General features: G+C 57.5%; 66 protein-coding genes (2 of these 66 only partly in view). 30 read left to right on the top strand and 36 right to left on the bottom strand.

The features are described from left to right. Positions 1 to 462, bottom strand: partial view of a hypothetical protein gene (locus AC2FIS_RS13920; RefSeq protein ID WP_496773939.1) — the 5' portion only. The gene continues 222 nt to the left of window position 1, outside the view; 462 of the gene's 684 nt are visible here — the first part of the coding sequence; the start codon lies at positions 460 to 462; its stop codon lies beyond the left edge, outside the window. Positions 463 to 699: 237 nt separating this feature from the next. Next, entirely contained in the window at positions 700 to 1,296 is a 597-nt protein-coding gene (locus AC2FIS_RS13915) for a LysE family translocator (protein ID WP_496773937.1), read from the bottom strand. Between the two features lie 73 nt (positions 1,297 to 1,369). Here AC2FIS_RS13915 and AC2FIS_RS13910 point away from each other — a divergent pair, with 73 nt between their 5' ends. Together AC2FIS_RS13910 and AC2FIS_RS13905 are read left to right on the top strand one after the other, a co-directional pair. Continuing rightward, positions 1,370 to 1,822 (top strand): Lrp/AsnC family transcriptional regulator, encoded by a 453-nt coding sequence (locus tag AC2FIS_RS13910; protein WP_058273360.1) that lies wholly within the window; start codon positions 1,370 to 1,372, stop codon positions 1,820 to 1,822. Between the two features lie 111 nt (positions 1,823 to 1,933). After that, on the top strand, positions 1,934 to 2,518 hold the full coding sequence (locus tag AC2FIS_RS13905; RefSeq protein WP_496773935.1) for a PA14 domain-containing protein: 585 nt from the start codon (positions 1,934 to 1,936) through the stop codon (positions 2,516 to 2,518). A 55-nt stretch (positions 2,519 to 2,573) separates the two neighbouring features. Here the strand turns inward: AC2FIS_RS13905 and AC2FIS_RS13900 are convergent, their stop codons facing one another. Then, positions 2,574 to 3,533 carry an L-malyl-CoA/beta-methylmalyl-CoA lyase gene (locus AC2FIS_RS13900; RefSeq protein ID WP_496773933.1) on the bottom strand — a complete coding sequence of 320 codons (960 nt, stop codon included), beginning with the start codon at positions 3,531 to 3,533 and terminating at the stop codon, positions 2,574 to 2,576. 295 nt (positions 3,534 to 3,828) lie between these two features. Between AC2FIS_RS13900 and dgcN the strand changes: the two genes are divergently transcribed. From dgcN to AC2FIS_RS13885, 3 genes are all read left to right on the top strand, one after another. Next, a complete protein-coding gene (gene dgcN, locus AC2FIS_RS13895; protein WP_496773931.1) occupies positions 3,829 to 4,830 on the top strand; it encodes an N-acetyltransferase DgcN in 1,002 nt (333 codons plus the stop codon). Positions 4,831 to 4,900: 70 nt separating this feature from the next. Beyond that, positions 4,901 to 5,866, top strand: coding sequence for an N-acetyl-D-Glu racemase DgcA (gene dgcA / locus AC2FIS_RS13890; RefSeq protein ID WP_496773930.1), 966 nt, complete (start codon positions 4,901 to 4,903; stop codon positions 5,864 to 5,866). A gap of 11 nt (positions 5,867 to 5,877) precedes the next feature. Further along, positions 5,878 to 6,738, top strand: coding sequence for a D-amino-acid transaminase (locus AC2FIS_RS13885; protein WP_496773928.1), 861 nt, complete (start codon positions 5,878 to 5,880; stop codon positions 6,736 to 6,738). A gap of 43 nt (positions 6,739 to 6,781) precedes the next feature. Here the strand turns inward: AC2FIS_RS13885 and AC2FIS_RS13880 are convergent, their stop codons facing one another. From AC2FIS_RS13880 to AC2FIS_RS13870, 3 genes are all read right to left on the bottom strand, one after another. After that, on the bottom strand, positions 6,782 to 7,096 hold the full coding sequence (locus AC2FIS_RS13880) for a DUF1244 domain-containing protein (RefSeq protein ID WP_496773927.1): 315 nt from the start codon (positions 7,094 to 7,096) through the stop codon (positions 6,782 to 6,784). A gap of 77 nt (positions 7,097 to 7,173) precedes the next feature. Continuing rightward, positions 7,174 to 7,413: a DUF6868 family protein gene (locus AC2FIS_RS13875; RefSeq protein ID WP_496773926.1), complete on the bottom strand. Its 240-nt coding sequence runs from the start codon at positions 7,411 to 7,413 to the stop codon at positions 7,174 to 7,176. Between the two features lie 65 nt (positions 7,414 to 7,478). Next, positions 7,479 to 8,216: an N-formylglutamate amidohydrolase gene (locus tag AC2FIS_RS13870; RefSeq protein WP_496773925.1), complete on the bottom strand. Its 738-nt coding sequence runs from the start codon at positions 8,214 to 8,216 to the stop codon at positions 7,479 to 7,481. 132 nt (positions 8,217 to 8,348) lie between these two features. On the opposite strand from AC2FIS_RS13870, the gene pyk reads away from it, so the two are divergent. The 5 genes from pyk to rplT all read left to right on the top strand — a co-directional run bounded on the left by pyk (position 8,349) and on the right by rplT (position 12,804). Continuing rightward, entirely contained in the window at positions 8,349 to 9,794 is a 1,446-nt protein-coding gene (gene pyk / locus AC2FIS_RS13865) for a pyruvate kinase (RefSeq protein WP_108861341.1), read from the top strand. A gap of 244 nt (positions 9,795 to 10,038) precedes the next feature. Next, positions 10,039 to 10,476, top strand: coding sequence for a universal stress protein (locus AC2FIS_RS13860; protein ID WP_058273350.1), 438 nt, complete (start codon positions 10,039 to 10,041; stop codon positions 10,474 to 10,476). A 14-nt stretch (positions 10,477 to 10,490) separates the two neighbouring features. Continuing rightward, positions 10,491 to 12,041: an alanine/glycine:cation symporter family protein gene (locus AC2FIS_RS13855; RefSeq protein WP_496723386.1), complete on the top strand. Its 1,551-nt coding sequence runs from the start codon at positions 10,491 to 10,493 to the stop codon at positions 12,039 to 12,041. Positions 12,042 to 12,223: 182 nt separating this feature from the next. Then, on the top strand, positions 12,224 to 12,424 hold the full coding sequence (gene rpmI, locus AC2FIS_RS13850; RefSeq protein WP_010443552.1) for a 50S ribosomal protein L35: 201 nt from the start codon (positions 12,224 to 12,226) through the stop codon (positions 12,422 to 12,424). Between the two features lie 14 nt (positions 12,425 to 12,438). Beyond that, positions 12,439 to 12,804, top strand: a complete 366-nt coding sequence (rplT, locus tag AC2FIS_RS13845; protein ID WP_058279005.1) for a 50S ribosomal protein L20 — start codon at positions 12,439 to 12,441, stop codon at positions 12,802 to 12,804. Positions 12,805 to 12,937: 133 nt separating this feature from the next. On the opposite strand, the gene AC2FIS_RS13840 is transcribed toward rplT, so the two are convergent. From AC2FIS_RS13840 to AC2FIS_RS13830, 3 genes are all read right to left on the bottom strand, one after another. After that, on the bottom strand, positions 12,938 to 13,756 hold the full coding sequence (locus AC2FIS_RS13840; protein ID WP_496773924.1) for a DUF2189 domain-containing protein: 819 nt from the start codon (positions 13,754 to 13,756) through the stop codon (positions 12,938 to 12,940). Between the two features lie 175 nt (positions 13,757 to 13,931). Further along, positions 13,932 to 14,393, bottom strand: coding sequence for a hypothetical protein (locus tag AC2FIS_RS13835; protein WP_496773922.1), 462 nt, complete (start codon positions 14,391 to 14,393; stop codon positions 13,932 to 13,934). Positions 14,394 to 14,555: 162 nt separating this feature from the next. Then, positions 14,556 to 15,947, bottom strand: coding sequence for an aminotransferase family protein (locus AC2FIS_RS13830; protein ID WP_496773921.1), 1,392 nt, complete (start codon positions 15,945 to 15,947; stop codon positions 14,556 to 14,558). A 219-nt stretch (positions 15,948 to 16,166) separates the two neighbouring features. On the opposite strand from AC2FIS_RS13830, the gene AC2FIS_RS13825 reads away from it, so the two are divergent. Further along, positions 16,167 to 17,795 (top strand): acyl-CoA synthetase, encoded by a 1,629-nt coding sequence (locus AC2FIS_RS13825; protein ID WP_496723378.1) that lies wholly within the window; start codon positions 16,167 to 16,169, stop codon positions 17,793 to 17,795. On the opposite strand, the gene AC2FIS_RS13820 is transcribed toward AC2FIS_RS13825, so the two are convergent. The 7 genes from AC2FIS_RS13820 to hmgA form a co-directional block, all read right to left on the bottom strand. After that, complete coding sequence (locus tag AC2FIS_RS13820) at positions 17,792 to 18,133, bottom strand: DOPA 4,5-dioxygenase family protein (RefSeq protein WP_496767278.1); 342 nt, start codon at positions 18,131 to 18,133, stop codon at positions 17,792 to 17,794. The genes AC2FIS_RS13825 and AC2FIS_RS13820 overlap by 4 nt on opposite strands. An 87-nt stretch (positions 18,134 to 18,220) precedes the next feature. After that, a complete protein-coding gene (maiA, locus tag AC2FIS_RS13815) occupies positions 18,221 to 18,859 on the bottom strand; it encodes a maleylacetoacetate isomerase (RefSeq protein ID WP_496773919.1) in 639 nt (212 codons plus the stop codon). 19 nt (positions 18,860 to 18,878) lie between these two features. Next, complete coding sequence (locus AC2FIS_RS13810) at positions 18,879 to 19,076, bottom strand: DUF2783 domain-containing protein (RefSeq protein ID WP_496773918.1); 198 nt, start codon at positions 19,074 to 19,076, stop codon at positions 18,879 to 18,881. A 5-nt stretch (positions 19,077 to 19,081) separates the two neighbouring features. Next, on the bottom strand, positions 19,082 to 20,692 hold the full coding sequence (locus AC2FIS_RS13805) for an FAD-dependent oxidoreductase (protein WP_496773917.1): 1,611 nt from the start codon (positions 20,690 to 20,692) through the stop codon (positions 19,082 to 19,084). A gap of 137 nt (positions 20,693 to 20,829) precedes the next feature. Then, complete coding sequence (locus AC2FIS_RS13800) at positions 20,830 to 21,780, bottom strand: MBL fold metallo-hydrolase (RefSeq protein ID WP_496773915.1); 951 nt, start codon at positions 21,778 to 21,780, stop codon at positions 20,830 to 20,832. Positions 21,781 to 21,790: 10 nt separating this feature from the next. After that, complete coding sequence (fahA, locus tag AC2FIS_RS13795) at positions 21,791 to 23,047, bottom strand: fumarylacetoacetase (protein WP_282153139.1); 1,257 nt, start codon at positions 23,045 to 23,047, stop codon at positions 21,791 to 21,793. A gap of 22 nt (positions 23,048 to 23,069) precedes the next feature. Next, positions 23,070 to 24,425, bottom strand: coding sequence for a homogentisate 1,2-dioxygenase (gene hmgA, locus AC2FIS_RS13790; RefSeq protein ID WP_496773914.1), 1,356 nt, complete (start codon positions 24,423 to 24,425; stop codon positions 23,070 to 23,072). Between the two features lie 57 nt (positions 24,426 to 24,482). Between hmgA and AC2FIS_RS13785 the strand changes: the two genes are divergently transcribed. Next, on the top strand, positions 24,483 to 24,935 hold the full coding sequence (locus tag AC2FIS_RS13785) for a MarR family winged helix-turn-helix transcriptional regulator (RefSeq protein WP_496773913.1): 453 nt from the start codon (positions 24,483 to 24,485) through the stop codon (positions 24,933 to 24,935). A gap of 60 nt (positions 24,936 to 24,995) precedes the next feature. Further along, positions 24,996 to 26,240 carry an adenylate/guanylate cyclase domain-containing protein gene (locus AC2FIS_RS13780; protein ID WP_496773912.1) on the top strand — a complete coding sequence of 415 codons (1,245 nt, stop codon included), beginning with the start codon at positions 24,996 to 24,998 and terminating at the stop codon, positions 26,238 to 26,240. A gap of 77 nt (positions 26,241 to 26,317) precedes the next feature. On the opposite strand, the gene AC2FIS_RS13775 is transcribed toward AC2FIS_RS13780, so the two are convergent. Together AC2FIS_RS13775 and AC2FIS_RS13770 are read right to left on the bottom strand one after the other, a co-directional pair. Next, the gene (locus tag AC2FIS_RS13775; protein ID WP_496773910.1) at positions 26,318 to 27,784 is read right to left on the bottom strand and encodes a uracil-xanthine permease family protein; all 1,467 of its coding nucleotides are present in this window, start codon (positions 27,782 to 27,784) and stop codon (positions 26,318 to 26,320) included. Between the two features lie 322 nt (positions 27,785 to 28,106). After that, positions 28,107 to 28,916, bottom strand: coding sequence for a division plane positioning ATPase MipZ (locus AC2FIS_RS13770; RefSeq protein ID WP_496773909.1), 810 nt, complete (start codon positions 28,914 to 28,916; stop codon positions 28,107 to 28,109). Positions 28,917 to 29,133: 217 nt separating this feature from the next. On the opposite strand from AC2FIS_RS13770, the gene AC2FIS_RS13765 reads away from it, so the two are divergent. From AC2FIS_RS13765 to AC2FIS_RS13755, 3 genes are all read left to right on the top strand, one after another. Next, a complete protein-coding gene (locus tag AC2FIS_RS13765; RefSeq protein ID WP_496773906.1) occupies positions 29,134 to 30,021 on the top strand; it encodes an AEC family transporter in 888 nt (295 codons plus the stop codon). 81 nt (positions 30,022 to 30,102) lie between these two features. Continuing rightward, positions 30,103 to 31,698, top strand: a complete 1,596-nt coding sequence (locus AC2FIS_RS13760) for an MFS transporter (RefSeq protein ID WP_496773905.1) — start codon at positions 30,103 to 30,105, stop codon at positions 31,696 to 31,698. A gap of 59 nt (positions 31,699 to 31,757) precedes the next feature. Beyond that, positions 31,758 to 32,222 (top strand): GNAT family N-acetyltransferase, encoded by a 465-nt coding sequence (locus AC2FIS_RS13755; protein ID WP_496773904.1) that lies wholly within the window; start codon positions 31,758 to 31,760, stop codon positions 32,220 to 32,222. 79 nt (positions 32,223 to 32,301) lie between these two features. Here AC2FIS_RS13755 and rpmE read toward each other — a convergent pair whose 3' ends face one another. Together rpmE and rplS are read right to left on the bottom strand one after the other, a co-directional pair. Beyond that, positions 32,302 to 32,523 carry a 50S ribosomal protein L31 gene (gene rpmE, locus AC2FIS_RS13750; RefSeq protein ID WP_010437577.1) on the bottom strand — a complete coding sequence of 74 codons (222 nt, stop codon included), beginning with the start codon at positions 32,521 to 32,523 and terminating at the stop codon, positions 32,302 to 32,304. A gap of 11 nt (positions 32,524 to 32,534) precedes the next feature. Continuing rightward, positions 32,535 to 32,918 carry a 50S ribosomal protein L19 gene (gene rplS / locus AC2FIS_RS13745; protein WP_058273331.1) on the bottom strand — a complete coding sequence of 128 codons (384 nt, stop codon included), beginning with the start codon at positions 32,916 to 32,918 and terminating at the stop codon, positions 32,535 to 32,537. Between the two features lie 378 nt (positions 32,919 to 33,296). On the opposite strand from rplS, the gene AC2FIS_RS13740 reads away from it, so the two are divergent. Continuing rightward, a complete protein-coding gene (locus AC2FIS_RS13740; RefSeq protein ID WP_496773903.1) occupies positions 33,297 to 34,097 on the top strand; it encodes a glycoside hydrolase family 25 protein in 801 nt (266 codons plus the stop codon). On the opposite strand, the gene trmD is transcribed toward AC2FIS_RS13740, so the two are convergent. The 12 genes from trmD to AC2FIS_RS13680 form a co-directional block, all read right to left on the bottom strand. Continuing rightward, complete coding sequence (gene trmD, locus AC2FIS_RS13735; protein WP_496773902.1) at positions 34,094 to 34,897, bottom strand: tRNA (guanosine(37)-N1)-methyltransferase TrmD; 804 nt, start codon at positions 34,895 to 34,897, stop codon at positions 34,094 to 34,096. The two genes, AC2FIS_RS13740 and trmD, sit on opposite strands and share 4 nt — an antisense overlap. Continuing rightward, complete coding sequence (locus tag AC2FIS_RS13730) at positions 34,894 to 35,709, bottom strand: hypothetical protein (protein ID WP_496773901.1); 816 nt, start codon at positions 35,707 to 35,709, stop codon at positions 34,894 to 34,896. The genes trmD and AC2FIS_RS13730 overlap by 4 nt, the downstream gene beginning before the upstream one ends. Further along, positions 35,709 to 36,212: a ribosome maturation factor RimM gene (gene rimM, locus AC2FIS_RS13725; RefSeq protein ID WP_496773899.1), complete on the bottom strand. Its 504-nt coding sequence runs from the start codon at positions 36,210 to 36,212 to the stop codon at positions 35,709 to 35,711. Before rimM ends, AC2FIS_RS13730 begins: the two co-directional genes overlap by 1 nt. Then, positions 36,205 to 36,354, bottom strand: coding sequence for a hypothetical protein (locus AC2FIS_RS13720; protein ID WP_199520026.1), 150 nt, complete (start codon positions 36,352 to 36,354; stop codon positions 36,205 to 36,207). The genes rimM and AC2FIS_RS13720 overlap by 8 nt, the downstream gene beginning before the upstream one ends. A 6-nt stretch (positions 36,355 to 36,360) precedes the next feature. Further along, a complete protein-coding gene (gene bluB / locus AC2FIS_RS13715) occupies positions 36,361 to 36,996 on the bottom strand; it encodes a 5,6-dimethylbenzimidazole synthase (RefSeq protein ID WP_496773898.1) in 636 nt (211 codons plus the stop codon). 12 nt (positions 36,997 to 37,008) lie between these two features. Next, positions 37,009 to 37,398, bottom strand: coding sequence for a 30S ribosomal protein S16 (rpsP, locus tag AC2FIS_RS13710; protein ID WP_496773897.1), 390 nt, complete (start codon positions 37,396 to 37,398; stop codon positions 37,009 to 37,011). 67 nt (positions 37,399 to 37,465) lie between these two features. Beyond that, complete coding sequence (locus AC2FIS_RS13705) at positions 37,466 to 37,762, bottom strand: chorismate mutase (protein WP_058273325.1); 297 nt, start codon at positions 37,760 to 37,762, stop codon at positions 37,466 to 37,468. Beyond that, the gene (locus AC2FIS_RS13700) at positions 37,759 to 38,310 is read right to left on the bottom strand and encodes a GNAT family N-acetyltransferase (protein ID WP_496773896.1); all 552 of its coding nucleotides are present in this window, start codon (positions 38,308 to 38,310) and stop codon (positions 37,759 to 37,761) included. The genes AC2FIS_RS13705 and AC2FIS_RS13700 overlap by 4 nt, the downstream gene beginning before the upstream one ends. Beyond that, positions 38,307 to 38,852 (bottom strand): GNAT family N-acetyltransferase, encoded by a 546-nt coding sequence (locus AC2FIS_RS13695; RefSeq protein WP_496773895.1) that lies wholly within the window; start codon positions 38,850 to 38,852, stop codon positions 38,307 to 38,309. The genes AC2FIS_RS13700 and AC2FIS_RS13695 overlap by 4 nt, the downstream gene beginning before the upstream one ends. After that, a complete protein-coding gene (locus AC2FIS_RS13690; RefSeq protein ID WP_472724384.1) occupies positions 38,849 to 39,406 on the bottom strand; it encodes a GNAT family N-acetyltransferase in 558 nt (185 codons plus the stop codon). Before AC2FIS_RS13690 ends, AC2FIS_RS13695 begins: the two co-directional genes overlap by 4 nt. Next, entirely contained in the window at positions 39,403 to 40,908 is a 1,506-nt protein-coding gene (gene ffh / locus AC2FIS_RS13685; protein WP_496773894.1) for a signal recognition particle protein, read from the bottom strand. The genes AC2FIS_RS13690 and ffh overlap by 4 nt, the downstream gene beginning before the upstream one ends. 161 nt (positions 40,909 to 41,069) lie before the next feature. Continuing rightward, a complete protein-coding gene (locus tag AC2FIS_RS13680; protein WP_496773893.1) occupies positions 41,070 to 41,588 on the bottom strand; it encodes a hypothetical protein in 519 nt (172 codons plus the stop codon). Between the two features lie 89 nt (positions 41,589 to 41,677). On the opposite strand from AC2FIS_RS13680, the gene AC2FIS_RS13675 reads away from it, so the two are divergent. Next, positions 41,678 to 42,208, top strand: coding sequence for a prolyl-tRNA synthetase associated domain-containing protein (locus tag AC2FIS_RS13675; RefSeq protein ID WP_496773892.1), 531 nt, complete (start codon positions 41,678 to 41,680; stop codon positions 42,206 to 42,208). Here AC2FIS_RS13675 and AC2FIS_RS13670 read toward each other — a convergent pair whose 3' ends face one another. Then, positions 42,209 to 42,949 (bottom strand): aspartate/glutamate racemase family protein, encoded by a 741-nt coding sequence (locus tag AC2FIS_RS13670; RefSeq protein ID WP_496773891.1) that lies wholly within the window; start codon positions 42,947 to 42,949, stop codon positions 42,209 to 42,211. 71 nt (positions 42,950 to 43,020) lie between these two features. Beyond that, the gene (locus AC2FIS_RS13665; RefSeq protein ID WP_496773890.1) at positions 43,021 to 43,602 is read right to left on the bottom strand and encodes an FMN-dependent NADH-azoreductase; all 582 of its coding nucleotides are present in this window, start codon (positions 43,600 to 43,602) and stop codon (positions 43,021 to 43,023) included. Positions 43,603 to 43,720: 118 nt separating this feature from the next. On the opposite strand from AC2FIS_RS13665, the gene AC2FIS_RS13660 reads away from it, so the two are divergent. The 4 genes from AC2FIS_RS13660 to AC2FIS_RS13645 all read left to right on the top strand — a co-directional run bounded on the left by AC2FIS_RS13660 (position 43,721) and on the right by AC2FIS_RS13645 (position 46,371). Beyond that, complete coding sequence (locus AC2FIS_RS13660; RefSeq protein WP_496723330.1) at positions 43,721 to 44,599, top strand: LysR family transcriptional regulator; 879 nt, start codon at positions 43,721 to 43,723, stop codon at positions 44,597 to 44,599. Beyond that, positions 44,596 to 45,510, top strand: a complete 915-nt coding sequence (locus tag AC2FIS_RS13655; protein WP_496773889.1) for a DMT family transporter — start codon at positions 44,596 to 44,598, stop codon at positions 45,508 to 45,510. Before AC2FIS_RS13660 ends, AC2FIS_RS13655 begins: the two co-directional genes overlap by 4 nt. Positions 45,511 to 45,572: 62 nt before the next feature. Beyond that, entirely contained in the window at positions 45,573 to 45,851 is a 279-nt protein-coding gene (locus AC2FIS_RS13650; RefSeq protein ID WP_496773888.1) for a hypothetical protein, read from the top strand. A 106-nt stretch (positions 45,852 to 45,957) separates the two neighbouring features. Next, positions 45,958 to 46,371: a universal stress protein gene (locus AC2FIS_RS13645; RefSeq protein WP_058273315.1), complete on the top strand. Its 414-nt coding sequence runs from the start codon at positions 45,958 to 45,960 to the stop codon at positions 46,369 to 46,371. Between the two features lie 2 nt (positions 46,372 to 46,373). Here AC2FIS_RS13645 and AC2FIS_RS13640 read toward each other — a convergent pair whose 3' ends face one another. Continuing rightward, entirely contained in the window at positions 46,374 to 46,709 is a 336-nt protein-coding gene (locus AC2FIS_RS13640) for an ArsR/SmtB family transcription factor (RefSeq protein WP_058273314.1), read from the bottom strand. A 231-nt stretch (positions 46,710 to 46,940) separates the two neighbouring features. Here AC2FIS_RS13640 and AC2FIS_RS13635 point away from each other — a divergent pair, with 231 nt between their 5' ends. The 7 genes from AC2FIS_RS13635 (at position 46,941) to AC2FIS_RS13605 (ending at position 51,426) form a co-directional block, all read left to right on the top strand. Continuing rightward, the gene (locus AC2FIS_RS13635; protein ID WP_496773887.1) at positions 46,941 to 47,273 is read left to right on the top strand and encodes an AtpZ/AtpI family protein; all 333 of its coding nucleotides are present in this window, start codon (positions 46,941 to 46,943) and stop codon (positions 47,271 to 47,273) included. Between the two features lie 2 nt (positions 47,274 to 47,275). Next, entirely contained in the window at positions 47,276 to 48,034 is a 759-nt protein-coding gene (locus tag AC2FIS_RS13630; RefSeq protein ID WP_108861308.1) for a F0F1 ATP synthase subunit A, read from the top strand. Between the two features lie 48 nt (positions 48,035 to 48,082). After that, positions 48,083 to 48,307 (top strand): F0F1 ATP synthase subunit C, encoded by a 225-nt coding sequence (locus tag AC2FIS_RS13625; protein ID WP_005981269.1) that lies wholly within the window; start codon positions 48,083 to 48,085, stop codon positions 48,305 to 48,307. An 86-nt stretch (positions 48,308 to 48,393) separates the two neighbouring features. After that, positions 48,394 to 48,945: a F0F1 ATP synthase subunit B' gene (locus AC2FIS_RS13620; protein WP_058273311.1), complete on the top strand. Its 552-nt coding sequence runs from the start codon at positions 48,394 to 48,396 to the stop codon at positions 48,943 to 48,945. Between the two features lie 5 nt (positions 48,946 to 48,950). Beyond that, positions 48,951 to 49,511 (top strand): F0F1 ATP synthase subunit B, encoded by a 561-nt coding sequence (locus AC2FIS_RS13615; RefSeq protein WP_496723324.1) that lies wholly within the window; start codon positions 48,951 to 48,953, stop codon positions 49,509 to 49,511. A 268-nt stretch (positions 49,512 to 49,779) separates the two neighbouring features. Continuing rightward, on the top strand, positions 49,780 to 50,640 hold the full coding sequence (locus AC2FIS_RS13610) for a hypothetical protein (protein ID WP_496773885.1): 861 nt from the start codon (positions 49,780 to 49,782) through the stop codon (positions 50,638 to 50,640). Between the two features lie 3 nt (positions 50,641 to 50,643). Further along, on the top strand, positions 50,644 to 51,426 hold the full coding sequence (locus AC2FIS_RS13605) for a class I SAM-dependent methyltransferase (RefSeq protein WP_496773883.1): 783 nt from the start codon (positions 50,644 to 50,646) through the stop codon (positions 51,424 to 51,426). Between the two features lie 3 nt (positions 51,427 to 51,429). Here the strand turns inward: AC2FIS_RS13605 and AC2FIS_RS13600 are convergent, their stop codons facing one another. Next, a complete protein-coding gene (locus AC2FIS_RS13600; RefSeq protein ID WP_496773882.1) occupies positions 51,430 to 52,200 on the bottom strand; it encodes a FadR/GntR family transcriptional regulator in 771 nt (256 codons plus the stop codon). 155 nt (positions 52,201 to 52,355) lie between these two features. Between AC2FIS_RS13600 and AC2FIS_RS13595 the strand changes: the two genes are divergently transcribed. Next, on the top strand, positions 52,356 to 53,220 hold the 5' portion of the coding sequence (locus AC2FIS_RS13595; RefSeq protein ID WP_496773880.1) for an aminotransferase-like domain-containing protein. The gene runs 335 nt beyond the window's last position; 865 of the gene's 1,200 nt are visible here — the first part of the coding sequence; the start codon lies at positions 52,356 to 52,358; the stop codon falls past the right edge of the window.

Raw genomic sequence — 53,220 nt, 5'->3', positions numbered from 1 at the left:
GGGCGCCTGATCTTCGAACATCGCCTTGACCTCAGGGGTCATGTCCAGCCGTTCGATCAGGCGCGTATTCTTGGCGGCAACATCGTCCAGGGAAACCAGCTCGTAGGCCTCGTCAAACGTGCTCTTTCCGATGATGTAGAAGTCCGGGCCATCCTTGCGGAACTGCAGCGCAATGATCGAGCCGGTATTCTCGGTCAGGTAAGCCTGATCGTAACTGGTGCCATCAACCGAACCGAGGTTGTCGCGGATCGCCTCGGGGATGGCGTCGAAGTCATCGCTGGTCAGCTGCCAGCCCAGGATTGGGCGATCCTTGATATAGGCTTCGGGCGCCGGGTTATGCTGGCTGACACGTTCAGAAATAATGGATTGTGTCTGGACGTCATCGGCCTGCGCAATAGCCGGCATTGCGGCAAGGATGGCGGCAAACAGGATTTGGTGGAGCGGGCGAGATGGATTGTTCATATCAGTCCTCATTTACCATGTTGAATAATCTATTGATCTCGAGAGTAATACGCCCAGTGTAACATTCTTACGTGTGTTATCCGATGTGAATTCAGCGAGATTTGTGGCTGCGGCATATGCATCCGTAGGGGGGGCAAATAGAAAGGATGCTGATGACGACCCGTTATGAAGACCGCGTTTTGCGAGTGTTGGCCCACGTTCACGATAATCAGGCTGAAGACCTGCCGCTGAAATTGCTCAGTTCGGGTATAGAACCGGGTAGAGCGAGCCGACGAGCAGAGCCGCCATTGTCCAGTTAAAAACCATCAACCGGCGCGGGTTTGTCAGGATGCGCGCCATTTGCTGTCCCAGAACGGTCCATGTGCTGACCGAGGGCAGGTTGACTGCTCCGAAAACAAGGGCCACGACAACGATGGCCTGAAGGGTCTGATCCGGTGTGTAGGCGGTTGTGGCTGTCAGGGCCATGGCCCAGGCCTTTGGATTGACCCACTGAAAGGCTGCCGCCTGTAGGAACGTCATCGGCGTGCCTGTCGTGCTTTGTCCCTTCGCCGGGGCAGCATGTGCGATTTTCCAAGCAAGGAACAGAAGATACGCAACAGAGGCGAATTTCAGCACCGTGTAGCTGATCGGATATCTGTCGAATAGCTGCACCAGTCCAGTGCCGACCAATAGCACCATGAAGGTAAACCCAAGCCCGATCCCCAGCATGTGCGGGACGCTTTTGCGAAAACCGAAATTGGCCCCAGACGCCATCAGCATCAGGTTGTTGGGTCCAGGTGTAATGGACGAGACAAAAGCAAAGGCGATCAGGGCCAGAAGGATATCGTAGGTCATAAGTTGGATAATTGCTGCAAACCGAACAAATGAAATTGCGTTTTAATGCGCGGTCTCGTTAATATCACAATCAATGGCGAAAATTGACCACATAAATCAGCAAATATTGCGAGAGCTTTCGCAAGACGGCCGCATCAGTAATCTGGATCTGGCAGACCGGGTGGGGCTATCTCCTTCCGCCTGCCTGCGCCGCGTGCAGGAGTTGGAGCGTTCGGGTGTAATCTCGGGCTACCGCGCAGTCCTGAACCCATCCGAGATAGGCGTCGGATTCGTTGCCTATATCGGCGTTGGGCTGGGTGAACATACCAAGGCTGCACAGGAAGGGTTCGAACGCGCCCTACAACGTGTGCCGGAAGTGGTCGAATGCCACAATATCACGGGGACCATCGAATACCTGTTGCGCGTGGAATGCGCGGACTTACCTTCGTACAAGACATTCCACACCGAAGTTTTGGGAACACTGCCACATGTGACGTCGATCACGTCTTATGTGGTGATGGATTCACCCAAAGATATGCGCGCCTGACGTTGGAATTGTGATCTTCAACCGGCTTGCAGGGTGAATTTTCGCAGCCTAGTGTCTTCTCAAAGGCCGAATTGGGACAAACCATAAAAGGCCGCACACAGGGAGAAGACAATGAAACTTATTCGGATCGGAGCGCTGGCCACTGCGGTGGCAGTAATCGCTGGCGCGGCTTTGTCCGCGCCGCTGAAGCTGGAGCCAGCAAGCCCGCAGCCATCGGGGCTGAAGCCTGGCTTGTCAGTTAAATATGCATGGGCTGGCAAGCCGCCTGCCAGAATCCAATCGATCAGCAGCGCAAAGCGGCTTTTGAAGACCGACAGCCAACCGGGGCAATCGCTTCGGGGGCTGGACTATCGTGACACCAGCAAGGGTGATCCGGTTATGACTCACCCCGAACATTACAACGTAGCGGCTGATATTCAGGGCTATATCAAGTTCGACGCGCCCGGAGTCTATGAATTAGCTACTTATTCCAATGACGGCATCGAGGCGTGGATCGGCGGGCAGAATGTAGGGAATGCGGGCGGCTCGCAGCCTTGTTCGGCCAATGAGCAGGTGGAAGTCGAAGTGCCCAAGGCGGGTTGGTACGAAGTTAAAATCTACTACTATCAGAAATATGGGACGTCATGTCTGATGATGAAATGGGGAAAAGCGGGCGAAAAGTTAAAGTGGACTCCTAACAGCGCCTTTGCTCGCTGAGTACCATACAAGTTAGGTTTTTAAGGCGCCCCGTGGGGCGCCTTTTTTGATTGAATCAGCTCGCGGCAATCAATTCGGCCTGCGCAACGATCACCTCGGCCTGTTTGATCGAGGCGATGTCGACCAGACGACCTTTGTAAACGGTTGCGCCTTCGCCATTGGCTTTGGCCTGCTCCATCGCAGCCAGGATTTCGCGTGCCTCGGACACGGCTTCATCTGATGGGGTGAAGACCTGGTTGGCCAACGCGATCTGCTTGGGGTGGATCGCCCATTTTCCGACCATACCCAAGGTAGCCGAACGTTTTGCCTGGGCGATGTAGCCTTCGTCGTCTGAGAAGTCGCCAAAGGGCCCGTCCACAGGCAGAACGCCATGTGTCCGGCATGCCGCAACAATGGCAGCCTGCGCCCAATGCCACGGGTCGGACCAGTGCTTTTCGCCTTCGCGCAGCATGTAATAGTTTTCCTGCGTGCCGCCGATACCGGTGGTCTGCATCCCCATCGAGGCTGCAAAATCAGCTGCACCCAGGCTCATCGCTTGCATGCGCGGAGACGAGGCCGCGATCTCTTCGACATGGGCAACGCCGGCTGCGGATTCGATGATGACCTCAAAGCTGACGGGCTTTGTACGGCCCTTTGCGCGCTCGATGGCAGTGACCAGCGCGTCCACAGCGTAGACATCCGCCGCGCAGCCGACCTTGGGGATCATGATCTGATCCAGCCGGTCGCCGGCCTGTTCCAGCAGGTCCACCACATCGCGGTACCAATAGGGTGTGTCCAGCCCATTGATGCGCACGGACATGTATTTGTTGCCCCAATCGACGGTGTTCAGAGCTTCGATCACATTTGCGCGCGCGGCGTCCTTGTCCGACGGCGCGACCGAGTCCTCGAGATCGAGGTTGATGACATCGGCTGCCGACGCGGCCATTTTCGGGAACAGTTTGATGTTTGATCCCGGTCCGAACAACTGACAACGGTTGGGGCGCGCGGGGGCGGCGGGTTGGATGCGAAAGCTCATCTGGACCTCGTGCGAGAAAGGAAATTACGATTTTCTTGCCTCATGGGGTATTAAATTGCGCAGGCCATAGCAAGCATCTTTGTGCAGCTGCGGCAATGCAATCGCAGCAATTGCCGCAATACAGGGTCAAAACAGTGATTAAAGTTTAATCGCTTTGAAAACTTGAAAGATCAGTGCGCCATTTAGGGAGAAGGCGCAAAAATTTCCCACGTGACGGGGCGTTGTCGGACGAAAACGCGAAACACTCGTGGAAATCGTCCCCTAGATTGCGCCAGAATCAAAGGAGTGAACCGCAATGATCGAGACACCGTACCTGCTGTTTTTGGGCGATGCGCCCGACCAATTGGCGGCCAAAGTTGCAATCGGCATCAAGGACTGGCGTCCTGAGAATGCCGTTGGCCAGTACCGTATGGAAGGTTGCAAGGCTGATCTGGGCCTGACCGACATGTCCCTGACCGAGGCGAAGGAAGCCGGCGCCAAGACGCTGGTTATCGGCGTCGCCAACCGTGGTGGCGTGATCAGCCAGGAATGGAAGAAGGTTCTGGTCATGGCGTTGGAGGAAGGCTTTGACCTCGCCTCTGGCCTGCACAACCTGCTGAGCGATGAGCCCGATCTGGTTGCCGTCGCCGAGGCCACCGGCCGCAAGCTGCACGATGTTCGTGTGCCTTCAGTGGAATACCCAATTGCAAACGGCATCAAGCGCAAGGGCAAGCGCTGCTTGGCGGTTGGGACCGATTGCTCGGTTGGTAAGATGTATACGGCCATGGCAATGGATGCCGAGATGCGCCAGCGCGGTATGAAGTCGACCTTCCGTGCGACCGGTCAGACCGGCATCCTGATCACTGGGGACGGCGTGCCGTTGGACGCGGTCATCGCGGATTTTATGGCCGGTTCGGTCGAATGGCTGACACCTGACAACGATGATGATCATTGGGATCTTATCGAAGGGCAGGGGTCGCTGTTCCACGTGTCCTATTCCGGTGTAACTATGGCGCTGATCCACGGCGGCCAGCCGGATGCGCTGATCCTGAGCCATGAGCCGACCCGCGACCATATGCGTGGGCTGCCAACCTATCAACTGCCGACATTGGAAGCGCTGCGCGACACGGCATTGGGTCTGGCCAAGGTTGCCAATCCGGATTGTCAGGTCGTCGGTATTTCGGTGAACACCCAGCATATGTCCGAAGAGGACGCCACCGCGTATCTGGCCAAAGTCGAGGCTGAAATGGGCCTGCCCGCGACCGACCCGTTCCGCTTTGGGTCGGGCAAACTGGTGGATGCGCTGGCCGCACTGTGATCTAAGCGCGCCGGAGGCGGGGTTGTCCGCCTTCGGCGAGAATGTTTTGAAAAGATGAAGGAGCTGGCGCGTGCAGGTAGAAATCTCTCGTGACGTGTTTCGGCTGGCGCAGGTTTTTACGATCTCGCGCGGGTCTCGGACCGAGGCCAAGGTGCTGACGGTTCGGATTTCTGACGGAACCTATCAGGGGTGGGGCGAATGCGTGCCCTATGCCAGGTACGATGAAACGCTGGACTCGGTCGAGGCCGAGATTGCAGCTTTGCCTGCCGAGTTTACCCGCGACAGCCTGATGGACCTTTTGCCTGCCGGCGCGGCACGGAATGCGGTTGATTGCGCCCTTTGGGACCTTGAGGCCAAGCGCGCAGGAAAGCGGGCCTGGGATTTGGCCGGGCTGCCGGTTCCGGGGCCAGAAATCACAGCGTATACGCTGTCGTTGGATACCCCGGAAAAGATGCAGGCGCAGGCCGCAGCCAATGCGCATCGACCCTTGCTGAAGATCAAGCTGGGCACACCGGATGACATGCCCCGGCTGGAGGCCGTGCGCGCAGGTGCACCGGATGCCACGATCATCGTGGACGCCAACGAAGGCTGGTCAGCGGCGGTTTACGCCGACCTTGCCCCACATCTGGTTCGTTTGGGTGTGGCCCTGGTCGAGCAGCCTTTGCCCGCCGGGGAAGATGACGCCCTGATTGGAATGGAGCGCCCCGTGCCGGTGTGTGCTGACGAGTCCTGTCATGATCGCACAAGCCTTCCGGGCCTCAAGGGCAAGTACGATGTAGTCAACATCAAGCTCGACAAAACGGGCGGCCTGACCGAGGCGCTGGCACTGCGCCAGCAGGCGCTGGCTGAAGGCTATCGCGTGATGGTCGGATGCATGGTTGGCAGCTCGCTTGCCATGGCGCCTGCGACACTGTTGGCACAGGGCGTGATGGTAACAGACCTTGACGGGCCGCTTCTGCTGGCCGAAGACCGCGACAACCCGCTGATTTTTGATGATGCCGGAGTGCACCCGCCCAAAGCGGACCTCTGGGGCTGAGGAGACAAGACATGACCCGCACCGTTTATGTAAATGGCGAATACCTGCCCGAGACCGAGGCCAAGGTGTCCATCTTTGACCGTGGTTTTCTGTTTGCAGACGCTGTCTACGAGGTTACCAGCGTTCTGGATGGCAAGCTGATCGATTTCGAAGGTCACGCCGTGCGTCTGAAGCGGTCTCTGGATGAGCTGGAGATGGCTGAGCCCTGCACCAAGGATGAGCTGCTTGAAATTCATCGCAAGCTGGTAGAGCTGAACGGCATCGAAGAAGGGCTTATCTACCTGCAGGTCAGCCGTGGATCGGATGGCGACCGCGATTTTGTGTTCCCGTCGGCGGATACCAAGCCCAGCCTCGTGCTGTTCACTCAGAACAAGCCCGGCCTGGCCGACAGTCCCGCAGCCAAGAAGGGTGCCAAGATCATCTCGATCGAAGACATCCGCTGGGGCCGCCGGGACATCAAGACCGTTCAGCTGCTGTACCCATCGATGGGTAAGATGATGGCCAAGAAGGCTGGCTGTGACGATGCGTGGTTGATCGAGGACGGTTATGTGACCGAGGGCACTAGCAACAACGCCTACTACGTCAAGGATGGCAAGATTGTCACCCGCCCGCTGTCGAACGACATTCTGCATGGCATCACCCGCAAGGCCGTGCTGCGCATGGCGGCCGAGGCACAGATGGAAGTCGAAGAGCGCCTGTTCACCATTGATGAGGCGAAGGAAGCGGATGAGGCTTTCACCACTTCGGCTAGCGCGTTTGTCATGCCAGTGGTCGAGATTGACGGGGTTGCGCTGGGCGACGGTACACCGGGACCCATCGCCAAGCGTTTGCGAGAGATTTATCTCGACGAAAGTCGCAAGGTCGCAATCTAAAGAAAAGGCCCGCCAGATTGGCGGGCCTCTTTCGTTTTGGGCGTCAGCCCTTGTTCGTTACATTCTCTTCGAACGCGACTTTGAAGGCGGCCTGTTTTTCCGGGCTGGCGTCGGTCTGGTAATTGGCTTTCCACTCATCCATGGTCATGCCGTAGAAAACTTGACGGGCTTCGTCCTTGCCCATTTCAATGCCTTTTTCGTTGGCTGCTTCTTGATACCACCGCGACAGACAGTTGCGGCAGAACCCGGCCAGATTCATCATGTCGATGTTTTGCACATCAGTGCGGTCCTCCATCAGATGCTGTTGCAAGCGACGGAATGCGGCGGCCTGAAGTTCGATTTCGGTTTGCTTGTCCATGGTCTGGCTCCGGATGACAGAAATGCGTGCTGTATGTGACCTAGCGGCCCGTGGGCGATGTTTCAATAATCAGCGTATCAGGCCAGTTTTAAAGCCAGCCATGGGGTGATGCAGAAGATCAGCGTCAGGATCTTATAATTTGCCAGGTACCGGAAATACGCCCTTTTCACTGCGGGGCGTTCCATCTGGAACATTTTGCCGTGAATGCCAGCGATCCAGTCCTGCAACAGCAAGATCATCACGGTTGTGAACAGCAGAACCGCGATGTTAAGCACAGCCATCCAGCCAAAGATGGACGTCAGAAACTCCTGTGTCATTGTGGCCTCCTTTCCCAATAATATGGGGTCTGGGGCGGGTTCTCACAATGAAGTGAGGGCTTTTGTCACAACCCGCTTTCGCCCAGTGCGTCCTGCAGGATAGGGGCTAGCCGCTCGGCCCATTCTCGCTGTCCTGCGTGTTCGGCAATCAGATCATTGCGCAGCTCGATCAGTGCGTTGGGGCGACCAAAACTGGTACAGTGTTTGTCAATGGCATCACCGGGCAGCACGCCGGTGTAAGGTTCGTTAACGCCGACGCAAAGGTCACCCTCGGCCTCAAGACGGTTGATCAACGGGCCCGAGAATCGTTCATCCGGAGTATGCAGAACGCCAATGTGCCAAGGGCGGGGATCACGACCCCTTAGTTGCCGCGTGAACGAGTGCATTGACACGATTACCGCATGCGGCAACGCGGCCATTTGCGCCAGCGCGTCATGATACGGGCGATAGCACATGTTCAAACGCCGCTCTCGTTCTGCCGCATCGGCGTGCCGGTTGCCGGGAATGATCGACCCGTCATAGAGCTTCATCAGCAAGGTCGGATCATCTTCGCCGCGGTTCGGATCAATCACGAGGCGGGAAAAATTGGCTGCGATTACGGGCGCATTCAAAAGCTCACCCAGATGCTTTGACACCTCGTAGGCACCTACATCATAAGCGATGTGGCGTTCCATATCTTCACGAGGCAGGCCAAGGTCGCCACCTTGGATGTCGGGCGGAACCAAGTTGGATGCGTGGTCGCATGTGATCAGCCAACGCGAGGGCCGATCCGCGCCGTGAATAAAAAACGGGGAATACGTCATAAGCCTGTCATCTAGTTTGTCGCAGGTGTAGGGCAGTTGCTTTGAAAAGGGAATTGCGCAATAAGCAGGCTGAGCAATGTTTGCGGTAACATTTGCGCAGAATCAAGAGAAGACGTTAGGAGAGCCAGACCAATGCGACGCCTGAGAAATGTGAAAATCGTGGCGACGCTGGGACCGGCGTCAAATGACTATGACATGATCCGCGCGCTGTACGAGGCAGGCGCAGACGTCTTCCGCCTGAATATGAGCCACGGCAGCCATGATGAGATCCGCGAACGCCACCGGATCATCCGACAGATCGAAAAAGACCTGGACAGGCCAATCGCAATTCTGGCCGACCTTCAAGGACCCAAGTTGCGTGTCGGGGTGTTCGCCAACGACGCAGAAGAACTTGAAGAAGGCGCGGCCTTCCGTCTGGATTTGGACCCTGCGCCCGGGGACATCAACCGCGTTTGTCTGCCGCATCCTGAGATTTTTGCTGCGTTGGAGCCGGGCGCGCGCCTTCTGGTCAACGACGGCAAAATCCGTCTGACTGTGCAGGACTGTGGCCAGGATTTTGCCAATTGCACTGTTGAGGTCGGCGGCACGATCTCGAACCGCAAAGGTGTGAATGTTCCTGACGTGGTGCTGCCACTGGCAGCTCTGTCGGCCAAGGATCGCGACGACCTGGAATTCGTCTGCCAACTGGGTGTGGACTGGCTGGCGCTCAGCTTTGTGCAACGTGCTAAGGACGTGTTTGAGGCCCGCGCGCTGGCAGATGGGCGTGCGTCCATCCTGTCCAAAATCGAAAAACCTGCAGCGGTCGAGGCATTCGACGACATTCTGGATGCCTCTGACGGGATCATGGTCGCGCGCGGCGATCTGGGTGTCGAGCTTCCGGTGTCAGCCGTGCCCCCGATCCAGAAACGACTGGTGCGCAAATGCCGTGGGGCGGCTAAACCTGTGATCGTGGCCACCCAGATGCTGGAAAGCATGATCGAAAGCCCGATGCCAACCCGGGCCGAGGTCTCGGACGTGGCGACGGCAATCTACGAGGGCACGGATGCGATCATGCTCAGCGCGGAATCCGCGGCGGGTACGTATCCGATCGAGGCTGTACAAACTATGAACAAGGTCGCCATCGAGGTCGAAGCCGACCCGACCTATACGCAGATCATAGCGGCGTCCCGGACGGCAAAGGGGACCACTATTGCAGATGGTATCGTTGCCGCCGCGCGCGAGATTGCCGAAAAAACAGATATCAAAGCGATTTGCTGTTTTACCCAAAGCGGCACCACCGCGCTGCTGACCGCCCGCGAGCGTCCGGGCGTTCCGATCATCGCAATGACGCCGGCTACCGGAACCGCGCGGCGTCTGTGTCTGAGCTGGGGCTGTCATTGCGTGATGACGCCCGAGCTGGAGCGGTTCAAAGGTGCCGTCGTCAACGCGGCCCGTGCGGCCCGTGCCGGAGGGTTCGCTTCCGAAGCCGATCAGATCGTGGTGACTGCTGGCGTGCCTTTCAACGTCCCGGGAACGACCAATATTTTGCGTATCGCGCCTTGCGATGAACGACTGATCTACAACACTGATCCTGGGTGACAGTTGCGATACAGGGTCTAGAAAAGCAGGTATCAACCCGATACGCTTAAATTTTAGGCGAAAAAAATATATAAATTTCAATGACATGCCGAAATAACGGATGTGTCCGGAAGATAACTCTCTGTTTTTGAGGGTTTTTCCGGGATACTCGGGCGCATGGGCGGTCCACTTAATAAGTTCCAGGTTCCGGCCGCCCTGCCGGGTACACGGGTCCCGGCATAACCAAAATTATTGGAGGAACGTTATGACAACGAAAATTGTCATTGGACTGGACGGGACAGAAACCGGAGAACGCGCCATCGCCTTTGCCAAAGATCTGGCTGGCCGAATTGGCACGTGTGAATTGCTGGTTGTTTATGTCATCGAATGGTCCCCATTTACTTTTCAGACCCCTGAAGAGAACGCATTGCGGCACAAGCGGCGAGAAGAAGAAATCGAACTTGCGACGAACCGGATTGTTACCCCGGCTGTCGAAGCCCTGACTGCAGATGGTTACACAGTGCAGGGCATCGTGCGTCATGGCGACGTGGCTGAAACTCTGAACGCAATCACCGTTGAGAATGGCGGTTCGCAGATCATCGTCGGGCGCGCCTCGGCCGATGGTTTCAAGAAACGCTTGTTTGGCAGCTCGACCCAAAATCTGGTCATGCACGCCGATGTGCCAGTCACTGTTGTGAACTGACGGGAGGGATGAGAATGACTATGTTGAAACATCTCTGGCTGGCTGTAATCGCCGCCTTGATCGCCGCACCGGCAATGGCGCAAGACGCGCCTGGACTGGACGACAAGATCAATCAGGCATTTGCCGATTTCACCGGGCCATTTGTCAGCTTTATCTTTGCGCCGTTCCCGGGAACCAGTTTCCCTTGGATCGTCGGCTGGTTGGTCGTCGCGGCGACTGTTTTCACGCTGTACTTTGCCTTTGTGCAGCTCAGGTTCTTTGGCCATGCGATCAGCCTTGTCAAAGGCGACTACTCCGACCCCAACGATGCGGGTGAGGTCAGCCACTTTCAGGCTCTGGCCACGGCGCTGTCGGGGACGGTTGGCCTAGGCAACATCGCCGGTGTGGCGGTTGCCGTCGGCATTGGCGGACCGGGTGCCACCTTCTGGATGATTGTCGCGGGCCTTCTGGGCATGGCGTCGAAATTCACCGAATGTACGTTGGGCGTGAAATACCGCAACGAATACGAGGATGGCACCGTTTCCGGTGGCCCGATGTACTATATGTCCAAGGGATTTGACGAGCTTGGCTTGCCTGGAGGCAAGATTCTGGCCGTCCTGTTCTCGATCTTCTGTATTCTGGGCGCGCTGGGCGGGGGCAATATGTTCCAGGCCAATCAGGCGCACCAACAGATCGCGGGCATCACGGGCGACTATCCCGGATGGATCACAGGGGTTGTCTTTGCAATCATCGTGTTCCTTGTCATTGTGGGCGGACTGAAATCCATCGCACGGGTGACCGAAAAGGTCGTGCCTTTCATGGGTGTCCTGTATGTGGCTGCGGCGCTGGTGATCATCATCATGAATGCTGATCAAATCGGCTGGGCGTTCGGCCAGATTTTCGCAGGTGCCTTCACCGGCCTCGGCGTCGCTGGTGGTATGGTCGGGGCGCTGATCCAAGGCTTCCGTCGTGCTGCGTTCTCGAACGAAGCGGGCGTGGGTTCTGCAGCGATTGCACACTCGGCGGTGCGGACCAAAGAGCCGATCACCGAAGGGTTCGTCTCGTTGCTTGAGCCGTTCATCGACACGGTTGTGATCTGTACGATGACGGCGCTGGTGATCATCATCACCCAGCAGCTGATCGTCGATCCGGAAACCGGCAATTACATGCTGAACGAAGCGGGTAATGCCATTGCGACCGTTGATGGTAACTCGGGCGTCAGCCTGACCTCTGCCGCCTTTGGCAGCGCCTTCAGCTGGTTCCCGTACGTTCTGGCGATAGCGGTTGTGTTGTTTGCCTTCTCAACCATGATTAGCTGGTCCTACTATGGCCTCAAGGCCTGGACCTACCTGTTCGGGGAAGGCCACGCCAAGGAGCTGGTGTTCAAGGTCATCTTCTGCATCTTCGTTGTCATCGGCGCGGCGGCCAATCTTGGCCCTGTCATCGACTTCTCGGATGCGGCGATCTTTGCGATGGCGGTCGTGAACGTCTTTGCGTTGTACTTCCTGATGAAGGTGGTGCGTGAAGAACTGGCCAGCTATGCGAGCCGACTGAAGACCGGCGAAATCCGCAAATTCGAGCATTAACTCAAACCACCGGGGCGGCCTTGGTCGCCCCGGTGCCTGATCAGCCTGTAAAAAGCGCAGATTCTGGTCTAACCCCCCTTGCCAGTATGGTCGAACTTGCGTAAACGGCGCTTCTGATCGCGTGACCGGCCAATGTGGCATGCCGAGTCGCGTTTAGTACCGAACCCCGAAAGGAGACGGAAATGCCTAAGATGAAGACAAAGTCGAGCGCCAAAAAGCGCTTTAAGGTGACTGCGACCGGTAAGGTCCTTGCTGGCCAGGCCGGCAAACGTCACGGCATGATCAAGCGGACCAAGAAATTCATCCGCGATGCCCGTGGCAACACCACCCTGTCCGCCCCCGACGCCAAAATCGTCAAGGGCTATATGCCCTACGACCGATAAGAGGAGATTAAGACATGTCCCGCGTTAAAGGTGGAACCGTAACTCACGCCCGTCACAAGAAGGTCATCAAGGCCGCCAAAGGTTACTATGGCCGCCGCAAGAGCACCTTCAAGGTTGCCCGTCAGGCCGTCGACAAGGCGAACCAGTATGCAACCCGCGACCGTAAAAACCGCAAGCGCAACTTCCGCGCGCTGTGGATCCAGCGTATCAACGCTGCTGTCCGTTCGCATGACGAAGCACTGACATATTCCCGCTTCATCAACGGCCTGACCTTGGCCGGTATCGAAGTGGATCGTAAAGTTCTGGCCGACCTGGCCGTGCACGAACCGGAAGCGTTCGGCACGATCGTCGCCCAAGCTCAGGCTGCTCTGGCTGCCTGATCCTCTCTTAGCAGAGACAGTGAATGAAAGGCCGTCCCATTTGGGGCGGCCTTTTTCATTGATAGCCGAAAGTGAACTCAGCAAAATTTCGGCCATTAAAAGCGCACAATGGCCGTGGTGATACTCCGACGGATCACTCCTGCACTGGCGGTACCGCCCGCTGATAAAGATGCCATGTGGTGTGGCCAAGGATCGGCAAGGTAAAGATCAGGCCCAGAAACGCCGGAACCAGCGACAACAGCATAGTAACTGAGATGATCGCGGCCCAAGTGAGCATGACACCGGGGCTTTCCGCGACGACGCGCAAAGAAGTCAACATGGCCGAAACAAAATTGGTTTCCCGGTCGAGCAGCATGGGCATGGCAACGACGGTCACTGAGAATAGTACGGCCGACAAAAATGCGCCGGCGCAGGTGCCAATGGCAAGGAAAGTCCAGCCCTGAGGTGTGAAGAATACGGTATTCAAGAACCCTTCAAAATCCGAAAAGGATGCGTTTTGCAGGGTGATCGCCAGCCAAAGCCGGATCTGGTAAATCCAAACCCAGAAAATGAACAGGGTGACAAAGGCCATCCAGCCCAATTCGCGTTTGCGTTGATTGGCCATCACGGTCAGGATTTCTGACCAGCCGAAACTCTCTCCATTCTGCAACCGACGGGACATTTCGTATAGCCCGGCGGCAGCAAAAGGCGCGACCAGCGGGAATCCAACAATGGCGGGAATGATCATCCAAATCTTGCCGAGCCAGACCAGGCTCCAAATCATCAGGATCCCGAAAACCGCATAGAACAGGCCGAAGAATCCGCTCATAAAAGGGCGCGCCAGAAAGTCGGAAAACCCTGCCTTCAGCGATGCGGTGATATCACTTGTCGTTACCCTATTGATTTGGGGCATAGCCGCTTGTTGCGGCGTCAGGTTGTCCGGTGGTGTGGACCCTGTAGCTTTGGATGCCATGACACACTCCTCTCAAAGAATGGTGTCGCGCTGGGTGGTCTGCCAACTTGCTAAGTGGTGAGGCAGACATCCTTCCTGATTCAAGTCTGCATCAGTGGAGGCATAACGGCAAGAGATAGGATGGCGGCCAAACTTTGGCTGGTGTGTTTCGCTAATTTTTAGCGGAGCCATAAGCCTATTTGCTTGGGTCTTTCTTTACCAACTGCGCTGCAAACGCCACGCCGGTCCCCGGACCGGCATAGGTGACCATGATCACGTCATCCAGATAGACTCCGTTGAAAATCCCCGCCGAGACATCTTCGCCCGAAATCCCGGCCTCGGCCAGAACAAAGCGAGTGGGATCGTCCAGGCTGAAGGTGCCCATTGCTTCTTCGACGATCCACTCGGTGTCACCGATACGCCGCCAGCGATTGGTGGCGGTGATCAGGTTGCCGTCCAGTTTGGTGACTTCCAGCTCCATCTCGGTTTTCAGCAGGCCTTTCCCGTGGTTTGGGTTCGATTTGGCGAAAGCGACCAGATAGGTGCCGTGCCAGGTGCCGACGATCTGGGGAAAGCCGCTGCCTTCATCGGCGCTGGAAGGGGTGGCGACCGCAAGGATGGCCACGGCGGCGAGGCTTCGGATGAGCTTGAGTACCATTGGACACGTCTCCTGCATGGGGTGCGATAGCCACAGGGTACTTGAGTTGGTGCTTTTGACAAACCCGCGTGTGTAAACACAAAAAAACCGGCGCGGTGGGCGCGCCGGTTTAAGTTCATCTGCCGTGATTGCGTGAGTGGTGGCAGATGTTTTCAGTTACGTTCAGCCGAATACACGACCCAATGCGCCGTCGACCGCATCGGTGATCTGGTCGATGTCGTCTGCGGTTGCAATCAGTGCGGGCGAGAAGCACAGCGTGTTGTTGCGGCTGGGGATCGAACGGTTGGTGGCACCGATGATGACGCCCTGCGCCATACAGTCGGCAACGACCGCCTGAACCTTTTTCTCGTCCATTGGCTCTTTGGTGACCCGGTCTGCGACCAGTTCAGCACCCAGGAACAGACCCTTGCCGCGCACGTCGCCGATGACTTCGTGCTTTTCCATCAGCGCCTGCAGGTTGCCCAACATCCGGTCGCCCATATCAATGCAATTCTGCAGCAGGTTCTCGTCTTCGATGATGCGCATGTTTTCGATCGCAGCAGCCGGACCGGCGGTGCAGCCACCAAAGGTCGAGATGTCGCGGAAATAGCTCATCGGGTCCGACATGTCGTCTTTGAACATGTCAAAGACTTCCTCGGTGGTGACCATCACGGCAATCGCCGCATAACCTGAGGCAACGCCTTTGGCCATGGTCACGAAGTCCGGCTTGATGCCGTACTGCTGATAACCGAACCAGGTGCCGGTACGGCCCACGCCGCAGACAACTTCGTCGATATGCAGCAAGATGTCGTACTTTTTGCAGATTTCCTGCACGCGTTCCCAATACCCTTCGGGCGCTTCGATGACGCCACCACCTGCGGTCACAGGCTCAAGACACAGGGCGCCAACGGTTTCGGGACCTTCGCGCAGGATCACTTCTTCGATCTGATCCGCGGCCCAGACGCCAAAGTTTTCTTCAGGCGCGCCGTCCAGCTCGTGCTTGCGGTATTCCATGCAGTGGGGAACGCGAACGAAATCGGGCGCGAAGGGGCCGTACTGCGCCGTACGCTCGTCCTGACCGCCTGCAGACATGGTTGCCAGGGTCGAGCCGTGATAGTCGCGGTCACGGTACAGAATCTTAGTTTTCTTGCCGCCGTAGCGCTTGTGCGCGATCTGGCGAACCATCTTGAACACCTTCTCGTTCGCCTCAGAGCCGGAGTTGGTGTAGTAGACCCGGCTCATGCCCGGCATTTTTTCAATCAGCATTTTAGCAAAGATCGAACCGGGGATCGAACCTGCGGTATTGGCGAAATAGCACAGCTTCATCAGCTGGTCATGAACCGCCTTACAAATCGATTCGCGGCCATAGCCGACGTTTACGGTCCAGACGCCGCCGGACACAGCATCAAGGTGTTCTTTGCCATTCTGGTCCCAGACGCGCATGCCTTTGCCTTCGACAATGATCTTTGGATCATTGGTTTCCAATGGCTTATGCTGCAGCAGGTGGTGCCAGATATGGGCGCGGTCGGCCTCGACCACGTGGGAGAGATCGTTTTCGTTGAACGTGCCGTCCATGACATGTCCTTTCAGAATGACTGGGGCGCGGGTTGCCAAAAATGGGCTTTCCCGGCTTTGTGTTTCGATGGCTCAGATCACCGCGAAAGCTCTGTCGGAGATAGGGCCAGATTGCACCATCCCGTAATTCCAGTCCATGGCCGCGCCGTATTTTTACGGGTTTGTCAGAGGATCAACTTTGTGCTCAATTCGCCGAAATGGACGAGGGAGGGTTAGTAAATGACACAAGCCAGCATCTACGAGCGTCATTTGGACAAGTGCCGGGCAAACTATACTCCGCTGTCACCGCTGAGTTTTATCGAGCGGACGGCGCAGATTTATCCGGACTACCCTTCGGTAGTATTCGGCGCGCGCCGCTATACATGGGCTGAAACCTATGCCCGCTGTCGTCGTTTGGCAGGCGCATTGTCGGCCCGTGGAATCAGCCCGGGCGACACGGTTTCTATCATCGCCGCCAACATTCCGGAAATGTATGAGGCACATTTTGGGGTGCCTATGGCGGGCGCTGTTCTGAATGCCATCAACACCCGATTGGATGCGCCGATCATTGCTTTCATTCTGAACCACGCGGAATCCAGGATTTTGCTGGTCGATCCGGAATTCTCGGGCGTCGTGAAAGAGGCGCTGAAGCAGGTCGATCACGACGTATTGGTCGTCGATATCGAAGACCCAAGCTTTGATGGTGGAGAGAAGCTGGGCCGCCTGACTTATGACGCCTTGCTGGCCGAAGGTGACCCGGATTTCAACTGGTCCTTACCCAACGACGAGTGGGACGCGATCACGCTGAACTATACTTCTGGTACAACCGGCAATCCGAAAGGTGTCGTGTATCACCACCGAGGGGCTGCGCTGAACGCCCAGTCGGATCTACTGGATTGGAACATGCCAAAGCATTCGGTCTATTTGTGGACCCTGCCGATGTTCCACTGCAACGGCTGGTGTTTCCCCTGGGCGATGGCCGCCAATGCGGGGGTTTCCGTCTGCCTGCGGGCCGTGCGGGACGAACCGATTTATGCGGCGTTCCGGGATGAGAAAGTCACGCATTTCTGCGGCGCGCCGATCGTTCTGAACATGCTTGCCAATGCGCCTGATCACCTCAAGGATTTCGATCATGAGATCAAGGTGATGACCGCTGGCGCGCCGCCACCCGCTGCGGTGATCGAAAGCATGGAAAACATGGGCGTCGAAGTTACCCATGTCTATGGATTGACCGAGACTTATGGCCCGTCAGTGGTCTGTGCCTGGAAGGATGAATGGAACGACAAGGGGGCCGAAGACCGCGCTGCGCTGAAGGTCCGTCAGGGTGTGCGCTATACGGCTCTGTCGGGGCTGATGGTTGCGGACCCGGACACGTTGGAACCTGTGCCTGCTGATGGTGAGACGATGGGTGAGATTTTCATGCAAGGAAACGTCGTTATGAAAGGCTACCTCAAGAACGCCGAAGCCACAGATAAGGCGTTCCGGGGTGGATGGTTTGCCTCTGGCGATCTGGGGGTGATGCATCCGGACGGTTACATCGCGCTTAAGGACCGGTCGAAAGACATCATCATTTCGGGGGGTGAGAATATCTCATCCGTCGAGGTTGAGGATATCCTATACAAGCACCCGGCGGTGATGGAGGCCGCCGTGGTTGCGCGCCCGGATGACAAATGGGGCGAAACGCCCTGTGCATTCATCGAACTTAAGCCAAACGCGCAGGCGAGTGAGGCTGATATCATCGGCTTCTGTCGGGAAAACATGGCCCATTTTAAAGCTCCCAAAACGGTGGTGTTTGGACCTTTACCCAAGACCTCGACTGGCAAGATCCAAAAGTTCAAATTGCGGGATCAGGCAAAGGCGCTGACTTAAGTGCCCACCTTGTCAAAGATCGACAGATCAAGATCCAGCATTTCACCCATCCAGATGGCCCGGTCCCGATGATCCGCCAGATGGTCGCCGGTTTCGGGGTGGGTGAAGATGGTCAGGCCCTGTCGGTTCAGCATTAGCCAAGGCATGACTTGATCGAACGCGTCCGGGTCAAAGCCCAACTGGCAGCTCCATCGCGGGTGGGGGCCTACATTTTTGGCATGCATGCGCCCCATCTGCACTGGAAACAGATCGGCGACCTCTTCACAGACCTGCTGGGCAATGGCTTGCGTATTTGCGTCGTAATAGACATGGGCGTGATAGCCGGTGATCTCTGACATTGGGGCCTCTTGCATACGTTTCGAACAAGGTACGGCGCTGCAATTGGTATTGCCACTTGCGCCGTCACACAGGCTCTGTGCGCCAGATCAAGTGGTTGCGTGGAGATCTGGGTGGGCTGCGGCAAAGGCGGGATGTTCGGCACAAGCGGCCTCGGCGTTTAAACTGCGCGGCAAGTCCGATAAATCCACGTCCCAACGGCGCGCATTGTACATTTGCGGGACCAGGCAAACATCGGCCAGTCCCGGCTTGGTCCCGGTGCAATAGGGCGCTTGTTCAAAACCCTCGAGAAGCGCCTCAAAAGCCAGTAGACCGGGGCGAATGAAATGCCGCATCCAGTCTCCGGGCATCCCGTCAGCGCCATCACTCAGCGAAGTGGCATATTGCGCGACCGACAAGTTGCAGACCGGATGCACATCAACCGCGATGGATTGCGCCAAAGCCAGCGCATGCGCCCGGGCCGCCGATTCCGGAGGCAACAGTCCAAGGCCGCGAGTTTGGTCAAGATAGTCGATAATGGCCAGAGATTGCGTCAACCGCAGCCCGTCAATCTCGAGCACGGGGACCAGCCCCTGCGGATTACGCGCCGTGTGGTTGCCGGACCTTTGTTCGCCCGCTGTCAGATCAACCGACACGCCGCGATAGGTGATCCCGGCCAGATTCAGCGCGATGCGCACCCTGTAGCTGGCCGAAGACCGCCAAAAGTCGTACAGCACCACGCCGCTCATCGTCGATCTCCTCAGTTCGTCAGGTGTCCTCCAGCGTGGCGGCTTTCAGGGCGCTAGACAATACATTTGCGTTGCCGATGTGATTGGCCAGGACCAGAACCAGACGAGCATTCAGGGCGTCACTGTCGGCTTTGACCAGCCCATCATGCGCCGCCACCAGATCGGCATAGAAACCGTCAGCATTTTCCAGATTGGGGGAAAGGATCAGATCGGTCATTTCGCTCACTCCTTACCTGTTGCCCGGCGGATCGCCTGCCGGAACGCGTTTTCTTCGAATGTGTCGCGACGGGCTGCGACGTGTTGGTCAGGTCGGATCAGGTACACCGCACCCGTGGCATCACCCAGATACCTGCGCTTCAACTCCAAAGACAGGTCATCCTTGACCGACAGGGCCAGCCGCGTCGCCTGCACGCCGCCCTCTTCGATACTGTCAGGCGCATCCGCATCAATTGTCAGCAGCGTGAATTTCCCAGCCAGTTTTGGCAGCAGGAATTCATCGCCCAAAGGTGCGTCCGGGCAGGCGGAACCGGGGCGTGTCAGCTCTGGCCCGTTCAGTGCGTCGGCAGAGCTGAGCGATGATGCGGTATAGGCGCAAGGTGTGCTCAAGCGGCCGGAATTGACCAGCGGGCGCGCAAACTCATAATGCTCACTGAGGTCCAAAATCGCATCCCGCAACAGGCGCGACATGTCGGACTTGGGCGTGATGAATTCGGTCGATTGCGTGGATGCGCGGATGTTCTCATCCGCAGCCTCGACCCGTTCACGATTGTAGCTGTCCAGCAAAACCTCGGGCGCTTCGCCGTCAATGACCAGCTTCAGCTTCCAGCACAGGTTGTCTGTGTCCTGTATGCCAGAGTTGGCCCCCCGAGCGCCAAATGGGCTGACCTGATGAGCGCTGTCACCAGCAAACAATACGCGACCATGGCGGAACCGCTCCATTCGGCGGCACTGGAATGTGTAGATCGAGACCCATTCAAGTTCGAAATTGATCTCTTCGCCCAGCATCGCCTTTAGGCGAGGGATCACGTTTTCAGGTTGTTTTTCCTGCTCGGGGTCGATGTCCCTGCCCAGTTGCAGGTCGATCCGCCACACGTTGTCCGGCTGTTTGTGCAGCAGCGCGGACTGTCCGCGATTGAACGGCGGGTCGAACCAGAACCAGCGTTCGGTCGGGAAGTCCGCCTGCATCACCACGTCAGCGATCAGAAAGTTGTCTTCGAATACGCGGCCTTCGAAATCCAGGCCGAGCATGCGGCGGGTAGGCGAGTTTGCACCGTCACAGGCAATCAGCCAATCCGCCTCAACGTTATAGGGGCCTTCGGGAGTTTCGACTTCAAGCTTGACGTGATCGTTGTGCGTGCCGACGGCTTCGACTTTGTTCTGGCCGCGAATTTCAATCGGCGCGCCATCGGCCTGCAATTCCCGCACCCGCTCAACAAGCGCTTTTTCAAAATAGTATTGTTGCAGATTGATGAAGGCGGGGTGCGCATAGCCCGCGTCGGGTTGCAGGTGAAACTCATAGATCTGACGGTTGTCAAAAAAGACTTTGCCGGCATCCCACAGCACGCCTTTATCGACCAACTTACCCCCGGCGCCCAGACGGTCGGCGATTTCCAGAGACCGCTGTGAAAAGCAGATCGCGCGGCTACCAAAGCTAACCTTGTCATTGTCGTCCAGCACGACGACAGGGACCCCTTTCTGGGCCAGATCAATGGCTGCGGCCAACCCAACCGGGCCGGCACCAATCACGATAACCTTGTGTCGTACCGAGCTTGCCGTGTCCTGATCCGGGCTGCGTTGATAGGCATAGAGTGGAACTTCGAAAATCTTGTTCATGGGCTCTCCCCCGATACTCAGGCGCCGTGCGCGCACTAGATCCCGCCCTCTGGCACGTGTGCGCCAGAAGGCCTTGCCCTATGATTCCACTTATTTCCCCTGTGCAAAACGATCTGGATCAAGTTTGCCCGTCTTCTTCAGCCCTGCAGGGCCTCCCACATCTCCAAGTCGCGCTGGGCGGTCCAGATACGGGGCGTGTCGATACCGCGGGCTTCGTCATAGGCGCGGGCGACGTTGAAAGGCAGGCAATGTTCGTAGATCGCGTAATCGGCGAATTTTGGATCGCACTCTGCGCGCACTGCATCCCATGCCTCTTTCAGAGACCCACCGCGTGCCGCCACTTTCGCAGCCGGGCGGTAAGTGCTTTCGACAAAGTCACGGGTGTTTTCGATCGCTGCATTGACCATGTCCTTGCCGACCAGGGCGTTCCCGCGACCCGGTGCGATGGCATCGACGTCGAACCACTTGATTTCATCCAGCGTATCACCCCAATCGCCGAAATGCCCGTCGCCGCAATAGCAGGCCGAGTGGTATTCGACGATGTCACCGGTGAACATGACATTCTGATCGGGTACGTGAATGACGACATCACCTGCGGTGTGGGCGCGGCCCAAATGCATAAGATCGACCCGGCGATTGCCCAGATAAACCGTCATCGTGTCGCTGAATGTGGTGGTGGGCCAGGTCAGGCCGGGGATGCTTTCATGACCTTCAAACAGGCGGGGGAAACGCTGAAACTCGCTGTCCCAGTCTTCTTGGCCGCGTTCAACGACCATGGCGCGCGCCATGTCGGACATGAGGATTTGTTGCGCACCAAAGGCGCTGGCCCCTAATACGCGGACTGCGTGGTAATGGGTCAGCGCAACATGCGTGATCGGTTTGTCGGTCACGGATCGCACACATTCGATCACCTTGTTGGCCAGACGCGGGGTCGCCTGCGCCTCGACAATCATGACGCTGTCATCACCAATGATGACGCCGGAATTCGGATCGCCTTCGGCGGTGAAGGCATACAGACCCTCGCCTACCTCGGTGAAAGAGATCTTCTTTTCCGACATATCCCCTTGGGACGCGAATGCCTTGGCCATGATGAGTTCCTTATCGGGTGTATGGGTTTTCAAGGGCGGGTAACAGAGTTCCAACACAGTCGCCAAACCCGATGGTGTAGCCTTTGCCCTTGGCAGCACCTGTCAGGGTCAGTGTGTCACCGTCCTCGATAAAAGTACGGGTTTCGCCGGTATCCAGCGTCAGCGGTTCTTTTCCACCCCAGCTGAGTTCCAGCAGCGAGCCCCGCTCTGGTTTTGTTGGACCGGAAATCGTGCCAGACCCAAGCAGGTCGCCCGTGTTCATCGGGCAGCCCGAGGTCGAATGGTGTGCCAGTTGTTGGGCGGCCGAGTAGTACATTTCGTTGTAGTTCGTCCGAGCAATGACTGTGGCGTCCTTGCCGTCGGGCTCCATCGTGACCTCAAGATCAATGTCATACAGCATCGGACCGCAGTCTTTGATGTGATCCAATAACTCGAATTCACGCGCAGGCGTGTCGCAGCGGAAGGGTTCCAGCGCCGCCTTTGTCACAATCCACGGGCTGATCGAAGTGGCTGTGGCTTTGGCTTGAAACGGCCCCAAGGGTTGATATTCCCAGGCCTGAATATCGCGTGCGGACCAATCGTTCAGCAGAACGTAGCCAAAGATGTTGTCGTCGGCCTCCTGAACCGAGATGGGTCCGTCCGAGGGTGTACCTACAATCGCGCCCATCTCAAGCTCGATGTCAAAACGGCGGCTAGGCAGAAAAGCGGGCATGTCATGATCGGGCGACTTGAGCTGGCCCCAAGGCCGACGGATATCGGTGCCCGACACGACAACGGAAGAAGCCCGGCCGTTATACCCGATGGGGATATGCAACCAGTTTGGCGGCAGGGCGTTTTCCGGTCCGCGGAACATGGTGCCGACGTTTTGCGCGTGGTGACGTCCGGCATAGAAATCGGTGTATTCGCTGACCGCAAAAGGCATGTGCATTTCGGCGTCGATCTGGGCAATAAGCAACGGTTCAACCTGCGCCTGTTCCTCTGCACCTTCGGCCAACAATGCGGTCAGGCGGTTGCGCAATGCAGCCCAGACGGCAGGACCTTCCTCCATCAGCGGGTTCCAGAAAGGCAGATCTAAGAGCGGCTCGTCTGCCAGTTCGATCAGGCCCCCTGCCTCAGCTGCGGTGACGTCCAGAATCATGTCGCCAATCGCCACGCCGCACCGCGGATCACCGCCTTCGGTCGAGAAAACGCCGTATGGCAGGTTGTTCAGGGGAAACGGGTGATCGGCCTCATTGGCCGAGGCCACCCAGGATTTCATTAATGGCATGTATTCAAACCTCTTTTGGGTGTCACTTTTTGCCCGGTGTGCCGTCGAACTTTTTCTCAAGCGACGTCCAGCAGTCGATGTAATCATCCTGCAACGGGGCTTCGTTGGCTGCAAATGGTGTCAGATGCTGCGGGAAACGGGTTTCGAACATGAAGGACATCGTGTTGTCCAGCTTGTCTGGCCCGAGGTTCGCGTTTGATGCTTTTTCAAACGCTTCCCGATCCGGGCCATGCGGCAGCATCATGTTGTGCAGGCTCATGCCGCCCGGAACAAACCCCTGCGGTTTGGCATCATACTGGCCGTAAATGTTGCCCATCAGCTCGGACATGATGTTCTTGTGATACCAGGGCGGGCGGAACGTATCCTCGGCCACCATCCAGCGTTCGCGGAACAGCACAAAATCGATGTTTGCCGTGCCCGGTTGCCCCGAGGGCGCGGTGAGGACAGTAAAGATCGACGGATCGGGATGGTCGAATAGAATTGCACCGACCGGACAGTAGGTGCGCAGGTCATATTTGTAGGGCGCGTAGTTCCCGTGCCACGCCACCACGTCCAGCGGGCTTTGGCCGATCTTTGTGGTATGGAACTGCCCGCACCATTTGACCGTCACGGTCGAAGGCACCTCGCGGTCTTCAAACGCCGCCACCGGAGCCTTGAAATCGCGTGGATTGGCCATGCAATTGGCCCCAATTGGACCGCGGCCGGGCAATTCGAACTTCTGGCCGTAGTTCTCGCAGACAAATCCGCGCGCCGGGCCTTCCAGCACCTCGACACGGTACACCAGGCCACGGGGGAGAATGGCGATTTCCTTGGGTTCCAGATCAATGGTTCCAAGTTCAGTCGCGAACCGCAGGCGACCTTCCTGTGGCACCACTAACATTTCGGAATCGGCCGAGAAGAAATAGTCATCCTCCATAGAGTCGGTGACCAGATAGATGTGGCTGGCCATTCCCACCTGCGTGTTCACATCCCCCGCCGTTGTCATGGTGCGCATACCGGTGAGCCATGTCAGCCTCTCATCGGAATGAGGCACTGCGTCCCAGCGGTATTGGCCAAGGCTGATCACGTCCGGGTCAACGCACGGCGCGGATTTCCAGAGCGGCAGGTCGATTTTTTCGTAACGGTGCGAATGCTTGACCGACGGGCGAATGCGATAGCACCACGTGCGCTCGGGCGGATTGGCTGTAAAGGCAGTGCCGCTAAGCTGTTCACCATAAAGGCCGTAATTGCAGCGCTGCGGGCTGTTCATGCCCTGCGGCAGCGCCCCGGGCAGGGCCTCGGTCTCGAAGTCGTTTCCAAAGCCGGGCATATAACCCGCATGCGTGCCAACGGGCGTGCCGGCTTGCGTCATTTTGTGCGGATCCGTCGGATGGTTCATCCTGTATTCCTCCAATTGCTGCTTGTCGAGTAATAGTTGATTTTGTAACTAACAAGCATGACTCAGGACAAATCTGCCAAAAAAGATGACTTTGATCTGCAGGAATTCCTGCCGTATCTGCTGAACCGTGCAGCCGAAGAAAGTTCGCTGGAGTTTCAGCAGGTCTATAAGGACCGTTACGGAATGCTTCGCACCGAATGGCGCGTCTTGTTTCATCTGGGAAATTACGGCGAGATGACTGCGAAAGAAATAGGTGAGCGCGCCAAAATTCACAAAACCAAGGTCAGCCGTGCAGTTTCGAAATTGGAACAGCGCCGATACTTAGCCCGTAATCGCGACACATCCGACCGCCGGGTTGAACAATTGACGCTGACATCCGCAGGTCAGACGGTTTACAGGGATTTGCGCCTGGTGGCCGAAGCCTATGATACAAAGCTTGCCGGCCTGTTTTCCTGGGACGAAGCAGAACTGTTGCGAAAAATGCTTCGGCGTCTGGCGCATATGAATTGACCACTGGTAATTTACTGCCTCAATTCCCAGATGAAGCCCAGAACAAAAATGGGACAAAACATGACGACCTTGGATGCCGATACGGCAAAATCAAGCGATCTGATCAACTGGCTGGTGGCGCGCGGGCTTGAGGGTGTCGAAAAAGAAGAACTGCTGGAAGAGTACTGCAATCGCCTGGTGGAACTGGGCGTTCCGCTGATGCGATTTCACGCGGCCCAGTCGACCCTGCACCCGATTTATGGCGGAACCGGCTATAGCTGGTATCACGGCCAGGGCGGGGAATATCAAAAGTTCGAATACTCTGAACAGCCCAGCGATCAATGGCGTGCTAGCCCTCTGTTTGCTGTTCTGAACGAAGGCGAAAGCGTTGTGCACGAACGGTTGGTGGATCAGAACGAACCCAGCCGATTTCCCTTGCTGAATGAGCTGCGCGAACATGGTGCCACTGAATATTACGCGACCGGTGTGTCCTTTGACATTCCGACTCACAATCAGCCGAAGGACGCCAAAAAGGCGGTGAACGGTGTATTGTTGTCCTGGACGTCAAACGCGCCCGAGGGCTTCAAGGACAGCGATCTGGCGTTGATCAATACAGCCCTGCCGCATCTCGGGTTGGCTTTGAAGTCGGCAAACAACCAGCGGATATCAAAGGACCTAATGCGCGTCTATTTGGGTCGTGATGCCGGTCGGCGCGTTTTGTCCGGCGAGATCAGGCGCGGGTCGCTTCAGCAGATCGATGCAGTGATCTGGAATTTTGACCTTGAGGGGTTCACCAGCCTGTCCGAAGAGCTGCCGGGTGATGCGCTTATTGAGATGCTAAACGAGTATCTGGCCGCTGCGATAGACGTGGTCCACAAATGCGATGGAAGCATCCTCAAGTTCATGGGCGACGGGCTAATGGCCATGTTCGATGTGGGCGAGATCGATGCGGACGCGCGTGCGGCACTGGCGGCCGTCGGCGAGTTGGAGATATCGATGGCGAAACTGAACGCGCAACGTTCCGCCGATGGCCTGCCTGTGTCGAACTATACGCTGGCGCTGCATGCAGGTGAGATTTTGTACGGCAATATCGGCTCTGAGAACCGCCTGGACTTCACCGTCATCGGCCCGACCGTCAACCAGACCGCGCGGATTGCCGGAATGCACCGGTCGCTGGGGCAACGGATCCTGATCTCGGACGATGTGGCAAAGGCTGCACGACCTGCCGCGTCAGAGCTGGTCTCTGTCGGTCGCTATATGCTGCGTGGAGTGCCGGAACCGAAGGAACTGTTTACGGTTTACAAGGCGAATGACGCACGGGATTGAGTTTGCGTTTCGTGGCCGAAATTAATCACGGCTTGGGCCTATCCATTTGTGAACAGGCCCAAGCAAAAGTTTCTGGCTCAGACGTGATCGTCCTTAACCAACGCGCCGCGCCCGTGGCCGGCCATACCGCCAGAGACTTCTTCTGTCGCTTCATCCGCGAGTGTCTCTGGCAGGATCAGGTTAAGCACGATAGCGATGAACGCTGCTGGAAGGATGCCTGACGCGCCCAGGACCCGCAGGGTGTCGGGCAGGTGCTGCAGCGCATTTGCCGATCCGGGTGCCACGTTCATGACTTCGAGTTGAAGCCCCAAACCAATCGAAAGCGAAACCGCAAAGATCACCATGTTCCGCCGGTTCCATACAACGTCCGACAACATGGATACGCCTGCGGCGACAACCATGCCGAACATGACTATGACGCCGCCGCCCAGCACTTCGATTGGAACCGTTCGGATCAACCCGCCGACCTTGGGCACCAGACCGCACACAATCAGGAAAATGGCACCAATGGTGACCACGTGGCGGCTCATGACGCCGGTCATAGCGATTAGTCCGACATTCTGGCTGAACGAGGTGTTCGGGAAACCGCCAAAGATACCAGCAATGGCAGAGCCGAAACCGTCAGCATATGTGGCGCCCTGTATCTCTTTGTCGGTGGCCTCACGACCTGCGCCACCTTTGGTGATCCCCGAGACATCGCCGACCGTTTCGACAGCGGAAACAAAGGCCATGAGGCAGAAACCGATTACTGCGGCGAACGAGAACTCGAAGCCGTATTTGAAAGGCTGCGGCAGTGCGAAAGCCGCAGAGCGTTCCCACGAGCCTGAGATCACTTCGACAGGCAGCTTCCCAACCAGCAGGCAATAAACATAGCCCACCAAAATACCGACCAGGACAGCCGATACGGAAAGCATGCCACGCGCGAAGAACTTCAGCCCCAGCGTGACAAACACAACGATCAGCGCGGGTGTCCAACTGGACAACGAGCCATAGCTTTCAGCACCTGAAGCCTTGGCTGGAACACCTCCCGCAGCGTATTCGATACCGACCTTCACCAGCGCAAGACCGATCATCGTCACAACCAATCCGGTGACCAAGGGCGGTAGTGCAAAGCGTATCCTGCCGATTACCGTGCCCAACAGGGCGTGAAACAATCCACCGATAATCACGCCCCCAAACAGGACAGCAAGACCGTCCACGCCTTTTCCGGCAACCAGAGGGATCATGATCGGAATGAAGGCAAAGGATGTGCCCTGTACGATCGGAAGCGCTGCGCCAACCGGGCCAAGCGTTACCGTTTGCAACAGCGTGGCAACGCCAGCAAAAAGCATCGACATCTGGATCAGATACAGCAACTCGGGAAAGTCCGGGCTGTTTGAACCAAAACCAAAACCCGCCGCGCCGGCAACGATAATCGCCGGAGTAACGTTCGACACGAACATTGCAAGCACGTGCTGTATCCCCAGCGGTACGGCCCGATAAATGGCTGGAAAATAGTTTGGATCCCGAAGTTGCTCCGGCGTCCCAATGGATGAATCGGTCATGGCTGTCCTCCCGTCAACGCGCGTTTTGGCGTCCTGTCCTTTGATAGCCTGGTGTGGAATTCACATCCTGATCCATTCAAAGTTGTCTATTATTAGATCAAGCAGATAGCTGGGATTATCAAAAATACCAAAAAGGTGTTTTGGATGGTTGTATTTTAGTTAAAGAAACCAATGGCGGTCCAGAGTCAGCCTGAACGCGACCCTGAAGCTTCTGGCTGCCGGTATTGTCAAAACTCATCGCCCAAAAGGGCAGGGGCGCACACCCGATCTACGATTTTAGCGAGATATGGTAGCGCTGGGGCTGGAACGTCCAAACGGGGCGTTAGAAGTCGATCTCAACGCCCGGCAGGTTCAGTTCTTTCATCATGTCGCGCAGCTCTTGCCGTGCAGCGATGTTCGAAATGTTCAGCTGTTTGACCCCAATATCCTTGAGGTCCAGCAAGGTCAGGCCACGTGGGAAAAGCTCGCGGAAGATAACCCGCTCGGAGAAACCAGAAGCGACGCGGAAGCCGATGCGCTGGGACAGCATCTCAATCGCGCGTTGCATCTTTTCCTTGTTGACCATGCGCTGAGTGCCGACGCGGTTGCGGACTACCACCCAGTCGATGGGCTTTAGTCCCGCCTGCGCACGCAGTTGGCGCGCATTCCAGACCATTTCCGAATAGACAGAAGGGCCCAGGATTTTTTCGCCCTTCGAGTCGATCCGTGCAAGCAGGTCAAAGTCGATAAAGCTGTCATTCAGCGGCGTGATCAGCGTATCGGCCAGCGAATGTGCCACCTGACTTAGGCGCGTGTGCGATCCGGGGCAATCGATCAGGATGAAATCGCTGTCGCTTTCTAGCTCGGACACCGCGGCGGACAAGCGGTGGTCATAGATATTCTCGCCGGGCTTCAGTTTGGATGCATCAATCTCGGGCAGGTCATGATGGCGGGGGCCGGGCAGGGTCAGATCCGCGTTCGTCAAAAAATTGCTGCGGTTCTCGAAGTACCGGCCAAGGCTGCGCTGCCGAAGATCAAGGTCCAGTGTGCTGACCTTATGACCCAATCGCGCCAGCGCGGTCGCTACATGCATCGACACGGTCGATTTGCCTGCGCCACCCTTCTCGTTCCCCACTACGATAATATGTGCCATGCTTGTATTCCCACGTCCCGCCGTGCTTAACCACACGTTGTTACCGACCACTATATGTTGTGGAGGCCGGGAAGGGAAGAACCCCAAGCGCCCTTGCAGTGCAATATCAGGCTCTAATTTGGAAAACTCAACCGGCTGTGTTGGTTAGGACGCGTGCTTGTCAAAGTGGACGGGCTGTTTCACAGTTCAAATCAGGGTTTTGCAACAGGGGAACCGGTTGGACCATCTGTTTTTGAACGTTTTGAACGTGGTTCTGCCGGTGCTGATCTGCGCCGGGATTGGCTATGCCCTTGCCGTGATCAAGGCACCGTTCGACAACAAAGTCATCGGTGGGATCGTTTCGCGCGTTGGGTACCCGACGCTGATCATCTCGCACCTGTCCACAACCAAGATCGCGGTGGGCACCTTTCTGGAGGTCATGACGGCCGCTGCGCTGGCCATTGCGGGGTTCGGAGTGTTGGGATTTCTGGCACTTAAAACCATGCGTCTGCCGGTTCGGGCCTTTTTGACGCCGCTGATGCATGGGAACGTGGGCAATGTCGGGTTGCCTATCGCCTTGCTTGCGTTGGGTGATGCGGGAATGGCCTATACAATGGGATTTGTCGTGGTGGTGCTGATCAGCATTTTCACCGTCGGCATGTGGATCCCGGCGGGGGAGTTTTCACCCAGAAAGCTCGTCACGTCCCCGATCATTTATGCAGTGATCCTATCCCTGATCCTTATGGCGAGCGGATCAAGCTTGCCTCAACCGCTGGCAAAATCCTTCGACATTCTTGGGGGGCTCTCGATCCCACTGATGCTGCTGACATTGGGCCATACGCTGGCGACGTTGCGGATCAAAAGCCTGGGCCGGGCGGTGCTGTTGACCGTTCTGCATCTGGTCATGGCGATTGCAATTGCCAGCGCTTTGGTATGGGTGTTCGGTTTCACCGGGGCTGAGCGTGGCGCGGTGATCCTGTGTTGCCTGATGCCGTCCTCGGTTGCGACTTACCTGTTCATTGACCAGCACGTGCCGGAATACGGGCCGGATGTTGCTGGTTTCATTCTTGTGTCGACGCTGGCCACGATCATCGTCCTGCCGGTGGCTCTGTCCTACTGGATCTAAAGCCGACCCTATGCCTAGCGATAAAAATCGCTAAACTGCTGATTAATTGCATTTAAGAACAATGAGTTTTGGGGTGGATTTATGACCGACAAGACGCCTTCTGACCCAACGCACGAGGGGGGTGCCCGTGTTGTTCTGGCGATGACGGCCATCTGTATGATGGTTGTTGGGTTTAACACAACGGCTGTTGCGACCATCCTGCCCAACCTCAAGGCCGAGTTCGATTTGACGCCATCCGGTCTGCAATGGGTGATGGCAACCTATACCGTGGCCAGCGCCACGCTGGTCACAATCGTCAGCCGGTTGGGCGATATCACTGGCAAGATGGGCGTGTTCTTCGCTGGTATGATTGTCTTTGGCATTGGGTCTGCCTCGGTCCTGTTTGCGCAAGACGGCGCGATGCTGCTGTTTGGGCGCGGTGCGCAGGGCGCGGGGGCTGCAGCCCTGTTTGGAACATCTCTGTCACTGTTGACCGCCGCCACACCCGAAGAGCAGCGCGCAGGTGTTACCGGCGCATGGGGCGCAATTGTCGGTCTGGCCATCGGCGTCGGGCCGATCGTCGGGGGTGCCTTTGCCCATTATATCAGCTGGCGCGCGGTGTTTGCGACCGATCTGGTGTTGCTGGTGTTCGCCTTCCTGATTGGGCTGCATGTCAGCCGACGTGGGTACGTGCCGGACACGCGTCAGGCCGGGGCCAAGTTTGATTATCCGGGCGCTTTTGCGTTGCTATTGTTCCTTGGCCCGCTGTCCTTTGCGCTCAGCAATGGGGAAAGCAGCGGGTGGGCAACGCCGATGACATTGATGCCGCTGGGTGTTGCGGCGGTTGCGACAATCATCCTTGTTATCGTGTCCCGCCGCAGTGACGATCCGTTGATCGAACTGCGATACTTCAGGCATCCGCGTTATTTCATGGCCGCCGTTGGCATGTTCTTCACCGGCTTCACGCTGTTCTGTTTCTTTGTGTACTTCAACACGTTCGTTCAATCCCCGGATGCCTTCGGCTATTCGCCCATCGGCGCAGGTTTGGCGATCATGCCGCTTAGCCTCAGCATGTTCGTGATCTCGGTCACCGCACCCCGGTTTCTGGCGCCCTACAGCTTTCAATGGCCTATCGCGATCGGCTTGGGGGCGATGGCCTGTGGGTTCTTGCTGTTGATGACAACTTCGAACTCCACCCAATATGCTGAGATCTGGTGGAAGCTGATGATCGTCGGCATTGGATTAGGTATCTGTTTTTCACTGTTACCCCGGCTCGGTCTGCGCGTGTTGCCAGAAGAGCATGTGGGGCAGGGGTCCGGGGTGATTAACGCCTGCCTGTATTTTGGCGCGACACTAGGAGCCGTGGTCGGAGGTTTGGCCGAAGCGATAACGACCCGCAGAGGTATTTCCGAGGTCATGAGTGCTTTGCCCGCCGGGTCCGCCCAGCGAGATGATCTGGCCCATGCCCTGACCCATGGGACGCCGAGCCAAATCCAGCAACTGATCGCTAAAATGGATCCTGAAACTAGTAGTGCTTTGGCCAAGGCCCTTCGGGACTTGCAGGACAACGCCTTCGACAGCGCGATGCTTGTTGCTGCGGCGGCGGCTCTAGTCGGGATGGCTTTGGCGCTGATGTTGCTTCGGGGCCCGGTTCCGCCCGTACACAGCGCAGCCGAGCTGACGCGTGCGAAGAGTTGAGTTTGCTTCAACTGTTGGCAATTATTCTACTGGGAATCCGGCTGTGATAGTAGGTCTCCATGGTTGAGTTTGCGCTACTCTCTCAAAAAACCTTGCGCCCTTTGGCGGCATTGTCTGTGCGCGAAGATCAGGCAGGGTTTGTCGCGACAAATCTAATGACGATGGCGCAGTCGATTTTCGAGCCGGGGTCAGAAATCTATGGCATTTGGGATGGCGGCGATGCGGTGGGTTTGCTTGCCATTATCGACATGGCACATCCCGATGCAGAATTGGATGACGAGGATGACCCGGATGGCGTCTATATCTGGCGGCTGATGGTCGACAAATCTCGTCAGGGCCGGGGCTATGGAATGGCCGCATTGAATTTTGCAAAATCCGTGGCTTTGAAAAAGGGTCGCTCTAATCTGGTGATCAGCGTCGTCGACGAACCCGGCAGTGCGCTATCGCTTTATCAATCGTTCGGGTTTGCGCCGACTGGCCGGCTTGTCGATGGAGAGGTCGAGTTGATCATGCGGCCGGCTTAGCCACTTATTTTTGGCAACGTTCTACCCACAAAAAAGGCCGCCCCGGTGGGCGGCCTTTCGCATCTCAAACGGGACAGGCTTAGAAGCCCAGACCTTCGTATTTCTTCTTGAACTTCGACACACGGCCGCCGGCGTCCAACAGGCGCGACGAACCACCGGTCCATGCAGGGTGCACAGAGGGGTCGATTTCCAGAGCCAGCTGATCGCCTTCGGCGCCCCAGGTTGATTTCATCTGAACTACGGTGCCATCGGTCATTTTGACGTCGATGACGTGATAATCGGGATGGATGTCTTTTTTCATCTTTCCGTTCCTTACGCTTCGGCGCCAGCCTTGGGCTTGTAGTTGGTGACTTCTGCGATACGCGCGGATTTACCACGGCGCGAGCGCAGATAGTACAATTTGGCGCGACGAACGCGGCCACGGCGGACAACGGTGATGCTGTCGATGTTGGTCGAATACAGCGGAAACACACGCTCCACGCCTTCGCCAAACGAAATTTTGCGAACGGTGAAAGCACCGGCGATGGTGTTGCCGCCTTTGCGGGCGATGCAGACGCCTTCGTAGTTCTGTACACGGGTGCGCGACCCTTCGGTCACTTTAAAGCCGACACGGATGGTGTCACCGGCTTTGAAATCGGGGATGTCTTTCCCCAGGGCGGCAATCTGTTCCGCCTCAAGCTGTGCGATCAGGTCCATCGCATTTCTCCTATCTGCTCGTGGTTGGTCCACGAAGTTGAGCACGGCCTGAGAGCTCTTGGTCTTCACCGGGTCCTGTGTACAGCCCGCCAGAGGTCAGATCGAATATTCCTTTGGTCCGGTTCGCCCTGCCGCGCCGTGGCCGAAGAAAGCCGGGCGTCACGCCATGATGCAAACCAAAACACCGGAGTCGCATGTCGCGGCACCGGATTGCGCTGCTTTACGGGCTTTGTGGGCAGGGATCAAGCCTGAATCGCAAGAATGGTCAGGGCCAGATGGTAAGATTTCGCCACCGGCCAACAACACCGTTGCCTTGTCAGGCAGATCAGGCATTCTAGAGGGAATTATAAGAGCAGAAATTTAGAACAGGAACATACCATGCGCACAGCATTGATGCTGGCTGTTTTGGCCTTCGCGACCCTGTCCTGCGGTCGCAGCAGCCCTCCGCCCCAACAGGTCGAAGCTAAGGCATTTCTGAGCACCACGTCGCCCTCGGTCATTTTTCCAAGCTTTGGGGATGCCAAGCCGCACGAGTGGGAAGGCCGGCATCCGGGGCATTATCCGGTTCACGGGCTCGATGTTTCTCGATGGCAGGGTCCCATTGATTGGCGCAGGGCAAAGTCATCCGGTGTCAGTTTCGTATTCATCAAGGCGACCGAGGGGGGCGACGTGGCCGATCCTTTGTTCGACGACCACCGGCGAGGCGCGCAAGCCGCGGGCGTTCCCTGGGGGGCTTATCACTACTACTATTTCTGCCGACCGGCGCATGAGCAGGCGAAATGGTTCATCGAGAACGTGCCCAGAGGTGCCGACCTGCCGCATGTGCTGGACATGGAATGGACGCCACATTCCAAGACCTGCACCATCAGGCCCGATGGTGCGACCGTCCGGTCCGAGGCGAAGCGGTTCCTTGATATTCTGGAAAGCCACTATGGCCGCCGCCCGATCGTCTATACGACCGTGGATTTCTACGGTGACACCGATATCTCCCGCCTGCCGAAGACGGAATTCTGGCTGCGGTCGGTCGCCGGGCACCCGCGCAACGTTTACCCCAAGGCCGCATGGCGATTTTGGCAGTATACCGGTACGGGGCTGGTCCCCGGCGTTCAGGGCAAGGTGGATATCAACACGTTCAATGGCCCGCCCGAGATATGGGCGCGGTGGAAGGCCGGCGGTTAATCCTCTTTGCGCGTTTTCTGATAGCTGTCCCACAGATCAGGGCGTCGCTTGCGGGTGATCTCTTCGGACATCTGGTGACGCCATTCGGCAATGCGCCCGTGATGACCAGACATCAGAATGTCGGGGATCGGGCGACCTTTCCAATCTGCGGGTCGGGTGTATTGCGGGTGCTCTAAAAGACCCGAGGAAAAGCTTTCGTCTTCGGCTGAGGCCTGGTTGCCTAATACGCCGGGAATCAACCGCACAGTCGCGTCAATCAGCGCCTGTGCCGCGATCTCACCTCCGGTCATCACGAAATCACCAAGGCTGACTTCCTGAATGCCGTAATCCTCCAACACGCGTTCATCGACGCCTTCGAACCGACCGCAAAGCAAGGTCATGCCGTCGCAGCGTGCAAGGTTCTGCATCATTCGCTGATCCATGCGGCGACCGCGCGGGCTGAGGTATATCAGTGGCCAGTTGCCTTGCACGCCAGCCATTGTGTGTTCGATTGCCTCGCCCAGAACGTCTGCGCGCAACACCATACCCGCGCCACCGCCGGCCGGCGTGTCGTCGACATTGCGATGTTTGCCAACACCGAACTGGCGCAGATCCACGGTCTCTAACTGCCACAGCCCTTCTTGCAGGGCTTTGCCCGTCAGGCTTTCGCCCAGAACGCCGGGAAAGGCCGACGGGAACAGGGTGATGATTTTCGCCTTCCAGACCCCGTGCAGATCAGGGGTCGGAGACATCAATTCACGTGGCTTCAGCGTGGGTCGGATTGCCTTGCGTCCGTGAGATTTGCTTGGCTTGTCTGTCATATTGTGCCGACCATCGCGTTCTTTGCCCGCTCTACTACCAGCGCTTTTTGCCGGGTCAGTTCCGCTTCGTCCAGATGCGATCGGTTCAGTGTCAGCAATTCGGCCAGCACGCTTTCCGGCAGCCTGCTGTTGGATTTTGTGGGCGGCACCAAAAGTCGCGCCTTTTCCCGTGGCAAGTTAAGGAATTCGGCAAATGGTGTACCGGGACCAAAGCGTCGCAGCTGCATCTCTTCCAGCCACTCTTCGGTCACGGTGACCGACGGCAGTTTCTTGCGAATGTCCGAGACCGTTTCCTCAAGCGCGGGCAGGTGATCCATTTTCGCGCGAAAGGTTTCGAAATCCTGGGCCTCGCGGGTTCTCTGAAGATCGTGTGCCCAAAGGCTGCGCAACCACGCCCCTCGCTGGCGCAGGGACAGGTAGATCGTGATATCGACCTTCTGATCCTCGAACCGATCGCGGATGGCGTCTACCAGACAAGCGGCCAGATCCGGCGCGGCAGCATATCCCTGCTCTATATTGCGGCTGGGACGCAGGCCGCTGAAATTCTCTTCACTGACGATCAGGCCGCGTTTTGTGCCGAAGTTCCGCGTGGCCAGATACTCTCGGGTTTGCGTGCTGAATTCGGACAGCGTTCCCACGGTTCCATAGATGGAATGTCGGGTCGAGCTATCTGACAGCCCCGATTTGCGCGTCTTGTAAGGCAGCAAAAGCGCGAAATGCGGCCAGATCAATTCGCGATTTTCATACAGAAACGACTGTGCTGCGGTGGTTCCGGTCTTGTGGAGCCCCAGATGCAGCAGAACGCGTCGCATCAGATTAGCCCTTCGGGCGGGTCTACGATGATGCGGCCTTTGTCCAGATCCACAGTTGGAACAACCTCAAGCGTGAAGGGCAGAAAAACGGTGCCTTTCAACCCTGGCCCGTGCAGTTCCAGCAGATCTGCGGCGCCGTGGTTTTGTACCGACTTCACACGACCCAGCAGCGTTCCGCCGGTGTCATAGACCTCAAGCTCGATCAGGTCAGTGTGGTAAAACTCATCATCAGGCAATGATGGCAGCTGATCACGCCGCGCGAACAGGCGTAGGCCGTTGATGGCGTCTGCCTGTTCCTTGGTCTCGATCCCACCCAAACGCGCTGCAAAGCCGTTTTTGATTGGGCGGGTCAGGACCAGCGGATAGCGTTCCTTGCCGTATTCATCAGTTAGGGGCGAATAGGTCTCGATGTCCTCAGGGATGGCGCAAAAGCTTTTCAGCCGCACTTCGCCGCGCACGCCGTAAGACCCCGCAACGCTGCCCACGCAGATCAGATCAGTCATTTGGCTCTTCCGTCGTTACACATAATCCGTCCTGCCAGTCGCCAAGCGGGGCACATGCCTCGCGTTGGTTGTTGCGCTCAAAGAACACGCCCACAATAAAAGCGATCAGCAACAGGATGGGAAGTCGTATCAGTCCGAACATCTGGCTTTACCGCGTTTCGATATGCAATCGGGCGCTGCGCTGTTCCCAGCCGGCACGCTCAAGTTCGGGTCTTTCAGACATTTCTTCCGGCCAGCCCACACAGTAGTAGCCGACCAGAGACCAATCGTCAGGCACGGTCAGGTCGCGTTTCATCTGTTCTGGATCAAGGATTGAGACCCAGCCCAGACCCAATCCCTCGGCCCGCAAGGCGAGCCAGAACAAGGTGATAGCGGCGACGACGGAATAGCGGCGCATCTCTGGCATCGTGCCCGCGCCCAGCCCCAGACCTTTGTTGGTCGTCTCGTCCGAGAACACAGCCAGCTGAACAGGCGCTTCCTGCATGCCGGACAGCTTCAGGCGGCTGTATTTCAGCGCCTTGTCGCCCGAATAGCCTGCAAGGGCCTTTTCATTGGCGTGTTGGAAATTTTCCAGCGCTGCGGCACGCGCCGCTTCGCTTTCGACGCGAATGACGCGCCAGGGTTCGCTCAGCCCCACCGAAGGGGCCAGACGAAATGTGTCGAGGCAGCGCGTCAGCACCGCCTCGTCCACGGGACCGGTGCGAAACCGGCGCACATCGCGCCGGAGCCGCATCAGCAGTTCAAACTGCGTGCGAAAATCGTCGGTGAAATCCTGATCCTGCACGCGTTGACCTGCTTATTCTTCTGCCGCTGCTTCTTCAGCCGGAGCAGCAGCTGCCTCGGCGGCTTCAGCAGCCTTTGCAGCTTTCTCTTCCACGCGTTCCTGAGCCTTCTTGCCCGGGGTACCCTTGTTGGGGTTGTTACGCTCGGCCTTGTTAAGGGTGCCGGCGGCTTCCAGCATGCGTGCAATACGGTCGGTGGGTTGTGCGCCCTGATCCAACCAGTACTGAATGCGCTCCATGTTCATTTTCACGCGCTCTTCGCTGTCTTTCGGCAGCAGCGGGTTGTAGGTGCCCAGCTTCTCGATGAAACGGCCGTCGCGCGGCATGCGGCTGTCAGCAGCCACGATGCGGTAGAAGGGACGCTTTTTCGAGCCGCCGCGGGCGAGACGAATTTTCATTGCCATGGTGGTATCTCCTTTGGATGGCATCACGCCGGAGGCGTGTCTTTGTTAAGACCGGGATTTGCCCGGTTTAGTTCTGGTGTTTCTTGTGGTGTCGGATGACTTCCTGAATGATGAAATTCAGGAAAGCCTTGGCGAAATCTGGGTCCAGATGGGCCTTGTCCGCCAGGTCTTCTAACCGTGCGATCTGCGCGGACTCGCGCGAGGGATCGGACGGGGGAAGGTCGTGTTCGGCCTTGAGCTTGCCAACGGCCTGAGTGTGCTTGAACCGCTCGCCCAGCGTGTAGACGAGGATCGCGTCCAGCCGGTCGATGCTTTCGCGATGCTCTTTCAGCAACGTCGCAGCCCGAGTCACAGGGTTGTTCATTGGCCGGTCCTTTCGGTGGTCAAAGCGGTGTCAGAGAATTCGAGTTTCGGGTGCCGCCAAACCTGGCAGCGTTGACCCACAACCTCGCCTTCGCGTTCATAGGTGGCGCCAAGACGTTCGGCCAATGCGCGCGAGCGGTTGTTTTCATGGGCGATGTACGAAATCGGGCCATTCACCCCCTGGTGTTGGGCGGCATAGGCGCGGGCAGCCTTCGCGGCCTCGAACGCAATTCCTTTGCCTTCGAAACCATCGAAAATGACCCAACCCAATTCGGGCTCATCCCAGCCCGGCGCGTTGATGATCCCGGTCCAGCCTGCAAACGCGCCGCTTGCCTTTTCACCGATGTGCCAACCGCCGTAACCCATGATGGCCCAATGCCCGAACCGGCCCAAAAGGGATCGCCATGCTTCAAGCGGCGTTTTTGGGCCACCGACCATGCGGCTGCGGTCCGACGCGAAGAAGGTTGTCATCGCGGGCAGATCACCCTCTTGTGGAGCCCGTAGGATCAGGTTTTCTGTTTCTACGGTGGGGATGGTGTACGAGGTCATGCGTAGGCCTCCATTCCGCCGTTCACCAGATCGGCCGGGGCAGGGTGCCGCCAGACTTGCATCGTACCGAAAGCCGGGTGTTCGAAAGTGTAATCGAACTGGGCACCCAGACGTTCGGCCACGGCCTTGCTGCCCAGATTCTCCGGGTCGATCAGCGAAATTGCCGTTTCCCAGCCCAGCACATCATAGGCATGGGCGCGCGCGGCCAGCGCGGCCTCGGTCGCGTAACCTTTGCCGGTGGCGTTGTTCATCAACGTCCAGCCGATTTCAGGTTCGGGCCAGCTGTGCGGGCACCACAGGCCGACATGGCCGACATAGGTGCCTGTGTCCTTTTCCTCGACGCCCCAGAACCCGTAGCCGCGCATGGCCCAGTGACCCAGCAGCATGGCAATGGCGCGCCATGTTTCATCAGGGCGCAAGGGGCCGCCGACGAATTTCGACGCATCGCTGGCAAAGAACTCGGCCTCAGCCTCGAAGTCCGCTTCGCAAGGGGCCCGCATGATCAGGCGTTCCGTTTCCAATCTGGGGATCGACGGTGTCATGCCTGCACCTCGCTATATCGCCAGACACGCTGATCTGCGTCAAAGGCGCTCTCGGCCGCCGCGTCACGGGACGCGCCAAGGCGGCGCGCCAACGCATTCGAACGCGTGTTCGACCGCGAGACATAACTGACGAACTGGCCCGATCCGAGCAGGTCGAAACCGAAGTCACGTACGGCCGCGCAGGCCTCAGTCGCATAGCCTTGCTTGCGGTGCTCGGCGCTGAACATATAGCCAAGCTCGGGTTCGCGGTCATCCCATTCCAGCCCCAGCAAAACGAAACCAGCGATCTGATCATCGTTCTTCAGGGTCACCGTGAACAGGCCATGCCCATGCAGAAGCCACCCGGAGGTATAGTAGGAAAACTCGGTCCAAGCCTCCTGCTCGGAACTGCCAAAGCTCTCGCCGCAAACTGTGGTCCAAACAGGCAAGTCATCCAGAGTGGGTGCACGCAGAACCAGCCGCCGGGTCTGAATGACCGGCAGGGCCGCGCGATATTGCGCTGCTGCCATCGCCGCCTTTCCGGACGGGGGCTGGGTGCAGCGTGCTGGTGTCACTTTTTCTTTCCGAAACCGCTCAGACCCGGGGGCAGGGCCATGCCGCCACCCATTCCAGGCATACCGGGCATCTTGCCGCCCATCGCTTTGGCCGCCTGTTCCAGCGCTTTGGGGTCCATGCCTGCGGCCATGTCTTCGGGCGAGGGGCCGCCTTTACCGAACATGCCTTTCATGGCCTGTTTCAGCATCTTGCCTTTGCCCATTTTGCCCATCTTCTTCATCATGTCCGACATCTGCCGGTGCATCTTGAGCAGCTTGTTGAGGTCGCTGACCTCCATCCCGGAACCTGCCGCAATGCGTTTCTTGCGGCTGGCCTGCAGCAATTGCGGGTTGGCACGTTCGCGTTTGGTCATGGACTGGATCAGGGCGATCTGGCGCTTGAGCACCTTGTCGTCCATGCCTGCCTCTTCGACCTGCTTGGCCATCTTGCCCATGCCGGGCATCATGCCCATCATGCCCTGCATGCCGCCCATCTGGATCATCTGTTCCAGCTGCAATTTCAGGTCGTTCATGTTGAACTGACCTTTGACCATGCGCTTCATCATGCGCTCGGTCTGTTCCATCTCCATCGTTTCTTGGGCTTTTTCGACCAGGGCAACGATGTCGCCCATGCCCAGAATACGACCGGCGATCCGGTCCGGCTCAAAGGTTTCGAGCGCGTCCATCTTCTCGCCCAAACCGACAAAGCGGATCGGCTTGCCGGTAACCGCGCGCATCGACAGCGCCGCACCGCCGCGCCCGTCACCATCCATCCGGGTCAGGACGACGCCGGAAATGCCGACCTTGGCTTCGAATTCCTCGGCCACTTCAACGGCGACCTGACCGGTCAGGCCGTCGACCACCAGCAGGGTCTCGCGCGGATCAACAACGTTACGAACTTGCTCGACCTCGTTCATCAGCACTTCGTCGATGTGCAAACGGCCTGCGGTGTCCAACATGTAGACGTCATAACCGCCCAACGTCGCCTGTTGCTTGGCGCGCTTGGCGATGTCGACGGGTTTCTGACCGGGAACGATTGGCAGCGTGTCCACGCCAACTTGGATGCCCAGAACGGCCAGCTGATCCATCGCCGCCGGGCGATAGACGTCGAGCGAGGCCATAAGGACCTTCTTGCCCTCTTTCTCTTTCAGGCGTTTGGCCAGCTTACCGGTCGTGGTCGTTTTACCTGAACCCTGCAGGCCGACCATCAGGATCGGAGCAGGCGGGTTATCGATTTTCAGAGCGCCGGGGTCTTCCTCGCCGCGCAGGGTGTCCACCATCGCGTCATGCACGATCTTGACGACCTGCTGTCCGGGGGTGATTGATTTGGTCACCGCCTGACCGGTGGCTTGATCCTGCACTTTCTTGACGAATTCACGTGCAACCGGCAGCGAGACGTCAGCCTCAAGTAAGGCCACGCGCACTTCGCGCAGGGCAGTTTTGACGTCCTCTTCGGACAGGGCACCCTGTTTGGTCAGCCGGTCAAAGACGCCAGAGAGGCGTTCGGATAGATTTTCAAACATGCCTTCGGCCTCCTTAGCCGGTTATCTGATGGCAGTTCCTAGGTAGGAAGCGCCGGTTAAACGCACAATTGCCCCCACGGGCGTGACACGCTGGTGGGGGGCGATCCCTGAACGACTCAAGGGACCGGAAGATCAGACGCTTCCGGATGTTTGACGGCGACTTAGGCCGATTGGCTGTCCGAGTCAACCTCTCGCGCGGGTAGCCAGTTGTTGACCGCATCAACCATCCGCTGTGCGCCGCGCCCGCTGACATAGGCTTCGACGATCGGGTGACGACCAGCGCTCATGCCTTTTTTAAGAATCAGAACGGGGCGATGCATCTTGGACGTGGTCCTGTCGCGGGTCGAGGTGGTGGTTTCCACCTCGGCATGGGACAGGTTCGACAACTCATGTTCTACTGCGTCATACCCAAAGATCGATTGACGACGGATCAAGATACTATTGCTGTTGCGGTCCAATATGACCTGTACGCGGCGCACAAAGACGCAGAATGCGCCAAAGCCCAACCCGCCACCGAACAGAGCAAAGAAGATGCCGAACAATATGCCCTCGCCACCCTCGCTGACCATGAATAAACCAGCCCCAACAAAACAGAGGATAAAGAGTACCAGCGTAATGCCAATGAACCATGGCGTGTTGGTCAGGATCAGTTGGTCCGGGGTGCTGCGCGTGACTTTCATGGCGGCACGCTAGCATCGATTTTTAGGCCTGTCGTGGCTTGAATCTGTCAGCGCATTGCGCGATGAGCGCCTCAAACGAGGAGGTTCCCATGGACGCGTCATCCACTTTTCAAGACACGTTGCCGATCAGTTCAGACGCGCTGTTGCAGCGGTTGGATGACTGGGGGCTGAGCTATCGTCTGCACTCGCATATTCCCCTGCGCACGGTTGAGGATGCCAAAGGCGTTGAAGAGCAATTCCTGGTACCGGGCGAAAACTCCCTGCGCCTCAAGAACCTGTACCTGCGCGACAAGAAAAAGCGGAACTATCTGGTGACGCTCGAACAAAGCCGCGAGATTGACCTCAAGGCGCTGGGCACAGAGCTGGGGATCGGTAATCTGTCCTTTGGATCAGCGGAGCGGTTGTTTCAGAGCCTCGGTATCCGTCCCGGCGCGGTCAGTCCGCTGGCCATGATCAACGGTGTGCAAAACGATGTGCGGTTCTTCATGGACGCCACCGCGCAAACGACGGACATCATCTATATGCATCCTCTGGTAAATGATCGGACCGTCGCCATGACGCGCGACGACCTGATGGCATTCTTCGATCAGGTCGGATGCGCAGTCACCTGGCTGCCGTGATCAGTCGTTCAGCGCCTCTTCGAGGGCTGCGGCGGCATGGGCGGCGGACGGATTGACGAACAGGTGGCCGTCAGCTTCAAAAACAGGGTCATCCAGGTGGTCGGGAAAGGCCAGCGGCAGTTCGGTACACGCCAGCAAGATCGCAGTTCCAGGTTTTGCGTGCTTGTCGCAGAAAGTTAGTAAACGAGCGCGCGCCGTGGCTGATGCGCCGCCGTAGAAGTCACTGTCGATCATCGCCTGCATCTCGGCAATTTCCGTTTCGGGTAGGCGATCATTTGCAATGATCCCTTCGGCGGCCAATCGGTCTGAATAATTGCTGGCCTGCATGGTCACTGTCGTTCCCAGAATCAGGGCTGTGGACGCCTTGGTAGATGCCGTGGCCTCAGCCGTCGCATCGAAAATGCTGAGAATGGGCATGGTGATGCCTTGCCGGATCGCATGCAGCCGCGCGTGCGGAGTGTTTGAGGCGATGATGCCAAAGTCGCAGCCCGCGTTTTCAAGCTTCAGCAATGCCTCGCGAAACACCGCGTCGAACCCGGACCAACTGGCCTCGTCCCCGGCGGTTCCCCGCAGGGCGCGGGTTTTGGCCTGCGTAACGGATTCGATTGTCATAGGCGGGATCGGCAAGGGCGAGCCGTGGCCGCGATTGGCAAAGTGCCTGCTGGCCCCTTCTGCGATCGCTCGGTAGTAATCCACGGTCGAGGCCCAGCCCACACCGCCCAGAATGCCGATTTTCTTCATGATGAACGCCCAGTCTGCAAATCTCGCTTAAGGCAGACTGGACGTTTCACAAGACAAAGGCCAGAGGTGGGTCAGGCGGCGAGTTGAGTTACCGCTTTTTGGGCGTTCGCCAACGCGGCGTCCGCATCCAGCGCCATCTTGTCAGCCGCAATCACGTCGACGTCGTGGATGCCGATGAATCCTAGAACGTGCTTGGCATAGTTGGTGGCAAAGTCGATCTCGGACCCTACTTCGGTGCCGCCGGACGCGATTGCCAGCACGGCGCGCTTACCTTCCAGTAGGCCTTTGGGGCCAGTTTCTGAATAGGCAAAGGTCAGACCCACGCGGGCGACAAGGTCAATCCAGGCCTTGAAGGCCGCAGGCACCGAGAAGTTGTAGATCGGCAGCCCGATGACAATGGTGTCGGCGTTTTGCAGCTCGCTAACCAACTCGTCGGACAGGGCCAGCAGATCACGCTGAACCTCGTCACGCTGATCCGCGGGGGTGAAGTTGGCGTTGATCCAGTCTTCGGTCAACAAAGGCAGGGGGCTGGCAAGATCGCGGCGAATAATGCGCTGGGCTCCAAGGTGCCCGATAATCTGGCGGGAAAGGTCGCGGGTGGCGGATCCGGTGCGGCGGGCCGAGGCGTCGATATGCAGGATGGTCTTGGTCATGTCAGGGTTTCCTTTTTGGCGGGGTAACTGTTTCCGCTCCCAATATGAGTGTTGCGTCAGCGAACGAAACGCGGATATACCAACAGGTATTGTTGGAATTTGCACAGTGAGATTGGGCATGGATAATTGGGACGAAGTCAAAACCGCCTATCAGGTCGCTCGGATGGGCACCGTCAGCGGCGCGGCCGAAATCTTGGGCGTGCACCATGCCACCGTGATCCGCCATATCGACGCGATCGAGGCGCGACTGGGCGTCAAACTGTTCCAGCGCCACGCCCGTGGCTATACCCCAACCGATGCCGGAGAGGACCTTCTGCGCGTGGCTCAGGCCACCGAAGATCAGTTCAATCAGTTGGTGGGCCGGATGAAGGGGCGCGGCGATGATGTGTCGGGCGAATTGGTTGTAACATCTCTGGCCTCGCTGGCGCCCTTGGTCGTTCCCGCCCTGTCCGAGTTCCAATCAATGCATCCGGGCCTTATTGTGCGTTACCTGACCGGGGACCGCCTGTTCCGTTTGGAATACGGCGAAGCGCATGTCGCTATCCGAGCGGGCGCTGCCCCGGATCAGCCTGACAATGTGGTGCAGCCGTTTATCCCGCAAGAAATCGGGCTGTTTGCCAGCAAGTCTTACATTGCGCGCCGCGGTCGACCAGCAACCCTGGACGAATTCGCTAACCACCTGTTTGTCGGCACGGATGATGAGAACAGCCGCGCACCGTTTTCCAGATGGCTGCGCGAAAACGTTCCTGCCGAGGCAATCGCATTCCGCTGTACCAACAACTTCTGCATGCGCGAGGCGGTTCTGGCCGGCGCCGGGATTGGCTTCATGGCCCGGTGGGAAGCAACCCGCGATCCGGAACTGGTCGAAGTGATGGAACCGCTGCCCGAATGGTCCGGCAAGCTGTGGCTGGTGACACATGTTGACCTGCACCGCACGACCAAGGTGCAGGCGTTCCTGTCCTTCCTCAAGGAGCAGTCCAAAGGCTGGCTTTCGTGACACCGCAGTCACGTGGTCATTTGGCCATGATCACGTTCTCGGTTTTGGTGGCAGGCAGCTTCTCGCTGGGGTCCATCGTGGCCAATCAGATTGCACCGCTGGCGATTACAGCCGGACGGTTTCTGATTGCGGCTGTCATCATTGGCATTGCGGCGCTGGCCACCACCGGGTTGCCGCGCAGCGCTGCGCAAGCGCCGTGGCGATACGCCGTTTTGGGCGGGCTGTTCGCCACTTACTTTGTTCTTATGTTTTACGGCTTGAAAACCGCAGATCCGGTCAGCACATCCGCGGTATTCACCCTGACGCCGGTCATGTCTGCGGTCGCCGGATGGGTTCTGCTGCGCCAGATCACCACTCCGCGCATGGCTTTTGCCCTGACGGTGGGGGCAACCGGAGCTTTATGGGTTATCTTTCGCGCCGATTGGCAGTCCTTTCGCGCCTTCGAGATCGGTGGCGGAGAGACAATCTTTTTCTGGGGCTGCATGGCGCATGCAATCTACACGCCGATGGTGCGCAAACTGAACCGGGGCGAGCCCGCAGTGGTCTTTACATTTGGAACACTGGTTGCTGGCTGCGTGATCCTGACGGTGGTCGGCTGGTCAGACATCCGTGCAACCGATTGGGCGAACCTGCCGCTGATCGTCTGGGTCAGCCTGCTGTATCTTTCTATCTTCGCAACGGCCTCCAGTTTCGTTCTGGTCCAGTTTGCAGCGCTACGCCTGCCGTCGGCCAAAGTCATGGCCTACACATATCTGATCCCCAGTTGGGTGATCCTGTGGGAGATCGCGCTTGGGCGACCTGCGCCAACCGTTATGGTGCTGGTCGGTGTCGTTTTAACCGCGATCGCGCTGGTTCTGCTGCTCAAAAGCGAAGAGCAATCTGCGAAAGACACTGCGCCGGTCTCGGAATGACCCTTGCCATTTGGCAGTAATCTAACGACCCTCGGGTCTGATGAACCATCCCGGAGGGAATGATGAAGAAAGCTGTTCTATTCGTCGCCGGTGCGTTGTTATCCGCCTGTACGCAAGGAGGGGGGCAGGGGTCGTCAGAGACCGACCTTCAAGGCAGTTGTGAGGCACTCGTGTCGGCTGAGACAGGTGTTCAAGCCGCTGACGTCAACGCGGTTTCGACCGAGTCCGTGCCGACTGGAACAATCACGACAATTGAGGTCGCTGGCGCTCTGGCACCGTGGTTGTGTCTTGCGGATGCAACGGGTGTGATCATCGGCGTCGAGTATAGCCAGGAAGGCTAGCTGGGAACGGACCAAACCGACGGAAATGGTCGCGGTCATCTACATGAGGCAGATCAAAGTGCTCTATTCCTGAGCCCGCTAACATCGGCGGCAGGAGGAAGATGCCATGTTTAGTCACATTATGATCCCGGTTGATATTCACCTGCCGCCGGAAATTCGCAAGGCTCTGGATGTCGCGGCGCAAATGGCGAGATGGCAAAACGCCCGGATCACGATCGTCAGCGTGACCGGAACCCAGCCGGGCGACGTCACGCATTCAGATGCGGAGATTAGCACCGAGCTGCAAGCCATTGTGGATCAACTTACCGAGCAGAGTGGCTCCGAGGTTTCAGCGCGCAACATCCACTCGGTAGATGTAGCTGCAGAGGTCGACGGTGATTTGACCCGCGCCGCTGAAGAGATTGGGGCCGACCTAATCGTCGTTGGGACGCACGCACCGCGCATCACGGACCACATCTTTTCCAGCCATGCCGGATATCTGGCCAAGCACGCAAAAGTATCGGTGTTTGTAGTTAGATAGGTCTAGGGATCGTCTGTTGCGGGCAGTTCGACTTCCAGAAAACGTTCAAACGCATCCAGATTGACCGGTTCAAATTGACCGAACCCCTGCATCCAAACGGATGCCGCCCGCAGCGCGTCGGGTTCCAGTTTACACCACTTCACCCGCCCGCGCTTTTCCTGGCTGATCAACCCGGCCTTGGTCAGAATGATCAGATGTTTCGAGATCGCGGCCAGCGACATCTCGAACGGGTCGGCGACGTCGGTCACGGCCATGTCATCTTCCAGCAGCATCGCAAGGATGGCGCGGCGGGTCGGGTCGGCGAGGGCCGCGAAAACGGTATCGAGGTCATTGGACATGCCATCGCTCAATCACAGCGCCCGGTTTTGGTCAACCATTTGGTTGAATATACGAATTGAGCGGTTTTTACGCGGGCCGATGGATGGGGGCAAATCCAATGCACCTTGGCATCCTGAATAAATTTCACAAAAACAGAGGTTTAACCTGCGGCAAATCGGGCGCTGAACACCGTTGACTCTGTGCCTCCTGCCCCTTAGCACCCTACCCAAGACTGTGCGAGGGAATTGCCCGTGACCGATGACGACCAAAAGCAGCGTATGGCGCAGCTGGAGGCCAAGATCGACGCGGCAAAAAAGGCCAAAGCGCCGAAACCTCGTGCGGATGCTGACGTGTCCGGGGGCGAGCTTGCCTGGAGGATGGTCATCGAAATGGTATCCGGTCTGGGGATCGGATTTGGCATCGGATACGGGCTGGACAGCCTGCTCGGGACAATCCCGATATTTCTGGTGCTGTTTACAATACTGGGCTTGGTCGCCGGGGTGAAGGTTATGCTCCGCAGCGCACAGCAGGCTCAGGAAAAGCAAACGGCGGCTGAGGCAGCCGACAAGGACGAGAGGGACTGAACGTGGCGACTGAGACCACCGCAGCAGAAGGCAGCAGCCTGGTTTTTCATCCGATGGATCAGTTCATCGTCAAGCCGCTTTTTGGCGGTGACTCGATTGCCTGGTACACACCGACCAACGTGACCCTGTGGTTGTTCCTTGCCATCCTTGCCATCATCGGCCTGCTGGTCCTGAGCACCTCGAAACGCGCCATCGTTCCAACCCGTATGCAATCGATCGCGGAACTGGCTTATGGCTTCATCTACAAGATGCTCGAAGACATTTGTGGTAAAGAGGGCGTCAAGTATTTCCCCTATGTCATGACCTTGTTCATGTTCATCGTGACCGCGAACTTCCTGGGTCTGATCCCGACATCGTTCACCACCACATCGCATTTCGCGGTGACCATCCCGCTGGCGCTGGCCGTGTTCCTGACCGTGACCATCCTGGGTTTCGTCAAGAACGGTGCCGCGTTTTTGGGGTTGTTCTGGGTGTCCAGCGCCCCACTGGCGCTGCGTCCGATTTTGGCGATCATCGAGCTGATCTCGTACTTTGTGCGCCCGGTCAGCCACTCTATTCGTCTTGCCGGTAACGTCATGGCGGGCCACGCGGTTATCAAGGTGTTCGCAGGCTTTGCCGCGATTGCCGTGATCTCACCCGTGTCCGTTCTGGCGATCACCGCAATGTACGGTCTCGAGGTCCTGGTGGCCTTCATCCAGGCCTACGTATTCACCATTCTGACCTGTGTTTACCTGAAAGATGCACTGCATCCTTCGCACTAAGGTCCGATACCCAAACATCGAAACTTCCAATTCGTAAGGAGAAACATCATGGAAGGCGATCTCGCACACATCGGCGCAGGCCTGGCAGCAATCGGTTCCGGCGCAGCCGCAATCGGGGTGGGCAACGTAGCAGGCAACTTCCTGGCCGGCGCCCTGCGCAACCCTTCGGCGGCTGCTTCGCAGACCGCAACCCTGTTCATCGGTATCGCATTCGCAGAAGCCCTGGGGATCTTTGCATTCCTGGTCTCGCTGCTGCTGATGTTCGCCGTCTAATCTGCGGAACCTGATCCTTACGCGCAGGTGGGTCCAAGCCATAGCGGCCCACCTGTTGTAAAGACAACGTTCCGACGGAGGACATCATGGCGACAGAACCCGTATACGAAGAGATTGCAGGTACCTGCGTTGACTCTCATGGGTCGGCGATCGGGATGCCCCAGCTCTGCTTCGATTGGTTCCCCAACCAGATTTTCTGGCTGGTCATCACGCTGGTCGTCATCTTTCTGGTCCTGTCTCGCGTGGCCTTGCCCCGCATCGCGGCAATCCTGGCGGAACGTCAGGGGACCATTACAAATGACCTGGCTGCGGCCGAAGATCTGAAGGCCAAAGCGGTCGAGGCTGAAGAGGCCTATAACAAGGCGCTGGCCGATGCCCGTTCTGAGGCACAGCGTATCGCAGCGGAAGCCCGCGCTGAAATCCAGTCCGGTCTGGATGACGCGATTGCCAAGGCAGACTTGGAAATCGCTGCAAAGGCGGCTGAATCGGAAAAGGCAATTGCCGATATCCGTGCCGGCGCGCTGGAAAGCATTCAAGTGGTTGCCAAGGATACGGCAGCTGAACTGGTCACAGCACTGGGCGGCGAGGCAGATGCCAAAGCCATCGACAGTGCAATTGACGCGCAGACGAAAGGATAAGTGACATGCGGAATACTCTTGCCCTTATCCTGACCGTCGGCGCCGCCAGCCCTGCGCTGGCTGCAAGCGGCCCGTTCTTCTCGCTTGGCAACACCGACTTTGTGGTCCTTCTGGGCTTCATCGTTTTTATCGCGGTCCTGTTCTATTTCAAGGTTCCGGGCATGATTGGTGGCGCGTTGGACAATCGCGCCGACGGCATCAAGTCCGAACTGGACGAAGCCCGCGCCCTGCATGAAGAGGCACGCAGCCTGTTGGCCTCGTACGAGCGCAAGCAGCGTGAAGTGCAGACTCAAGCGGATGCCATCGTGGCCGCAGCCAAAGAAGATTCTATCTTGGCGGCAGAACAGGCAAAGGTCGATTTGGAGAATTCCATCGCCCGCCGTCTGGCTGCAGCTCAGGACCAGATCGCTTCGGCTGAGGCGTCAGCTGTCAAGGAAGTCCGCGATCAGGCCATCACCGTTGCGGTATCGGCTGCCAACGCAGTTCTGGCCAAGCAGATGACGGCCGCACAGGCGAACAAACTGATCGACGCAGCGATTGCGGATGTTGGTGACAAACTGCACTGACACCGACAGATTGCAGACGAGTAACAGAAGTGACCCGGAAGCCGCATGCTTTCGGGTCACTTGTTTTCTACAGGGGCGACGCGCGATCCTAATCTAGTCACTTGTGCAGCGAATCCGAATTGTGATTTGACGGATGCGAAGGCGTTGTTTGGGCATTTTAGGACAGAGCCATAGTGTGTCCACCTTCCTTTCCGGAGGCTCTGGGATTGCACAGAACAAGGTCGGATGAAGTAGAAAGCTGAAATCCGGAAACAGGAAAAGAGTGACCGTGCCCGCCACAGACAACACAGTTTCCATGAACATTGTCGGCGCGGTGCGCAACGGGGGGGCGGCTCTGAAAGAAACGATCCACCGGATCGAAGACCTGTCGAAACGGGTGGGGCAATACTCGGTCATCATTGCCACCAACGACAATACAGATGACACCGATCAGATACTGTCTGAATACGCGAACCGGAGTGCCGAGGTTCAGATCATTCGGCTGGATGGTGTGATCTCGGGCATTACTGAACGTGTCGAGCGTATCACCGCTGCTCGAAATTCTATACTTGAAACTCTCGAAAAGAATGGTCGTGACAACCACCTGACTCTGATGCTGGATTTAGACGGGCCGAACATCTGTCTGAATCCCGAAGCTGTTTTAGCAGCGGCCAAGCGTTCGGATATTCAGTGGGAAGCGGTTTTTGCAAACTCAAGGCCAGCCTACTACGACTTATATGCCTTGCGCTGCCGGGGTTGGTGCGAACAGGATGTCTGGCAACAGATACACAACGCGCGTAAACCTTTGTTTGGTAAACGAAAATGGCGTCGAAACCTTTTGAAGACTATGATCCATGACCGTCAGTTTCATATTCCAGAAGATTGCCAACTTATACCTGTCGACAGCGCTTTTGCAGGCGCAGGCCTTTATAAAACTCAGGCGTTACGAGGCCTGAGATATAGATGCCGAGATGAGGAGAACCGGCTGGTCTGTGAACATGTCCTGTTTCATCAGGAAATGCGTACACGAGGTGCCAGGCTCTATATCGACCCGGCGTTGACGACTATCGCGCCGCAAGAGCATCTTGGTGAAGGCAGCGGAGCACCATTTCAACCGAACCTACAAGACCTTTCGAGCGGAGCAACGTGATCAATGCCCTATTCTCCAATCACCGGGCAACTTGGAGTGTTGCTTTTTGAAAGCGAAGTGATCGGGCGACACCCGGCAAAGTACTTTCTGGATGAAAGCTGCGGTTATATCTGGGTAGAAAACCCGACATGGCTGGAAGAAGCGTATAGCGATGCCATCGCGTTGACGGATACAGGGATCGTCGCCCGAAACCTGTCGAACCTGCGCCGTGTTTCAACAGCCATGCGTGCGAATGGTCTTGCAGATGCCCGTGGGATCGACATTGGCGGAGGCTATGGGCTGTTTGTTCGCGGCCTAAGGGACATTGGACTGAATTTTCACTGGTCCGACCCCTATGCAGAAAACCTATTGGCGCGTGGGTTCGACGCGGATGATGGAACATATGCAGTTGCGACGGCCTTTGAAGTTCTTGAACATTTGCCGGATCCGCTTTCGCACTTAAAAGAGGCGCGCACGAAATTTGGTTTCGAAACGCTCTTTTTTTCGGCGACTTGCTTCGATCCAAAGGATCTACCGCCGCGCGACTGGTGGTACTGGGCTTTTGAGACGGGCCAGCACATCAGCTTTTTCTCTGAGCAAAGCCTGGATTATATGGCTGAGCAGTTGGAGATGCGGAAAGTCCACCTCCGTGGAGACCTTTATGCCTTCACTGCGCGGGACAGCCTCACGTGGCCCAGCCGGTGGCAGCAATGGAGAATTCTAAAAGCGTTCCGCCGCGCCAGCCTGACGCAACAGGACTATGAAGACATGAAGCAACGCGTAAAGTCGATGCAACTAAAACGTTGACGATCACAGTGTGCCTGCCTCGTGCTGAAGGCGTTGCTGAGCGATTTCTTCGTTTCTTTCTGCTTTTTGCTGATCGGCCATGCAGCGTTCAACAAAGCTTAGATGTTCTTGAACCGCGTGTCTGGCCGCAGCCGGGTCGCGTGCCTGAAGCGCCGTGTTGATGGCGCGGTGCTGGTCCAGAATTGCTTCGCGCGTCGTTTGCTGGTGGAACATCATCTGGCGGTTATAGAACACGCCCTGCCGCAACAGATCGTACATTGACCGCATCATATGCAGCATGACCACATTATGGCTGGCCTCGATGATTGCCATGTGGAATTGCGCGTCCAGCTGCGCCTCATCTTCGGTCGCGTTACGGATGTGGGCGGCTTCCATCTTGTCAAAGATCGTCTGAACCACCTTCAGGTCGCTGTCCGAGCCCAGCCGGGCCGCGCGCTCGGCGGCTAACCCTTCCATGTCGCGCCGGAACGAGAGGTAATCGAACACCGCCTCGTCATGGCTGCCGAACAGCCGGATCAGCGCCGGGGAGAAGGCTGAGCCCAGAACCTCGGCCACATAAATCCCGGACCCTGCCTTGGCTGTCAGCAAGCCTTGGTCTTGCAGGTCTGCGATTGCGTCGCGTAGGGAAGGCCGGGATACGCCCAGCCGCTCGGCCAATTCGCGTTCGGCGGGCAGACGTTCGCCGGGGCGCAGTATGCCGCGCAGGATCAGCAGTTCAATCTGGCGAACCACTGCGATTGAAAGCTTTTCGGTCTGAACTTTTTGAAAAGGCATGCGGGCGTCATTCCGGAAATTGGTCAAATGATATGACCACGGATGGCGGCGAGGTTCAAGAATGCGGGGTCACGTGGTCTAAAATATTAGGTCAGCATTGTTGACTTTATGCTGTTCCTCTCTACGCTGGCCGTCACTGAGAGCGGAGGAGACTCATGTCTACGCACGAATTGTTCGCCACGCGGGCATCCCGGATGAAAGCGTCTGAGATACGCGAGTTGTTAAAGCTGTTGGATCAGCCGGGGATCATCTCGTTTGCAGGCGGCATCCCCGATCCTGCGTTGTTTCCAGCCGAAGGGTTCTCTACCGCCTTTCAAGCTGCGTTGGGGCCGGACCAGCAGGCCCAGGCGTTGCAATATTCCGTCAGCGAAGGTTACGTCCCGCTGCGGGAATGGCTCGTCGACCACATGCGTTCAATCGGAGTGGAATGCGGGCTTGAGAACATCTTGATCACATCGGGCTCGCAGCAGGCACTGGATTATCTGGGTAAACTCTATCTGTCGCCGGGCGATACTGCGCTGGTCGGATGGCCAACCTATCTGGGCGCATTGGCCGCTTTCAATGCCTATGAACCGCGGTTTGACCGCCTCAGCATCAATGGCAATCGGGGCGCGGTTGAGTACGCGGCGTCAGCGGGCGAAGGCGCGGTCAAATTCGCCTATCTTTCGCCAGACTTTGCCAACCCGACGGGTGAAACCGTGAACTTGCGGGGGCGAAAGGCGCTGCTGGATCTGGCAGATGCGCTGAACTGTGCAGTGATCGAGGATGGAGCCTATCAGGCCCTGCGTTATGACGGGGATGCCATCCCTCCGGTTCTGGCGCTGGAATTGGCACGCAAAGGGTCGATTGAGGACTGCCGTACGATCTATTGCGGTAGTTTTTCGAAAACCTTGTCTCCGGGGTTGCGGGTTGGTTGGGTCGTGACGGCAAAGCCAGTGATTTCGCAATTGGTGTTAATGAAACAAGCTGCCGATCTGCATTCGGCAACGATTAACCAGATGGCCATTGACCAGGTGGCAC

The organism is Ruegeria sp. CDSB113 (assembly GCF_059611045.1).
Note: the sequence above shows the minus strand (reverse complement) of the source record. Positions and strands in the feature narration are given on the sequence as shown.

Coding starts and splice junctions, on each gene's coding strand:
- AC2FIS_RS13840 (WP_496773924.1), bottom strand. CDS start 13,756: ATGGCATCCAAAGCTACAGGGTCCACACCACCGGACAACCTGACGCCG.
- AC2FIS_RS13770 (WP_496773909.1), bottom strand. CDS start 28,916: ATGGCACATATTATCGTAGTGGGGAACGAGAAGGGTGGCGCAGGCAAA.
- AC2FIS_RS13875 (WP_496773926.1), bottom strand. CDS start 7,413: ATGACACAGGAGTTTCTGACGTCCATCTTTGGCTGGATGGCTGTGCTT.
- AC2FIS_RS13615 (WP_496723324.1), top strand. CDS start 48,951: ATGCGGAATACTCTTGCCCTTATCCTGACCGTCGGCGCCGCCAGCCCT.
- AC2FIS_RS13900 (WP_496773933.1), bottom strand. CDS start 3,533: ATGAGCTTTCGCATCCAACCCGCCGCCCCCGCGCGCCCCAACCGTTGT.
- AC2FIS_RS13780 (WP_496773912.1), top strand. CDS start 24,996: ATGACGACCTTGGATGCCGATACGGCAAAATCAAGCGATCTGATCAAC.
- AC2FIS_RS13760 (WP_496773905.1), top strand. CDS start 30,103: ATGACCGACAAGACGCCTTCTGACCCAACGCACGAGGGGGGTGCCCGT.
- AC2FIS_RS13880 (WP_496773927.1), bottom strand. CDS start 7,096: ATGGACAAGCAAACCGAAATCGAACTTCAGGCCGCCGCATTCCGTCGC.
- AC2FIS_RS13905 (WP_496773935.1), top strand. CDS start 1,934: ATGAAACTTATTCGGATCGGAGCGCTGGCCACTGCGGTGGCAGTAATC.
- AC2FIS_RS13855 (WP_496723386.1), top strand. CDS start 10,491: ATGACTATGTTGAAACATCTCTGGCTGGCTGTAATCGCCGCCTTGATC.
- AC2FIS_RS13660 (WP_496723330.1), top strand. CDS start 43,721: ATGGATAATTGGGACGAAGTCAAAACCGCCTATCAGGTCGCTCGGATG.
- rimM (WP_496773899.1), bottom strand. CDS start 36,212: ATGACTGATCTGATCTGCGTGGGCAGCGTTGCGGGGTCTTACGGCGTG.
- AC2FIS_RS13810 (WP_496773918.1), bottom strand. CDS start 19,076: ATGACCGATCTGATCCTTTCCCCCAATCTGGAAAATGCTGACGGTTTC.
- AC2FIS_RS13600 (WP_496773882.1), bottom strand. CDS start 52,200: ATGCCTTTTCAAAAAGTTCAGACCGAAAAGCTTTCAATCGCAGTGGTT.
- AC2FIS_RS13820 (WP_496767278.1), bottom strand. CDS start 18,133: ATGTCAGAGATCACCGGCTATCACGCCCATGTCTATTACGACGCAAAT.
- AC2FIS_RS13755 (WP_496773904.1), top strand. CDS start 31,758: ATGGTTGAGTTTGCGCTACTCTCTCAAAAAACCTTGCGCCCTTTGGCG.
- rpmE (WP_010437577.1), bottom strand. CDS start 32,523: ATGAAAAAAGACATCCATCCCGATTATCACGTCATCGACGTCAAAATG.
- AC2FIS_RS13740 (WP_496773903.1), top strand. CDS start 33,297: ATGCGCACAGCATTGATGCTGGCTGTTTTGGCCTTCGCGACCCTGTCC.
- AC2FIS_RS13915 (WP_496773937.1), bottom strand. CDS start 1,296: ATGACCTACGATATCCTTCTGGCCCTGATCGCCTTTGCTTTTGTCTCG.
- rplS (WP_058273331.1), bottom strand. CDS start 32,918: ATGGACCTGATCGCACAGCTTGAGGCGGAACAGATTGCCGCCCTGGGG.
- hmgA (WP_496773914.1), bottom strand. CDS start 24,425: ATGAACCATCCGACGGATCCGCACAAAATGACGCAAGCCGGCACGCCC.
- rplT (WP_058279005.1), top strand. CDS start 12,439: ATGTCCCGCGTTAAAGGTGGAACCGTAACTCACGCCCGTCACAAGAAG.
- AC2FIS_RS13625 (WP_005981269.1), top strand. CDS start 48,083: ATGGAAGGCGATCTCGCACACATCGGCGCAGGCCTGGCAGCAATCGGT.
- AC2FIS_RS13665 (WP_496773890.1), bottom strand. CDS start 43,602: ATGACCAAGACCATCCTGCATATCGACGCCTCGGCCCGCCGCACCGGA.
- AC2FIS_RS13775 (WP_496773910.1), bottom strand. CDS start 27,784: ATGACCGATTCATCCATTGGGACGCCGGAGCAACTTCGGGATCCAAAC.
- maiA (WP_496773919.1), bottom strand. CDS start 18,859: ATGAGCGGCGTGGTGCTGTACGACTTTTGGCGGTCTTCGGCCAGCTAC.
- ffh (WP_496773894.1), bottom strand. CDS start 40,908: ATGTTTGAAAATCTATCCGAACGCCTCTCTGGCGTCTTTGACCGGCTG.
- AC2FIS_RS13700 (WP_496773896.1), bottom strand. CDS start 38,310: ATGACCTCGTACACCATCCCCACCGTAGAAACAGAAAACCTGATCCTA.
- fahA (WP_282153139.1), bottom strand. CDS start 23,047: ATGCCATTAATGAAATCCTGGGTGGCCTCGGCCAATGAGGCCGATCAC.
- AC2FIS_RS13620 (WP_058273311.1), top strand. CDS start 48,394: ATGGCGACAGAACCCGTATACGAAGAGATTGCAGGTACCTGCGTTGAC.
- AC2FIS_RS13680 (WP_496773893.1), bottom strand. CDS start 41,588: ATGAAAGTCACGCGCAGCACCCCGGACCAACTGATCCTGACCAACACG.
- AC2FIS_RS13860 (WP_058273350.1), top strand. CDS start 10,039: ATGACAACGAAAATTGTCATTGGACTGGACGGGACAGAAACCGGAGAA.
- AC2FIS_RS13805 (WP_496773917.1), bottom strand. CDS start 20,692: ATGAACAAGATTTTCGAAGTTCCACTCTATGCCTATCAACGCAGCCCG.
- AC2FIS_RS13885 (WP_496773928.1), top strand. CDS start 5,878: ATGACCCGCACCGTTTATGTAAATGGCGAATACCTGCCCGAGACCGAG.
- AC2FIS_RS13730 (WP_496773901.1), bottom strand. CDS start 35,709: ATGCGACGCGTTCTGCTGCATCTGGGGCTCCACAAGACCGGAACCACC.
- AC2FIS_RS13645 (WP_058273315.1), top strand. CDS start 45,958: ATGTTTAGTCACATTATGATCCCGGTTGATATTCACCTGCCGCCGGAA.
- AC2FIS_RS13605 (WP_496773883.1), top strand. CDS start 50,644: ATGCCCTATTCTCCAATCACCGGGCAACTTGGAGTGTTGCTTTTTGAA.
- AC2FIS_RS13675 (WP_496773892.1), top strand. CDS start 41,678: ATGGACGCGTCATCCACTTTTCAAGACACGTTGCCGATCAGTTCAGAC.
- AC2FIS_RS13650 (WP_496773888.1), top strand. CDS start 45,573: ATGAAGAAAGCTGTTCTATTCGTCGCCGGTGCGTTGTTATCCGCCTGT.
- trmD (WP_496773902.1), bottom strand. CDS start 34,897: ATGACAGACAAGCCAAGCAAATCTCACGGACGCAAGGCAATCCGACCC.
- AC2FIS_RS13800 (WP_496773915.1), bottom strand. CDS start 21,780: ATGGCCAAGGCATTCGCGTCCCAAGGGGATATGTCGGAAAAGAAGATC.
- AC2FIS_RS13835 (WP_496773922.1), bottom strand. CDS start 14,393: ATGGTACTCAAGCTCATCCGAAGCCTCGCCGCCGTGGCCATCCTTGCG.
- AC2FIS_RS13830 (WP_496773921.1), bottom strand. CDS start 15,947: ATGGACGGCACGTTCAACGAAAACGATCTCTCCCACGTGGTCGAGGCC.
- AC2FIS_RS13640 (WP_058273314.1), bottom strand. CDS start 46,709: ATGTCCAATGACCTCGATACCGTTTTCGCGGCCCTCGCCGACCCGACC.
- AC2FIS_RS13670 (WP_496773891.1), bottom strand. CDS start 42,949: ATGAAGAAAATCGGCATTCTGGGCGGTGTGGGCTGGGCCTCGACCGTG.
- AC2FIS_RS13695 (WP_496773895.1), bottom strand. CDS start 38,852: ATGACACCGTCGATCCCCAGATTGGAAACGGAACGCCTGATCATGCGG.
- rpmI (WP_010443552.1), top strand. CDS start 12,224: ATGCCTAAGATGAAGACAAAGTCGAGCGCCAAAAAGCGCTTTAAGGTG.
- AC2FIS_RS13785 (WP_496773913.1), top strand. CDS start 24,483: ATGACTCAGGACAAATCTGCCAAAAAAGATGACTTTGATCTGCAGGAA.
- AC2FIS_RS13870 (WP_496773925.1), bottom strand. CDS start 8,216: ATGACGTATTCCCCGTTTTTTATTCACGGCGCGGATCGGCCCTCGCGT.
- AC2FIS_RS13910 (WP_058273360.1), top strand. CDS start 1,370: ATGGCGAAAATTGACCACATAAATCAGCAAATATTGCGAGAGCTTTCG.
- rpsP (WP_496773897.1), bottom strand. CDS start 37,398: ATGGCAATGAAAATTCGTCTCGCCCGCGGCGGCTCGAAAAAGCGTCCC.
- pyk (WP_108861341.1), top strand. CDS start 8,349: ATGCGACGCCTGAGAAATGTGAAAATCGTGGCGACGCTGGGACCGGCG.
- AC2FIS_RS13720 (WP_199520026.1), bottom strand. CDS start 36,354: ATGTTCGGACTGATACGACTTCCCATCCTGTTGCTGATCGCTTTTATT.
- AC2FIS_RS13825 (WP_496723378.1), top strand. CDS start 16,167: ATGACACAAGCCAGCATCTACGAGCGTCATTTGGACAAGTGCCGGGCA.
- dgcN (WP_496773931.1), top strand. CDS start 3,829: ATGATCGAGACACCGTACCTGCTGTTTTTGGGCGATGCGCCCGACCAA.
- AC2FIS_RS13705 (WP_058273325.1), bottom strand. CDS start 37,762: ATGAACAACCCTGTGACTCGGGCTGCGACGTTGCTGAAAGAGCATCGC.